This window comes from Rodentibacter sp. Ppn85 (genome assembly GCF_001999335.1).
In the GTDB taxonomy this organism is placed as follows: domain Bacteria; phylum Pseudomonadota; class Gammaproteobacteria; order Enterobacterales; family Pasteurellaceae; genus Rodentibacter.
Map to the genome: position 1 here is coordinate 1 of NZ_MLHS01000011.1, position 57,671 is coordinate 57,671.

A 57,671-nucleotide genomic window follows, 5' to 3' on the forward strand; every position below is an offset into this window, starting at 1 on the left:
GCTTTACCTTGATAGAAATAAAATCAGCAATATAGCCCCTTTAATTCATTTGGCCAAATTGCAAGAGCTTAGCCTTGAATCTAATAAAATCAGTGATATATCCGCTATTGCTCAACTCAATCAATTAGCCAAACTGAGCCTTATGGACAATAAAATTAGCAATATTACCCCCTTAGCTCACTTGACCCAATTAAAAGTGCTTAGTCTTGACTTTAACAACATTACCGATATATCTCCTCTTGCTCGGCTTACTCAATTAACTACGCTTTACCTTGATAGAAATAAAGTTAGCAGTATTAGCTCGTTAGCTCACTTAACTCAATTAAAAGTGCTTAGTCTTAATGAAAATCCACTACACCAACAAGATATTAACTGGTTACAATCTAAATTGCCAAATTGTGAGATATATTTTAGCAATGAAAATTAAGCCTTTTAAGATTGTCAGAGTGGAATAGTGAGGAATTATAACGAGCGGAGCAGATTATTTAGTGGTTGCGTAGCCGACAAATCACCGGCTACTCGAGATTTTTGGTGGTTTTACTATATCTGCTCGGTGTATTTTTACATGATCATTAACAATTCAACCCAATCTATATTTTTTAGTAACGCTTTTCATAAATCCTTAGTTTATGTATTTGTATGGTGGGTGTTTTCTTGTGTTGATGCAAATTAATGTAATGTTTTTAGTGCCTCGACCAGGCAAACATACTTAGCATATTTCTTTTGATATGCCCGATAATTATCGGGATTTGGATAAATTTTTCGCATGCTATCGGTTAATTTAATTGGATTTTCTACCGTATGTATTGCCATTAGTGCTGCGCCTAAACAACCGGTTTCCTCTGTTGTAGGAATTTCCAATGTTATTCCTGTCAAGTCAGCGAGCATTTGTAGCCATACATTCGATTTTGTCGGTCCTCCGGTAACTCTAAGAACATTGACATCAGGAAAGCGCTGTAACATTCGGTTTAAATGATACATTGCACTGAATAGTACACCTTCATAGACTGCTTGCATCAGGTGCATTTGAGTATGGTGAGATTGTATGCCGTAGAATCCTGCTTGCATTCCGAGCCCTGCATTAGAACCGTATAGGAAAGGAACAAATAATATAGTGCTTGAGGCTGGCGGTAATTGTTCGATGCCTTTATTAATTTGGTTATAATCTAGCTTCCAGTGTTTGATAAACCATTCTAGATTACCGGCGGATGTCGGGCTGGCTTCGTGTACCAAGAATTTTCCTTTTTCCGCATAACGCCCATAAACAAAGGGAATAGTTTGGTTCCGATCGATATGATCCGTAACACCGCTGACTACTGACCAAGTTCCTAAAACTACATTAAGTTTTTTCTCATCATCCAATCCGGCACAAAGTGCGGTAGAAATTACATCAAATAATCCGCCTACTACCGGTGTACCTTTTATTAAACACGATAATTCGGCCGCTTCAGGGGTCACATAACCTGCTACTTGATCCGGTGCGATAATAGGTGGCATCTTCTCAAGAATGCCGGACAGTCCAAGGATTTCTGCAAGTTCATTTTCATATTTACCGCTTTCCATATTATATAAATTGGATTCGGAAATATTGGTTTCTTCACAATATAACTCACCGGTTAAACAAAAACGAAGATAATCGTGCGACATCAATATTGAACTGATTTTCGTATAGCGCTCAGGCTCATTTTCTTTTATCCAACGTAAAATGGAAACAGGATGTCCGGTCCATAACGTTTGTCGGGTGATCGGGTAGAGTTTTTCCGGTATCCCTTCTTGTTGCCATTGACGCACGATATTTAATGAGCGTTGATCGGAAGATAGGACCGCTCTACCAAGCGGTTTTTTTTGTTTATCTAATAAAAACACACCTTTTCCTTGGGCGGAAATGCCGACCCCTTTAATTTGTTTTGGGTTAACCTTACTCTCTCTTATTGTTTGTCGTATGACTTCAGCACAAGTTAGCCATAATTGTGGCATATCTCGTTCTGCATAGCCTGCTTTTTCACTGATGACTTCAATATTTTTACGTATGCAAGCGGACATATTGCCCTGTTGATCGAATAATGCAGCTTTAATAAAGGTTCCCCCGCAATCGATGCCAAGATAATAATTCATGCCGATTCCTTATTATTCAATAGTTAGTCTGTATAAGCTGTTGCTTGAGGTGATAAACAATGTTTTTTGATTATCCCCAAAAGTGCAGTTTGAAGTAGTTTTACCTACAATAAAACGCCCTAAATACGTTCCATCTGATAATAAAACGAGAATTCCGTTTTCACAGCTGCAATATATAACGCCCTGTTTGTCAATTTGTAAACCATCCGGAATACCCGGATTAATTTCTGCTACATTACGGCGGTTTTTTAAACGTTTTCCTTCCACATCAAAAACAACTAAATGATGCAATCCTTCTTTTGCAAATTCAACAATGGACATATCGGCAACAAAGAGTTGTTTTTCATCCTGCGAGAATGCTAAACCATTCGGACGCATGACATTAAAAGTAGCAATATTGATTTCATCTGTTTTAGGATCGTAACAATAAACATAGCAACCGATAATTTCACTTGGCGATTTTTTTCCCTCTGCATCACTTAAAATACCGTATGGTGGATCGGTAAACCAAATTGTACCATCGGATTTTACGACAAGATCATTTGGGGAATTGAAACGTTTTCCTTCCAGCTTATCTACTAAAATTTGTACATTACCTTGTTTATCGGTTTTACTGATTGCTCGTCTGCCATGTTCGCAAGTAATTAGATTTCCTTCCATATCAAGGGTATTACCGTTAGCGAAATAAGACGGTGAACGTAATACTTGTGTACCGTCTTGTTTTGTCCAACGATACAGGGTATTACCTTTCACATCACTAAAAATGACAGCTTGTTGTTGGGCTAACCAAATAGGGCCTTCTGCCCAGACTGCATTAGAGAAAAGCTCATCCAGTTGGAATTTTGTGCCAACTAAAGTGTAGAAACGTTCGTCATAAATTTCAGTTGTCAATATTGCCATATATATTGTTCCTAACGGTTTTTTATCTGTAAAACAGAAGGGGAGGATATAGAAAAACACAACGATTTTTGACCGCACTTTATCCTTATCCCATTTTATTTAGGATTCTTTCCTTCTATTGAACAACTTTTCTTTATTTCACACCCCAAATGGTTTTATAAGCTTCTTTATAACCGTTTTGTGGGTCATAAAGATTTTTATCACCACCGTCAAAAGCAACATTTTCTTGAATAACAAGATGTGCCGGTGTGATATAACCGGATGGTTTTTGTTTAGAGAAGGCACGGTTTAATTCATCAACCAATTGCCAACCGTGTAAATTAAGTGGTTCCGGTACGGTAGCGAACTGTTTATCATTATTACGAATACGTTGATAAGCTGTCACGGAACCATCTCCGGCAGAAATGTTATATGGCATTTCCCCTTTATTGGCGGAACGTAATGAAGGTGACATAAAATCGAAGTATAGGTCGTTGATCGCTAATGTATATTGCAAGTCATCACCATATTTTTGCAATAGACTGAACGTTAGACTAGGCATGCGGCTAGAGGTGTCTGCTAACGGCGTATCGATAAATTCTAATACTTTACAATCTTGGCATTTTTCAATAACCTCTTTCATCACATTAGCTTTACGCAAAGCGATTTCATATAACGAATCGGTCAGAATCACGACTTTTGCTTTTCCATCAGATTTTGCCACTGCTTGTAGAGCGGATAGTCTGGCGATTTCATCAGAGTCAGAGGTTACATTATAGAAAATATTGTATTTGTCATCGGGACCGGGGTGTGGAGAGGCGTGCCATGCCACTAAAGTAATACCGTTTTTACTTGCTTTTTGTAGTGGAATCTTTGCCACATTTGGATTCCAACCACCAATAACAATAGCATCCGGTTTTTTTGCAATAGCTTGATTTAACGCGGCTAATTGGTTATTTACCGTACCTGCACCATCCAATACATCAAATTTCCAACCGGCAACGTTTGAGGCTTCTTTCATGCCGTCAATTACTCCTAAAACACCACCGTTTTTCATATCAGATGCGATAAAGATAATGCTTTTACCTTGTTGTAGTTGAGGACCTGTTGTCGGACCATCCCACTTTTCCTGTTTTGCGGTTGCTGCTGCTACTTGTTTTTTAGCATCTTCAACGAAGGGATCATTAGCTAGTGCATTGTTTATGAAAGAAATTGCAGCAAATGTAGCGATTGCAGTTAAGGTTTGACGAAAAAAATGTTTCATAGAGGGCTCCCCTTGAGTTAGTTAGACACTTTCTTTTGGATAGATTTTTGGTTAAGCAAGCGTTTACGTTGTGCATAGCCTGCAATAGTGATGGATAACAAGAGTGTTGCGCCATTAAATAATGGTTCAACCCAGAATGCACCGCCAAATTGCTGAATACCTGAAATACCAATTGCGAGTATTGCGATACCGACAACCGTTCCCCACACATTAATTCGGCCCGGTCGGATAGTAGTACTTCCTAAAAAAGCACCAACTAAGGCTGGTAACAGGTAGTCCATTCCCACACTAGCTTGACCGACTCCTTGTTGTGCAGAGATCAGCACGCCGGTAAATGCGGTGAGAACACTGGATACAACGAAAGGTACAATCGTATATTTTTTGATATTAATTCCGTTGAGGCGGGCCGCTGTCGGATTTGCCCCTACCGCATACATACAGCGTCCGGTTGGTGTATGTTCGGTGATAAGCCACATAATAACGGCGACGATTAATACGTAGAAGGCTGAAATCGGAATTCCAAAAATTTCCGTGCTGTTTAGTGCAATAAAGCCGTCCGGTAGATCACCGACAATTTGTCGCCCGCCCGAATGCCATAATGCCACGGCGTACAATACAGTGCCGGAGCCGAGTGTAGCCACAAAACTGTCAATATCGGCTAAAGCGACCAAAATACCGTTTAACAAACCGTAAAGGGCGGCAATGGCTAACACGATCAGAATAGCCACAGGCCAAGAAAAACCGAATTGTACCTGTAAAGTGATGGCCAAAATATGCCATAGCACGATGCCGAAACCCACGTTTAAGTCGATTTTCCCGACAATCATTGTTGTTGTCGCGGCTAATGCGAGTAAAGCAATTTTGGATTTACTTTCCAAAATAGCGTTTAAAGTGAGCATTGATGCAAAAGAATCGGTAGTAAGTGAGAAAATAATCACTAATAACACACAAAGCCAGAGTAATCCATAACGAGTTAGCATTTGTGTAAACCACGCTATAAAACCATCACGGGAAATAGATACCGGTTGTTCAAGTGCGGTCGATTTTATATTAGTTTGAGCCATACAGCCTCCAAAGAAAATATAAGGGGATTGAACGGGAAAATTCTCACCCTGAATTTATTTTTATGCGGCTTTAGATTGGGAATCAGAAGCCAATGCAAGTAAATTAGCAAACGTAATCTGTTCGTTTTTTAATTCGCCGGCAATATCACCACGGTTAAATATTAGTACCCGATTACATAAATGGGCAATTTCTTCAAAATCAGTGGAAATCACGATAATTGCAATGCCTTCACCAAGCGCTTTATTGAGTAAATCGTAAATTTCTGCACGGGCACCTACATCGACTCCGGCTGTTGGGTCTTCTAAAATTAGGATTGGAGTATTTAGATGCATCCAACGTGCCAATACAATTTTTTGTTGATTACCGCCGGATAATGCACTGGTATCAATAAATAGGTTCTTCGGACGAATATCGAATAATTGGAATTTGAACCAACTCTCTCTTAACTCGTCTTTGCGTTTATACCATTCGAGTGGAGAGTGACCGCTTAAAACCGGATTAATAAACAGATTTTCAGTCGTCGTTCTGTTCATAAAGACACTTTCGTGAGTACGATCACCGGCAACTAGAGAGAGGCCTTTATAAATCGCATCTTGCGGAGAGTCTGCCAGATAAGGTTTATTATCCAAATAAATTGAACCTTGATCTAAATTGCGTAATCCGAACAGCAAACGACCGATTTCTTCCTGACCTGCGCCGCGTAACCCGGCTAATGCAATCATTTCGCCTTTATGTAAATTAAAGGATACCGGGCCGGTATCACCGACAACTACGTGATCTAATCGTAGAATTTCATCAGTGTTCTCCGGGAGAGGAATGCGTTGTTTACCACGACTTTCTTCACCAACAATAGCTTTTACCAAACCTTTTACGTCATAGTCTTTTGTTGCACCTTCTGCGACAGGAAAGCCATCTCGCATTACTAAAATACGATCAGATATAGCAATAACCTCATCTAAACGGTGGGTTACATACACCATGCCCACACCTTGTTCCCGTAAACGGTTTAATACAACAAATAAATGTTCTACATCGCTTGCCGGTAGAGAGGCAGTCGGTTCGTCTAAAATTAAAACTTCGGCATTGACTGCAATTGCTCGGGCAATGGCGAGCAGCGCTTTTTCAGTTCTGCTAAGATCAAAAACACGAGTATCGGCAGATAATTTAATGCCGACATAATCCAATGCCTGCTGGGCCTGTTTGTGGATTTTTGCCCAATCAATCAAACCGAAACGACGTGGAAATCCCATAACAAATGCCATATTTTCTGCAATAGTCATCCACTCGATTAAGCCGAGATCCTGATGGATAAAAGCGATAGGCTGTTTATTAGAATTAGAAAGAGATTGTGCGGATTGAATTTTCTGATTATTGAATAAAATTTCACCTTCATCACAATTGTGGATACCGGCCAAAATTTTGATTAAGGTAGATTTTCCGGCACCATTTTCACCCAATAGCGCCACGATCTCCCCTTTATGAATATCAAGACTGACATCATTAACCGCAATGTTTCCACCAAAGCGCTTAATAATATGCTGCATACTTAATATCGGTTGTGTGTTTGAAGTCATATTTCCTCCATTTGAGGAATAAGTAACAAATATAAATCCAACTCGTACTTACTTATCGTGTAGAAAAGTGCGGTTGTTTTTTCAATAGTTTTAAAATTTAACGTTAGTGTGATGCCCAAACAGAAAACCGCATCACACTGGAATTTATATTAAATTTTAGGATACGGGATTATTGAGCCAATGCATCAATTTTATTGACTAAATCGTCACCATGTTTCTCAATGAAGGATTTACGAACATCAGCTTCAATTACCGCTTTGAATGGTGCATTATCCACATTATCAATTACTTCGATACCGGCTTTACGTAATTTTTCCACGATGTCTTTTTCGTTTTGTACGTTCAGATCTCGTTGATACTTTCCCGCTTCTTTGGCTGAATCCAAAATTGCTTGTTGCAATTCAGGCGATAAGCTGTCGAATTTGGCTTTGTTCATTACTACGATGAGCGGAGTATAGCCGTGATTAGTTAAACTTAAGTATTTTTGTACTTCATAAAGTTTTACCGACCAGAAAATACCGATTGGATGTTCTTGGGCATCTACAGCACGGGTTTCAAGCGCGGTGTAAAGCTCTGATAATGGCATTGGTACAGGATTACCGCCTAACAAACTAAATGCTTGAATATACATTGGGTTTTGATTGGTACGTATTTTTAATCCTTTAATATCTTCCGGTTTATTAACAGGATGTTTAGAATTGGAAAATGCACGGAAACCGACATCCCAAAAAGCAAGTCCTTTTAATCCCTGTGCTTCGAGAGCTTTTAATAAATCTTGACCGATTTCACCGTCCAACACTTTATAGACGTGTTGACGGTCTTTAAAAATAAAAGGAATGTCAATAACGTTTAATTTGGGTTCTAATCCGGTAAAGTTCGGTGAACCGGACATTTCCAAATCAATTGTACCGCCGCGTACAGCACTGATCATGGTTTGAGCATTGCCTAATGTACTGTCCGGGAAAAGGCTAAGTTTAAGTTCATTTTTTGTTTTTTCTTTTAATAATTCATTGAATTTTTTGGCTGCGATATGTTGAGTATCACTGCGTGGTGCTTCATAACCGAAACGTAGTGTCGTTGAGGCACTTGCTCTGTCGGCAAATACAGCCATCCCCGCTATCAAGATTAAGGTTTTTAGATTGAAAAATCTCATATTGTTTCTCCTATAGAAATTAAGCGTTTTTCAATGCTGCCATAAGCGGTTTATGACAACGTTATTTTAATTTTATGCAGACATCCAATTGAGAGGTTTGATAATTAATGATGGTACAAAGATAAAAATAAATAGTAATGCGATCATCATTAACAAATAAGGTAGAACTCCTTTGGCAGCCTGCTCGAAAGGCAATTTTGATATGCCGGTAATTACATTGAGTACATTACCTACAGGCGGTGTGATCAGCCCGATAGAAGTATTCAGAATGAACAGTACCCCAAAATATATAGGATCAATTCCAGCTTCCTCAATTAACGGCATTAATACTGGAGTCAGAATTAACACGGTTGGCGTTAAATCCATTACCATACCAATAACAAATACGGCAATCATAATGACGATTAATAGAATAGTTGGATTATCGATAAGTGGTTCTAACAATTCCGTCATAGCCTGAGGAAGTTCGGCAACAGTGATTAACCAACCGGTAACGTTTGCAGCTGCGACTAGGAACATGACGACTGCCGTTGTTTTTGCTGCAGCTAGAATGACAGGATAGAGTTCCTTAAGTTTTAACTCGCGATAAATGAACATTGACACTAATAAGGCATAGAATGCCGCTACTGCACCGGCTTCAGTTGGGGTAAACATACCGGAACGGAATCCGCCGATAATAATGACCGGTAACATAAGCGCCCAGATACTGTTTTTGAAAGAAATACAAAGTTCTTCTCGAGTTGCTTTAGAAAATGTCATTAAATCCAAGCGTTTTGCTTGCCACCACCATAGTGCGGCAAGACATACCCCCATCAAAATACCGGGGAAAATACCGGCTAAAAATAATTTAGTGATAGATACGCCGCTTGCAACCCCAAAGATAATAAATGGAATTGACGGCGGAATAATTGGTGCAATAATTCCCGCTGTACCGATTAAGCCTGCCGATTTATCTACCGGATATCCGGTAGTTTTCATCATCGGTAGTAACATTGCCGCAACCGCAGCTGTATCCGCTACTGCAGAGCCGGAAAGACTCGCCATGATCATTGCGGCAAGAATAGCTACGAATCCTAGTCCTCCGCGTTTATGACCGACCAGTTTCATTGGTAAATCGATAATTCGCTTGGATAAACCGCCTTCATTCATAATTTCACCGGCAAGAATGAAGAATGGAATTGCCATTAAAGAAAAACTGTCCGCACCACTAACGATTTGTTGGGCAAGAATTTGGGCGTCAAATAAATCCAAATGTACCATCAGGGCGATACCACATACCAACAAAGAGAATGCCACGGGAATACCGAGCAGAATTGAACCCAGTAAAACAGAAAGGAAAATTACGACGGTCATTGCTCTTCTCCTTTAACTAAAAGGGTTAATGTAGAGATGAAACGAGTTAATATCAGAATTCCGAATAATATACCGGCGACAACACTAGCGAGATAAGTGATACCGGTTGGAATGCCGGAGATTGGTGCAATATTATTGATATTTAGCTGAAACTGAACCCAACTACCTTTTACGATTAAATAACAGCAGAAAAACATTAATGCATCGGTAAAAAGAGAAAAGATTTTACGTTTTTTATTGGATAAACGTTCGGTAAGCATGGTAACGCTAACATGTTGGTTATCACTAAAGGCAAGAATGGCGCCTAAGAATGTTAGCCATATAAATAAATAGCGGGAAACTTCTTCAGTAATGTTAATGCTACTGTTAAAACCGTAGCGTAAAATCACGTTGAGAAAGACTAAGCAAGACATTATGCTGAGTATAGCGACGACCAACATTTCAAGTAGCTTGCCGGTATAAATTGCGAGAGATTTCATCATTCGCTCCTAAAGTTCACTAATGGCAATTTTTACGACGATTTTACGTATTTTTTCCGATTGACCATCCATAGAAGCGGGGCGATGAATATCTTCAGGAAAAAAGACAGCAAAATTGCCCGGACGCATTATCAGTTCTGTTTCATTTTGTATATCGGTATAAAATAAAATATCACGTTCCGTATCATAATCTTTTGCAATCGGGTTATTCCCTAAATCCGGCGCAACGCCAATACGCTCTTTGCCGGAATGAAGATACTGCACATCAAGATACTGACGGTGAACTTCCGGTAAAATATCAGATTTGTCTTTTGTTTCTAAATCTAACACTTGAACATAGATTAGCTCGCCTTTAATCGGATAACGCCCTGTTTCCATGTTAGTGAAATCGGTAGAAGCCAAATAATCCAAGGCGGTTTGGATAGCCATAGGATATGCTTTCTTATTAACTTTAGATATATGCCCAAAAAACATAGATACCTCGTTTATGAAACTCAGTGAAAATTGACCGCACTTTTATGTTCGGTGATGTAATCGCAAGGGGTTATAACACCGAGTGCGGTTACAGAGATTTTAATTTTGCCCAAACCGTATCATCTACTGGGATACCATTCGCTTTGTTGTCAGCCAAGATGGTCGTGAATTCATGACCGGGTAAACGAACTTCGATATTTGGATCGGCGCGCTCGGCAGTTTTCACATACTCTATAATGCGTTGAAGTTTGGCATCTTTAGTCTCTCCATCAATTAAACGATCAACTTCAATGGCTATAAATACTTGAGAAACGCAGTATTCATCATCTTTGTCTTCTGTCACTGCTGCGGTAGATTCACCATTAGAAAGTAATGTTGCAATCATATCCAATACGATAGATAAACCTGATCCTTTCCAAAACCCCATCGGTAGTAGGCGGCGGTTTTTTTCTACCGTTGCCGGATCACGGGTTAAATTACCGTCATCATCAAAGCCGGCATCCACAAAAGTTTGACGACCCGCCAGGCGATGAACTTCAAGCATACCGTATGAGTACATGGAACAAGACATATCTACCATCGTGATAGGGCTTGTCGGAATCGCAATAATTAGTGGATTAGTACCGATGCGGCACTCTTTCGCCCCCCAAGGCGGCATCACGGCTAAAGCATTTGTCCAACAAATACCAATGTAACCTTTTTCTGCCGCTTGCCATCCGTAACTACCGCCACGCATCCAGTGATTCGCATTACGCAAGGCTACCACGCCGATACCATGCTGTTGGGCTATTTCCATTGCACGATCCATCATTTTTTTGGCGGCTAGATTACCAATTGCTTGGTGAGCATCCCATTGTTCAATAGCGCCTAAAGAAAGTGCTTTGGTTGGCTCGGCTTCAGGCACGATATCCCCGTTTTCCAGCTGCTGAATAAAACGGGGAAAACGATTTACCCCGTGTGAATATGCACCTGCTTGAGTAGTATCGGCAAATAAACCGGCACAATCTTCGGCGATATCTTCACGCATATGACGTGAAAGCAAAATACGTTTAAATTCAGCTTTTAATTCATTGTAAGAAACTCTCATGGATACCTCTTTATTTCACATAGTGGACTTGCGTTTCATAATTTAAGATTTTAACGCTATGATGTCAATAAATGCATGAAATAATAATTATATTAAAATCAATTGGTTATATATTGATTTCGGAATTTGTGATCTTGATCACAATGTATGCAAATAGAATTTCAATATGTAAAATGATATTATTGGAATGCTAGCATTAATAAAAAAATTTACTCGGAAGGATATGTGATATGGCAAGCGAAAAGCCAAGTGGAAATCAGAGTTTAATTCGTGGATTGCGCGTTCTTGAGATCTTAAGCAATTTCCCCAACGGCTGTCCTTTGGCGAAGTTGGCCGAAATAGCAGAACTAAACAAAAGTACAGTACACCGTTTACTACAAGGATTACAAAGCGAGGAATATGTACAAACGGCTAACTCGAATGGTAGTTATCGTTTGACTACTAAATGTTTAAACCTTGGTCATAAGGTGCTTTCTTCATTAAATATCATACATATTGCAGCGCCACATTTGGAAAAATTGAATTTAACTCTCGGAGAAACAGTGAATTTTTCAAAACGAGAGGGGGAGCGGGCAATTATGATTTATAAGTTAGAACCAACGATGGGTATGATTAGAACGAGAGCATATATCGGGCAACATCTCCAATTATACTGTTCTGCGATGGGAAAAATTTATCTTGCCTATGACAAAAAGAATAATTATCTAGACGAATACTGGTCATCTCACCAAGATGTTATTCGCAAACTTACTCATAATACGGTAACGGAATTGGAGGAAATGCGTAAAGAATTAGCGGACATTCGTCGAAAGCAGTATGCAATGGATAAAGAAGAAAATGAGTTGGGCGTAGTATGTCTTGCCTGTCCGATATTTGATTTCAACGGCAATGTAGATTATTCAGTGTCTGTTTCGATGTCGGTTTATAAACTACAAGAATTAGGTATCCGATTTTTTCTTGGAGAAGTTGCACAAACTGCCCGAGATATTTCCTCTGAATTGGGTTATTGCCCCCCTGAATATTCCCATTAGATAAATGGTATGATCTGAATTTTTTTGTAAGTTAAAGAATAGGCAAGTTTATACTTGCCCGAGGTTTATCTTCAATTTTCACGTTTTGCTTTTTGTAGTTTCGCATAGGCGTTTAGCAAGGCTTGATGTTCTCTGAAATTTTTCAACATCTCATCACTTGCCGGTAAATTATAGAAAGGATTGCCTTTTTCTGCCGTGGCTGCCCAAGCGTATTTCACGGTGTCTTTGCCGTACATTTTTTCAAGTGCGGTGCGATACTGCATAGGAGTACGGTTTTCATCTAAGTGGAGTTCAATAATGCTAATTAATGCTCGATAATAATTGGCACGCTCCGGTGTGAAAACAGAAGTATTCATATTTAACGTCCAATTTGCCCAGTCCAATGCTTGTTCTAACTCGCCTAAAGCCAAATGCAGCATTGATTTTAATTCACCGATTCGTAACGTTGTCCATCCGCTAGTTTTAGGGGCAACAATACCGATAAATTCACGTACGCGGGTAGCATCATCGATATTTTGCGTATCCAATTCTTCTAATAATTCTTGGTAAGTCGCAGAATCATGATGCCAGTTCGGTAAATCAAGTAAAATCTCACGCCAATCCATTCCCATATTATTATTGGCGTAGATTAAATCATCTACCGGATAAATATCCGACATACCCGGTACGATAATGCGGCAGGCATACACACCCAAATGGCTATAATCCATAATATAGACTTCTTTGTTTTCCGAACGGAAAATCGCCATTAAATTGTTATATTCCTCTTGTGTTGTACCGGAGAAATCCCAATCGACAAACACATAGTCAGGCGTTTGCTTGAATAGATCCCATGAGATCAAACCGCTAGAATCAATAAAATGGGTTTCTAAATTAGCATGTTCGGCAACATCTTGATTATTGAAAGAAGGTGGGGCGAATACATCCAAATCTTTCAAACTACGACCTTGTAGAAGTTCCGTAACCGTACGTTCTAAGGCTACTTGGAAATTAGGGTGTGCGCCAAAAGAAGCAAAGCATGTGCCGTTATTCGGGTTCAATAACACTACGCAAATGACCGGATATTTTCCGCCTAAGGACGCATCAAAGGCATAAATCGGGAAACCTTCCTCTTCTAATTTGGCGATAGAGGCTTGGATAGAAGGATAGCGATCCATCACCTGTTTTGGAATTTCCGGTAAGCTAATGGCTTCCGCAATAATTTTATTTTTGACATAGCGTTCAAAAACTTCTGACAAGCCTTGCACGCGAGCTTCAAATCTTGTGTTACCCGCCGACATTCCGTTTGACACATAAAGATTGGCGATAATGCTTTGCGGAATATAGACGGTTTGTTCATCGGATTGGCGAACATAAGGCATCGCTACAATGCCACGATCATAATTGCCCGATTGCAAATCCACGAGCAACTCTGGTGTGAGTTCGCCGTCCGGATCAAAATAGTTGAGTAAATTGTCGTCTAAAATTCCTGTCGGTAATGTGGTTTCATCTTCAATCGGGAACCATTTTTCACTGGGATAATGAACGAAATCACCGTTTGCAATTTCTTGTCCTAAATAGAAATCCGCAAAGAAATAGTTGGTGGAAAGACGCTCGAAATATTCACCTAATGCGGAGGCAAGCGCTGCTTTTTTGCTTGCCCCTTTGCCATTCGAGAAACATTGTGGACAATCTTTATCACGAATATGTACCGACCACACATTCGGTACGGGATTTAACCAAGAGGCCGCTTCAATATTAAAACCCAGATCGGTTAATTTTTGTTGGAATTTGCCAATACTGTCTTCAAGTGCCGCATCTTTGCCGGGGATAAAGGTTTGTTCGCTCATTTTTGTTCCTAAAATCAAGATAAAAGTGCGGTGAATAATAGGGGAGTTTTGCAAAGGGAGCAAGAATTGATTTTCACTTTTTAGGAGAATGTTCTACTTACTATCGGGCGATATATGGCAAGATACTATTTCTTCTTGAAAGGCTTCGGTCGGTTGTAAAAATGCAGGGATTTTTGACCGCACTTTCTCCGTATTCAGCGTTAATGGGTAAGTTCGTTTTTGTGCCACAATCAGGGTTAAAGGCGAAAACAGCGTGGTACTGTTATGATTGATGGTAAGATTTTTACATTCCATAATTTCAAAATGCAGTAATTCTAACCAGTCAATAATACGCCAAGCGGGATATTGACGGAAAGGAGCATCCCCCAGTTTTTGTTTGAAAATTAGCGGACTGAGGGGATTAAATAAGGAGAGAAATAACCAACCGTCATCAGCCAGAACGCGATGGACCTCCCGTAAAATTTGATGAGGATCTTGGGAAAAGTTGAGCGTATTGGCGAGAAAACAAGCATTGATTTCTTGCCGAATCAGCGGCAATTGAGTTGGGCTTGCTTGAAGTAAGCTCTTATTGGGGGTTAAAAGTGCGGTTAAATTTTGAGAAATTTTTTCACTGATAAGAATTTGGTGGTGTGCCGGTAGTTCAGTCGGTATTTCGGCACTTAATGCGCCGATTTTTACGATTTGACAGCCTAAAATTTTTAATAACCAAGGGGCAAATGCGTTCTGTAATGCGCTACAATAGGCCTTACCTTGTGGCAATTGTTGCCAACTTGTCGGTGATATGAAGGGGCGTTTTGCTTTTGCCTGCCAATTGATGATCATAAATAAATTTAGCGAGGAATTATGTTAGTAGCTCTGCCTGTGTTGAATGACAATTATATTTGGCTTTATCAACGTGAAAACTTACCGGTTATTATTGTCGATTTATCGGAAACGAACAAGCTCTTTTCTTGGATTGAACAATACAATTTCCCGATTGAAGCGGTTTTACTGACCCATGAGCATGATGATCATACGCAAGGCGTGGTAAAGTTTAAGCAGCGTTATCCGAACGTACCGATTTATGGTTCGCAAGAATGCCTTAAAAAAGGGGCGACACGGATTGTCAATGAAGGGGAAATTATTACGCCGAATTATCGTATTCAAGTTATCCCCACAGGCGGGCACACGGCACAGCATGTGAGTTTTCTTGTAGATAATCACTTGTTTTGCGGCGATGCGTTATTTTCTGCCGGTTGCGGGCGTGTTTTTACCGGCAATTATGCACAAATGTTTGAAGGATTGTTACGCTTAAAAACATTGCCTGATGGAACCGTAGTTTGCCCGGCTCATGAATATACGCTGAGTAATTTAGCTTTTGCGGAAACCGTCATCGCAGACAAAAGTGCGGTTAAAAATTACCGCACTTTTGTAGAAAAACTGCACTCGGAAGGAAAACCAAGTTTGCCTACAACGTTAGGATTGGAGAAATCCATTAATCCTTTTCTGCAAGCGACGACACTGGAAGATTTCATTATTCTACGAAAAGAAAAAGATATTTTTTAACTCTTTTAGGTTATTCTTGGCGAGTTGTTGTTTGTTGATTTGCTCAATGTCGCACAATTCATTAAAATAGCACATTAGTTTTTTATTAAATATTTTATCGCATATCGAAAGTGCGGTAATGTCTAAACGTATTATGACCCTTCTTGTTCTTGGCATTAATCATAAAACCGCCTCTGTCTCGGTGCGTGAGAAAGTTGCTTTTTCTGATGAAAAGCGGTCTCTTGCCTTACAACAAATTCAGCAACAAAATCTTGCGGAAGGGGCAGTGATTCTTTCTACCTGTAATCGCACGGAAGTGTATTTGCATCATCGCCAAATTTCACCGCAAGAGTGTGATAAATGGCGGCAAAATGTAGAACATTGGTTTGCTGATATTCATCAGCTGCCTTTGACCGATCTTTTGCCGAGTATTTATACTCATCAAAATCAACAAGCTGCCAATCACCTTATGCGGGTAGCTTGTGGCTTGGATTCGTTAATTTTAGGCGAACCGCAAATTTTAGGGCAGGTTAAGCAGGCTTTTCAAATCACGGAAGCTTATTATCAACGGTCGAAAGTGGCACTTTCAAGTGAATTTTCCCGCTTGTTTCAAAAAACCTTTTCTACAGCCAAGCGGGTACGTACGGAAACCAATATTGGTGAAAGTGCCGTATCGGTGGCGTATGCCGCTTGTAGTCTGGCCCGTCAAATTTTTGAATCCTTGCACGGGGTGAATATTTTATTGGTTGGGGCAGGGGAAACCATTGAATTGGTGAGCCGACATTTGTTACGCCACGGCGTGAAAAGATTGATGATTGCAAACCGTACCGTGGCAAAAGCGGAGTTACTCGTAGAAAAATTAGCAAGCAATGTTCCCATTGATGTTTTTTCTCTTGAACAATTACAAGCAGCATTAGAACAAGCGGATATTGTGATTAGCTCGACGGGTAGTCCGAATATACTCATTAGCCAAGAAATGGTGGGGCTTGCCCAGAAAAAACGGCATTATTCTCCGATGCTGTTAGTCGATATTGCGGTTCCGCGCGACATTGATGATACTGTCGCCAAGTTGGATAGTGTTTATCATTATACGGTGGATGATTTACAGGATATTATTCAGCGTAATTTGAGCCAGCGGGAGGAGGCTTCCAGGCAGGCGGAAGGGATCATTGCTCAAGAATGCGAAGATTTTTTTGAATGGCTGAAAGTGCGCCAGTTTTCCAACCTTATTAAACATTATCGCGAAGATGCGGAACAGATGCGACAAGATCTATTGGAAAAAGCCTTACAACATCTACAGCAAGGCGGCACTGCGGAAGCCGTATTGCAGGAATTAAGTTATAAATTAATGAATAAACTTATTCATGCGCCTACCCAAACCATGCAATCTATGATGAAAGCGGGTAATGCTGAGGGGCTACATTTATTCTCGAATACGCTTAATCTTTCCCACCCTTTAGATGAAAAAAATAGTTAAATTTTTGACCGCACTTTGTGGTTTTATTACATTGCCTACGCCGGCGGAATATCGAACTTTTACCGATGCGAATATTACCTATGGGATTTTTCACGCTAAACCGGAAGAAATGAGATTACATTGGCGGGATAGTGAAGGTCAAAACTACAATTCTCTTACCAATCTGAAACGTGTCTTACAAAAAGATTATCAAATAAAAATGCTCATGAATGCCGGTATTTATAGTAAACATAATGCACCGGCTGGCTTGTGGATTGAAAATGGCCAAGAATTAAACCCTCTGAATAATAAACGGGGGAAGGGGAATTTTCACATTCAGCCGAATGGCGTGTTTGCCTTAGCCGGTAAGGCCGCTTACATTCTCACGACAAAAGTTTATCAACAAAAACACTTAAAACCGACATTTGCTATGCAATCCGGCCCAATGCTACTCATTGAGGGGAAGATAAATCGTCAATTTAGTGCCGGTTTGGAAAGTTACCATAAACGTAATGCAGTGTGTTTGGATAAGAAAAACCGATTGTTTTTTATTTTAACGACATCAGGAAAACCGAATCTTTATACTTTCAGTCAGGGATTACAAAAAATAGGCTGTTACCATGCCTTGTACTTAGACGGGACGATTTCTAATTGGTATATCCCCGGTATCTTTAACAGTTTCCATTGGCATCATTTTGTTGGAATGATCTCCGTGACAGAAATGGATAAAAAATAACAAAAGCGTTTTTTTTATAATCAACTGAACCTAAAAATTAGGATTTTTACAAAAAATGATTGACGAGGTAGAGGCAAATCAGCATAATACGCTCCGCAAAGCCGATATGGTTAGCAAATAAAAGGCTACATAGCTCAGTTGGTTAGAGCACAACACTCATAATGTTGGGGTCGCAAGTTCGAATCTCGCTGTAGCCACCATTTGCGGGACTGGCGAAATTGGTAGACGCACCAGATTTAGGTTCTGGCGCCGAGAGGTGTGTGGGTTCAAGTCCCTCGTCCCGCACCATTTATCGCTTTGTAAGTCAAAATAGTAGTTGGGGTATCGCCAAGCGGTAAGGCACCGGGTTTTGATCTCGGCATTCCTAGGTTCGAATCCTAGTACCCCAGCCATACTATCCTAAATTTTCTTTATTCTTAACTAAAAGAAATTCTATTGGGGTATCGCCAAGCGGTAAGGCACCGGGTTTTGATCTCGGCATCCCTAGGTTCGAATCCTAGTACCCCAGCCATCTCATTTTGATTGTTCCCCGTTTTGATTTAGCTTGTTTAAGAATTTTTTAGTTTTATTATATAAAGAAAAATGCGGCCAAATTGACCGCACTTTTTACATTTCCCTAATGTTCACGTGTTTTAAAGAACTCAACATCAGGATAACGTTCTTGCGCCAAGTTTAAATTCACCATTGTTGGTGCGATATAAGTCAGATTATCTCCCCCGTCTAAGGCTAGATTTTGCTCATTTTTACGCTTAAACTCTTCAAATTTTTTACCATCGCTACATTCTACCCAACGGGCTGTTGTAACGTTCACATTTTCATAAATGGCTTCTACGTTGTATTCTGTTTTTAGGCGGGATACCACTACATCAAACTGCAATACGCCCACAGCTCCTACGATTAAATCATTGTTGAGAAGCGGACGGAAAACTTGCACCGCTCCCTCTTCGGAAAGCTGTACTAAACCTTTTAGTAACTGCTTTTGTTTGAGCGGATCTTTCAAACGAATGCGACGGAATAATTCAGGTGCGAAATTTGGAATCCCGCTGAATTTCAAATTTTCACCTTGGGTGAAGGTATCGCCAATTTGGATTGTGCCGTGATTATGCAAACCGATAATATCGCCGGCATAGGCTTCTTCAGCGTGGGAGCGATCCCCCGCCATAAAGGTTAAGGCATCAGAAATCACCACATCTTTACCGATACGCACGTGCTTAAGCTTCATTCCTTTTTCATATTTACCGGAAACCACACGCATAAAGGCGACACGATCTCGATGTTTTGGATCCATATTGGCTTGGATTTTGAATACGAAACCGCTAAATTTTTCTTCCGAGCTTTCTATCATGCGAGTGTCCGCTTGACGAGCCTGTGGTTTGGGCGCCCATTCGGTTAAACCGTCAAGGAAATGATCAACACCGAAATTGCCAAGCGCGGTTCCAAAAAATACAGGGGTTAATTCACCTTTGATAAAAGCATCATATTCAAATTCATTGCTTGCTCCTTGTACCAATTCCAATTCGTCACGCAATTGCCGGGCCAAATCATCGCCCACCGCCTCATCTAATTGCGGGTTATTCAATCCCTTCACAATACGTACTTCTTGAATGGTTGAGCCTTGACCTGACCGGTATAAATAGGTTTCGTCTTTGCCGAGGTGATAGACGCCTTTAAACAATTTACCGCAGCCGATAGGCCAAGTGATCGGAGCACAACGAATTTTCAGTACGTTTTCCACTTCGTCCAGTAATTCCATGGGATCTCGAATATCACGGTCAAGTTTGTTCATAAAGGTGATAATCGGCGTATCGCGCAAACGGGTAACTTCCATTAATTTAATCGTACGTTCCTCAACCCCTTTTGCGGAATCAATCACCATTAGACAGCTGTCTACCGCGGTTAAAGTGCGGTAGGTATCTTCCGAGAAATCCTCGTGTCCCGGGGTGTCAAGCAGGTTTACCAAACAATCATTATAAGGAAATTGCATAACAGAGGTGGTAATGGAAATTCCACGTTGCTTTTCCATTTCCATCCAGTCGGATTTTGCATGTGCTGCCGAGCCTTTGCCTTTTACCGAACCGGCGGTTTGAATGGCATTGCCGTATAAAAGCACTTTTTCGGTAATGGTTGTTTTACCCGCGTCGGGGTGGGAAATAATCGCAAAAGTTCGGCGTTTATTCACTTCTTGAGGATAAGTCATGATCTTCTCTTGTTCATTAAAAAATGTCCGCTATTTTCGCTGATTTTAAGATTTTGCTCAAATTAAATTGGAAAAATTCAACGAATTTTATTATTTTTTCAAAAATAGCAAACGTTTGCTTAAAAAGTGCGGTACAATATGCGCCGATTTTTTACCGCAATAAAAAAGGTGTAAACCATGACACAACAAAACCTAAGTCTGAAGAAAATCTACTCCGGTAAAGTGCGTGATCTTTACGAAATTGATGATAAACGAATGTTGATGGTCGCCACAGATCGGCTCTCGGCATTTGATGTGATTTTAGATGATCCCATTCCACGAAAAGGCGAGATTTTGACGCAAATTTCTAATTTTTGGTTTAAAAAATTGGCACATATTATGCCAAATCATTTCACCGGCGATTCTGTTTATGATGTGCTGCCAAAAGAAGAAGCGGATTTAGTGAAAGATCGCGCGGTGGTTTGTAAGCGTTTGAATCCTATTAAAATTGAATCTATTGTGCGTGGTTATTTAACCGGAAGCGGGTTAAAAGATTATCAACAAACCGGCACGATTTGTGGTTTAAAACTACCGGAAGGCTTGGTGGAAGCAAGTAAATTGCCGGAGCCGATTTTTACCCCTTCAAGTAAAGAGGAAGTGGGTAATCACGATATTAATATCAGCTATGAAGAATGTGAAAAATTAATTGGTGCAGATTTGGCCGCTCAAGTTAAAGAAAAAGCCATTGCACTTTATACGGCGGCGGCAGAATATGCGCTCACTAAAGGCATTATTATCTGCGATACTAAATTTGAATTTGGGCTGGATGAAAAGGGTACGCTAACTCTGATGGATGAGGTGTTAACTCCGGATTCAAGTCGTTTTTGGTCGATTGATACTTATAAAGAAGGCACAAATCCGCCTTCGTTTGATAAGCAATTTGTGCGTGATTGGTTAGAAAATAGCGGTTGGAACAAACAACCGCCGGCACCTAAAGTTCCGGCCGATGTTATTGAAAAGACGGTTGCGAAATACCAAGAGGCTTTGGATCTTTTAACTCAATAATGCGAAAAACCCTGCTAACAAGGCAGGGATTTTTATAGATAAAAAACTGTAAAAATAGTTTGCGAAGTATGTAAACCGCTAGACAAATGAGAGAAGTGCGGTTATATTTTATCGAGTTTTTATTCATTTAAAGTGATTAAATATTCAAAAACAGCGTTAAGTAAGGAAAAAATATGTCAAATACGATTTTGCAAGGTTTACCTAAAGGTCAGAAAGTAGGGATCGCCTTTTCCGGCGGTTTAGATACGAGTGCGGCATTGCTTTGGATGCGTCAAAAAGGTGCGGTACCTTATGCTTACACGGCAAATTTAGGTCAGCCAGATGAGGACGATTATAATGCCATTCCTAAAAAAGCGATGGCTTATGGGGCGGAAAATGCCCGCTTGGTTGATTGTCGCGCTCAGTTGGTTCATGAAGGGATTGCAGCGATTCAATGTGGCGCATTTCACATTTCAACGGGCGGTATTCCTTACTTCAACACGACGCCGCTTGGTCGTGCGGTAACAGGTACTATGCTCGTTGCAGCGATGAAAGAAGATGATGTTAATATTTGGGGAGATGGTTCGACCTTCAAAGGTAACGATATTGAGCGTTTCTATCGTTACGGTTTATTAACCAACCCAAAATTAAAAATTTATAAACCTTGGTTGGATGATCAATTTATTCACGAGCTGGGCGGTCGTTTGGAGATGTCTAAATTCTTAATTGAAAATGGCTTTGATTACAAAATGTCGGTGGAAAAAGCCTATTCAACGGATTCTAATATTCTTGGCGCAACTCATGAAGCAAAAGATTTGGAAGAATTAAGTACCGGTATGAAAATTGTTAAACCAATTATGGGCGTAGCATTTTGGGACGAAAGTGTTGAAATCAAACCGGAAACCGTGACTGTCACCTTTGAAGAAGGCGTACCGGTAGCATTAAACGGTAAACGTTTTGATGATTCGGTGGAAATGATGCTTGAAGCCAACCGAATCGGTGGTCGTCATGGTTTAGGGATGTCCGATCAAATTGAAAACCGTATTATTGAGGCAAAATCCCGAGGTATCTATGAAGCACCGGGAATGGCACTGTTGCACATTGCCTACGAGCGCTTGGTGACGGGGATTCATAACGAAGATACTATTGAACAATACCGTATTAATGGCTTACGCTTAGGTCGTTTATTATACCAAGGTCGTTGGTTTGATCCGCAAGCGTTAATGTTGCGTGAAACGGCCCAACGCTGGGTTGCTAAAGCTATTACGGGTACGGTTACTCTAGAATTACGTCGCGGTAACGATTTCACGATCTTAAATACAGAATCGCCGAATTTAACTTATGAGGCGGAGCGTTTGAGTATGGAAAAAGTGGAAGACGCACCGTTCGATCCGATTGATCGTATCGGTCAATTAACCATGCGCAATCTTGATGTTGCCGATACCCGTGGTAAATTGGGAATCTACGCAGAAACCGGTTTATTGGTATCAAATAAAAACTCAGTGTTGCCACAGTTAGGCAAAAAATAATATTGAATTGATATGAATAACCGCACAAAAGTGCGGTTATTTTTTACTTTATTTTTTATCAAGCATCACTTCTTCTTGGCAATGCGGGCAATTCATTAGATGTTCTTCATTGTTATGTATGATGTAATGTCCCATTTTTTTTGCTTTTGTGTTTAAATATTTTGTATTGTAGCGATTTTCGCCCACATTTAACGGCACACGCTCAACGATATTAATCCCGGCTTTTTTCATCGTTTCCACTTTTTCAGGATTGTTTGTCATTAAACGCACTTTTTTTACACCCAATAATTCAAATATATCGGCACAGACTTCAAAATTGCGTTCATCCGCTTTAAAACCGAGGGCGAGGTTCGCTTCAATCGTATCCATTCCTTGATCTTGTAGTGAGTAAGCACGAATTTTATTAATTAAGCCGATACCACGCCCTTCTTCACGGTGATAAATTAAGACACCACGCCCTTCTTCCTTAATTTGACGAAGTGCGGTGGCAAGTTGGAAACCGCAATCGCATTTTAAACTATGCAGGGCATCACCGGTTAAGCATTCGGAATGAATTCGAGCTAAAACAGGTTCATCGCTGTTTGAAATATCACCCATTACTAACGCAACATGTTCTTTTTTCGTATCAGGAAATTCAAACCCTACCATTTTAAAAATACCGTATTCGGTAGGCAAATTGGCTTGAGCAACCAGCTGAATTTTTGTCATAAGCTATCCTTATTCATTTTCATTTCTGCTAAAATGCGCACTCTGATTCTAATTATTAAGGGGTGAGCATGTTTAAGAGGCTGTCATTATATACGTTATTACTTTGTCTTGTACCGTTTTTTATGTGGGGATTTTCCTATCAATGGCATGGCAATGAGCAATTAACGGAGGCAGATTATTGGCTTTACTTGCTTACTGAAACCGGTAGTGTGCCTTATGCCTTGATTACTTGTGGCGTGTTTGCTCTTATTTTTGGTTTTTTGTTTAAAAGTCGCAAACAGTGGATGTTAGGTGTAGCAGTGATGGCATTTTCTGTTATCGCCACTCAAGCGGTAAAAACGGGATTAAAGGCGATGTTTAAAGAACCGCGTCCGTTCACGGTGTATCTGGCGGAACAAACTAATCAAACAACAGAAAAGTTTTATGAACATGACCGCACTCAGCGGGCAGTGATGGCAAAAAACTTTTATTCTATGCAGCCAAACACACCGGCTTGGCTAGTGAACCATTATGAAAATGAAACCGGCTATGCTTTCCCGTCGGGTCATACCATTTTTGCCGCGACATGGTTAATGCTTGCCGTGGGATTCACTCAATTATTAGGCAATCGTTCGTGGAAAGCTAAGTTGCTAGTAGGCATTATGGCCGTATGGAGTTTGCTTATGCTGATTAGCCGTGTGCGTCTAGGCATGCATTATCCGATTGATCTTTTTGTTGCAACGGTTTTTGCCTGGCTGGTGAATCTGGTTATTTTTGTTTTTTTACAGAAAAAACGATCTTCGTCATAACATAAAAATTTAAGTGCGGTTAAAATTAGCCGAGATTTTTAGCGCACTGTTTTAGAAAAGGAGCCGATTATGTACTATGGGTTAGATATTGGCGGCACAAAAATTGAACTTGCCGTATTTAATGGGAAACTAGAAAAACTGTATTCCGAACGAGTGCCAACGCCTAAAACGGATTACGATGAATGGCTTAATGTGATTGTGGACTTAGTCAATCGTGCTGACGAGCAATTCGGTGAGCGTGGTACCGTTGGACTAGGTGTACCGGGATTTGTTAATCAACAAACAGGGCTTGCGGAAATTACCAATATTCGTGTGGCGGATAACAAGCCTATTTTACGTGATCTTTCCGAACGTTTAGGGCGTGAAGTGCGGGCGGAAAATGATGCAAATTGTTTTGCTTTGTCTGAAGCGTGGGATGAGGAAAACCAACAATATCCCACTGTGCTTGGGTTGATTCTCGGTACAGGATTTGGCGGCGGTTTTGTCCTGAATGGGAAAGTCCATTCCGGTCAAGTCGGTATGGCTGGTGAGCTTGGGCATTTACAATTAAATTATCATGCATTGAAATTATTAGGTTGGGATAAAGCCCCGATCTATGACTGTGGCTGCGGTAATCACGCGTGCTTAGATACCTATCTTTCCGGTCGTGGTTTTGAAATGCTGTACCATGATCTCAAAGGGGAAAAGCTGTCTGCCCGTGAAATTATCGATGCCTTTTATCTGGGCAAAGAAAGTGCGGTCAATTTTGTGAATCTTTTTGTTGAATTAGCGGCTATTTCTATCGGCAATATTATCACGGCATTCGACCCGCATATGATTGTATTAGGTGGCGGTCTATCTAATTTTGATTATCTCTATGAAGCGTTGCCGAAAGCTTTACCGCCTCATTTAATGCGTACTGCAAAAGTACCGCCGATTAAAAAGGCCAAACATGGTGATTCCGGCGGTGTTCGTGGTGCGGCGGCATTATTTTTAACAAGATAATCTTTTAAAGGCGTATATTTTCTCTATACGCCTTTTGTTTTTATCTAATGGTTGTTTGTTTTTATTAGATAAAATCTTTTTAAATGTATTTATTTTTTGATCAATATCGCTTTTCTTATTCTTCTTCATTACAATTCCGCCCTCATATTTATTTGAAGGAATGCTATGGAATTAATTGCTTATTTAGAACAATTCTTAATGTGGATTGTTGAACATCTTGATGAACCGTTATGGAACCTGACAATTATCGTTTTACTTGGTGTAGGTCTATTTTTTACCATTACTACCGGCTTTGTACAATTGCGGTTATTTCCTGTCAGTATTCGAGAAATGTGGTTTGGACGGGCCGCTGAGGGAAATTCTTTAACACCTTTTCAAGCTTTCGCCACAGGGCTGGCGAGCCGTGTCGGGGTAGGCAATATCGGCGGTGTTGCAACCGCTATCGCGCTCGGCGGAGAAGGGGCGGTGTTTTGGATGTGGATTACTGCTTTTATTGGTATGTCGAGTGCCTTTGCGGAATCTACTTTAGCACAGCTATTTAAAGTTCAGGATAAAGACGGATCATTTCGTGGCGGGCCTGCTTACTATATGGTACAAGGGTTGAAGTCACGCAGTATGGCAGTGGCATTTGCCATCGCTCTTATTTTTACTTTTGGTTTTGCGTTCAATTCCGTGCAATCAAATGCTATTGTGGAAGCAACGCATAATGCGTGGGACTGGCAAGGGGAATATGTCGGCATCGTGTTAGTTATTTTAACGGCAGCCATTATTTTTGGCGGTATCAAACGCATTGCCGTGATTTCCAGCAGCCTTGTGCCCATGATGGCGTTATTTTACTTAATTATGGCGGTCATTATTCTTGGTATGAATATTGAGATGGTACCAATCGTAATTAGTAACATCATCAAAAGCGCCTTTACTTTTGATGCGGCGGCAGGCGGCTTTTTTGGTGCGATGGTTTCTAAAGCGATGATGATGGGTATTAAACGTGGTTTATTTTCTAATGAAGCCGGTATGGGCTCTGCGCCAAATGCGGCGGCGGCTGCCCATGTGAAACACCCCGTCAGCCAAGGTTTAGTCCAGATGCTAGGCGTATTTGTGGACACGATGATGGTATGTACTTGCACCGCTGTGGTGATTTTGCTTTCAAATAATTATGGCAGTGAAGCGCTCAAAAGTATTTCTCTCACACAAAACGCCTTGCAATATCATGTGGGGGAATTTGGCTTGCATTTCCTTGCATTTATTTTGCTGCTTTTTGCTTATTCTTCGATTATCGGTAACTATGCTTACGCAGAAAGTAATATCCGCTTTATTAAAAATAAACCTTGGTTTGTATTGTTATTCCGTTTGACTGTTCTGTTTTTCGTTTATTTTGGTGCGGTACGTTCAGGCAATGTGGTGTGGAATTTCGCCGATACGGTGATGGCCGTGATGGCAATTCTGAATTTGGTGGCAATCGTGCTGCTTTCACCGATTGTGTGGACACTCTTGAAGGATTATCAGCGCCAACTTAAAGCCGGAAAAACACCGGAATTTAAAATTGAAGATTATCCCGAATTGAAAAAACGGGTGCTTGAACAAGAAACTTGGAAATAAAAAAGTGCGGTCAAAATTTTCGACATTTATGTTTTGATTGATAATTTTAAAATCCTTATTAAATTTTTATTTAGTAGGTTTTTTTTATCACTTAGCATATTGTTAAAAACTTCGTCAAAAACAGCCGCACTTCTATCTAAATCTAACCAAATACTTGATTATCAAAACGTTCCACATAGCCTGCTAAATTCGATTTTGAGCGTGCATATTGTGCAATTTGGGTATCAATTGGGGTTTGAATTAGACTGGCGACAATCGGAACAATCGACACATCGGCTAAAGTAATTTCATCACCGAACAGATAGTTTTTTTCTGCCAAATAATCACTAATGGCATCTAAATCTACAAAACCAAGTTGATATACTTCTTCTAAACTATGACGCCCAATACCATGTCCTTGCATTTGATTCAGCACATTTGCTTGCAACATTAAGAAGGTTTGTTCTGCTTGTTCAGATGGCATTCCTTCAAACATCGCTGCCATCATAAAAGGTTTACCGATTGGGTCAATAAAGCGGTTGTAAACACTATTCCAATAAAGATGTTCTTCTGCCATACGACAGAAGGCGTGAGAAATTGCTCGTTGTTCGGTCGTTAAATTGCGGTCTAAGTCCACATCATATTTTGTCTTTAAGTGTTCAGTAATGAAATGGCTGTCAGCAATCATTTTGCCATCATTTTGTAATACTGGCACTTTGCCTTTCGGCATTTTGCTAAAGTCTGTCACATATTCTTTCTCAAATTTTAGGTTGGCGATACGTAACAACGCTTCAATTTTCCACGCAAAAGGGGAAGAACTACGAATTGTACCTGCCCCGGGTAAAGTAAATAATTTCAACATAAATTTAACTCCTTAATTGTTTAGATAGTGCTGTACAGTATATCAGATTAAATAAAGTTGATAATACTTCATTTTTTAAATACACTGTGAAGTAAAACTTTGTAATTGGGTGGGGAATGGATACATTAAAAGCAATGCTGATTTTAGGGAAAGTCATTAATAGCGGTAATATGTCAGTGGTGGGGCGTGAGCTGGGTATGAGTAATTCCGCCGTTAGTCAGCATATCAAACAACTTGAGCGGCATTATGGAATGAAATTAATTAATCGGACAACGCGTCATATTTCGCCCACATCGGCAGGACAGATACTTTGGCAAGGTGCGCGTGAGATTAGTCAGATACTGATAAAAACACAGCAAAATTTGACCGCACTTAAGACAGAATTTAGTGGTATCGTCACTATTAGTTTGCCGAGTTCCTCGATTGAAAGTTCATCAATTAAACGTTTTTTGCAACAAATGAATGTGCAATATCCGCAAATTGATATTTATCTCTTGCCGGACGATAGTGTAGCCAACCTCTATCAAGACAGTATAGATATAGCCCTTCGTGCAACTGAACCTGATGATAATTTAATTGCTCGCTTTCTCACCCAATGGAAACTTTGTATCTGTGCTTCACCGACTTATTTAGCAAATAATCCCATAAACCATTTGGGCGATTTGGCTCAGGGGACTTGGATTCATTTCGATAATAAAATTTTTAATAATGCATTCGCCACAATGGGATTGGGAAAATTTTCTGCCAATAAGGTTATCCATTGCCCGATTATTTCATCTGCTAAAAGTCTTGCTTTAGAGGGATTCGGACTGACATTACAGCTTTATGGCGATATTGAATATTATGTGGAAAATGGCAAACTTTCTATTGTCTTACCTAATAGCCCATTACCAACCCATAATCTTTATGCGGTAACGGTACATCGCAATCAATCAGCAAAAATTGATGCAGTATTAAATGTACTAAAACAGGCGTTTCAATGAAGGAAAACGCCTTTATGACTTACCGATAAATTTTTGTTGGGCATCTATTTTTACCTTGGTTTTAATTATCAAAGGTATTTTTATACGATTAACGTGTGGAGGGGTCATATGTCATACAGAAAATTCTCTATGAAAATTGACCGCACTTTTTACTCTTTCAAATTCCGATAAGTCAAAAAATAATAGGCTAATACCGCAATCACCACACAAGCTCCCATGGTGAATAGCATTGGGGCGGCGGTATCCATTTTCATCGTGGCGACTAAGCTGCCAATGACTGCTCCGGTCGCAAAACGTACACTGCCTACTAAGGAATTAGCGGTACCGGATATGGTCGGGAATTTTTCTAAAATTGATGCCATGGCATTAGAGGATATCAGCGGATTTTGACCGACAAAAAATGCTACGCCTATCGCCATTGACCAAAAGCCGAAATCAAAAAGTGCGGTCAGTATAAGCCAGACTCCCGATAAAAATTGAATGGCAATGCCAATGCGTAACATGGTTTCCGCCCCGACGTTTATTACAAATCGCCCGTTTAGGAAAGAGGCGAAAGTCATAATGGCGATATTCAGCATAAAGAAATAGCCGAATTGATCGACAGGAATGCCATAAATCCCGATATATACAATAGACCCGGCAGTAATGAAAGCAAACAAACCGCCAAACCCGAAAGAAGCGGCAAACATATAGCCTAATACTTGTTTTTGTTTCCATAGGCTCATAAAGTTTCGGGCAATAATGTTTAAACGGAGCGGAATGCGGTTTTCTTTTTTATGGGTTTCGGGAATGATAAAAAATACTAACAATGTCGATAATATGCCCATTAATGCAATGACGTAAAAAATAGCGTGCCAGTGGAAATATTTTACGATGTAACCGCCGATAATCGGGGCAACCAAGGGGGCAATCATAAATACTAGCGTGATAGTGGATATCACTTTTGATAATTCATTTTTACTGAATAAATCGCGTAACAATGCACCGGAAAGCACCACTGGCGCCGCACCGAAGAATCCCTGGATAAAACGAAGTGCGGTGAAATTTCCGATAGAATTGATTCCGGTTAAAATCAATGCAGCAATGGTGCTGATAATCACGCCAAGCAAAATGATGGGTTTGCGTCCGAAACTGTCGCCGAACGGCCCCCAAAATAACTGCCCGAATGCCATACCGTATGCAAAGGCGGTGAGTGTGTGTTGCACCTGTTCCGGACTGATGTTGAAATCTTTAGCAATTTCTAAAAAGGACGGCAAATACATATCGACACCAAAAGGCGGCAACATAGACAAAATGCCGAGGGTCATAATAAAAATAAAGGTTGGTTTTATATTTTGCTTCATAGTATTTTATTTAAACTGTTAATTTCGGTTTGTGTGAGCGGGCGGTATTCTCCTTCTTCCAAGCTTTCGTCTAATTCTACCGCACCGATTTTCCAACGGTGTAACCCGACAACTTTATTACCTAGTGCGGCAAACATTCGTTTTACTTGGTGATAACGCCCTTCTGAAATGGTGAGATTGACATTGTAATCATCTAAAATCTCAAGTTTTGCAGGCTTAGTCAGCGTTTTTTCTCCGCGTAATAAAATGCCTTCTTCACAGGCCTGTGTATAGTGGGCTTCAATAGGATCGGCAAGGGTCACCAAATACGTTTTTTCACAATGATGCTTAGGAGAGGTGATGCGGTGCGACCATTGCCCGTCATCGGTGAGTAAAACAAGTCCGCTCGTATCCGCATCTAAACGCCCCGTACTATGTAATTTTCCTGCAAGAGGATAGTCAAAGAATTGGTAAATCGTGGGATAGTCTCCATCATCATGTGAACAGACACAGCCCTGAGGTTTATTCAGCATAAAATATTGACCGCTTTCCAACCAAGCGAGAAAGATATCTTCAAAATAAATTTCATCTTCTTTTGAAATTTTACGTGCACTGTTTTTTTCAATTTCACCGTTAATTCTGACCGCACTTTGGCGAATGGCTTTAGTGGCTTGAGAACGGGTTAAGCCGGTATTTTCGGCTATAAATTTATCTAATCGCATAAGATTTCTCTTTTTTAATAGTTGGAGGTGTTTTTACACAGATTTGAATCTGCCGGCAGGATAAAGAAAAATAAAAAACACCCATGAGATCGGGGATAACTATAAATTAAGTTTGATTAAACCAAGATACATAATCAAATTGATCATAATACTTCATTCCATTCCAACCGGAAAAAGTGAATAAATCACCCACTTGGTTTTGCTGTTCAAAACCTTTTATGTAAAATGCAGAGCCTAATTCAGGGTAAGGTTTGTGAGTAAACACCACTTTATTTTTGAACGGAAGCCGATTAAAGGCGACAAGATTTTCATAATCAATACCTTGTGCGCCGTCTTTATCTGTCATGATGATAAATAAATTATCAAGGTTGATCCGAGCTGAGCGGATTTGCCATTTTTCTTTTGCTTCTTGTTCATTGTGATAATGCATGAAATGAATTTCAATGTCTGCCAATTTACCGACCGGATAAGTTTTTCTAGAGGCGACAAACTCAAGGGGCTGCTGTTGATAAAACGTGATATTTTGCAAATAACGAATAAAGTCTTTAGGGCTTAAATAAAGATTCACAAAAGGTGAGTTAAAAGGTTCACCAAGATCATGCAAAATAAACGCACCGACACAGTTGGCGGAGATAACCGTCATACCATGGTTGTTCAAGCGTGATTTGAGTTGATTATTAATGAATTTTCTTTGCAGTCGATTAACCGCATATTTGACTTTTGATAGCAAAAGAGTGTCTCCCGATTTCGTCATCCTACTCTTTTTAACCCATTAATTCAACCTGTAATTTTTGTAAAGGATTTGTGAAAATTTGCGGTTCATCACAAATTTGGAGAAAAAAAGGGAGTATAATCAAACCGTTTTTTCAATTTGGTTCTGTGCGAACCAAGTTCCGTATCAACCACAATGGAGTATTTATATGAGCGAACAACTACGCCAAGCAGCATTGGATTTTCACGAGTTTCCTATTCCGGGAAAAATTGAAGTTACCCCGACAAAATCGTTGGCAACCCAGCGTGATTTAGCCCTCGCTTATTCTCCGGGTGTGGCGGAACCTTGTTTGGAAATTAAAAAAGATCCCTTGGCGTCTTACAAATATACGGCACGCGGAAACTTGGTGGCTGTGATTTCAAACGGTACGGCAGTACTGGGTTTAGGTAATATCGGCGCACTTGCAGGCAAACCCGTTATGGAAGGAAAGGGGGTTTTATTTAAAAAGTTTGCCGGTATTAATGTATTTGATATTGAAGTGAATGAACATGATCCGGACAAATTAGTGGATATTATCGCTTCTCTTGAACCTACCTTTGGCGGTGTAAATCTTGAAGATATCAAAGCACCCGAGTGCTTCTATATTGAGCAGAAATTACGGGAGCGTATGAATATTCCTGTATTTCACGATGATCAACACGGTACGGCAATTATTAGTGCCGCAGCCATTATTAATTCACTTCGCATTATAGGGAAAAAAATTGAAGAGGTACGTCTTGTTGCATCAGGTGCGGGTGCCGCTTCAATCGCTTGTTTGAATTTATTGCTTTCCCTCGGAATGAAACGTGAAAATATCACAATTTGCGATTCAAAAGGTGTGGTATATAAAAATCGTGGTGATCGCATGGATCAAACAAAAGAAGATTATGCGATTGAAGATAACGGATGGCGTACGCTGGCAGATGCCATTCCGAATGCGGATATTTTTCTTGGTTGTTCAGCCGCAGGGGCATTGACACAAGATATGGTTAAAACTATGGCGGCGCATCCGATAATTCTTGCCTTGGCTAACCCTAATCCGGAAATTACCCCGCCGGAAGCCAAAGCTGTTCGTCCTGATGCGATCGTATGTACCGGTCGCTCGGATTATCCGAATCAAGTAAATAATGTGCTTTGTTTCCCGTTTATTTTCCGTGGCGCCTTGGATGTCGGGGCGACGGCAATTAATGAAGAAATGAAACGAGCGGCCGTTTATGCTATCGCCGATCTTGCTCTTGAAGAACAAAATGATGTAGTCACTTCCGCTTATGGCGGTAAAGGTGCGATATTTGGTCCGGAGTATGTGATTCCCCGCCCGTTCGATCCTCGTTTAATTGTGCGTATCGCACCGGCGGTGGCAAAAGCTGCAATGGAATCAGGAGTGGCAACACGTCCTATTGAGAATTGGGCTGAATATACTGAAAAACTTACTCAGTTTGTTTATAAAACCAGTTTATTTATGCGTCCGATTTTCAATCAGGCAAAACAATCTCCGCAGCGTATTATTCTTGCCGAAGGGGAAGAAACGAATGCGCTACATGCTACACAAGAAGTTGTTTCTATGGGCTTGGCAAAACCGATTTTGATTGGTCGTGAAAGTATTATTGAGGCAAAAATCAAAAAACTCGGTTTACGTTTACAACCGGGCGTTGATTTTGAGATCATTGATAATGAAAATAACCCTCGCTATGAAGAATGTTGGAAATATTATTATGAATTGACTAAACGAAAAGGCATTACGCAAGCGATTGCTAAACGCGTAGCACGTTCAAATACAACCGTACTTGCCTCAATTTTAGTCAGCCTTGGTTATGCGGACGGTTTGATATGCGGTTTATTCGGTTCTTACGCTAAACATTTAGCTTCAATTCAAGATATTATCGGCTTAAAAGAGGGGGTGAAAGTTCCGGCAACATTACAGAGTTTAGTATTGCCGAGCGGTAATGTATTCTTAACGGACACCCATGTAAACTTAGATCCTAATGCGGAAGAGCTTGCTGAAATTACTCTAATGGCGGCAGAGGAAGTGCACCGTTTCGGAATCGAACCTGCGGTTGCATTGCTTTCTCATTCAAATTACGGCTCATCTAACGAATTAGGCGCACCGAAGATGCGTGAAGTCTTGGAGATTGTGAAAGCACGTGATGCTAAATTGATGATCGATGGGGAAATTCGCGGTGATTTAGCTATGAGTGAGGCTCACCGCCGAGAAATCATGCCGGACAGCCCGCTAAAAGGTTCTGCGAACTTATTGGTTTTCCCGAATTTAAGTGCGGCACGTATTAGTTACAGCTTGCTACGCGGTACAACGACAGCAGTGACTGTCGGCCCTATCCTTATGGGGGTAAATAAATCAGCCCATATTTTAAATCCGTCAGCATCCGTTCGCCGTATTATTAATATGATTGCTTACGCAGCGGTACAAGCACAGCAAGATTAGTTTTTGGTCAATGAAAAGTGCGGTTAATTTTAACCGCACTTTTTTGTTTTATTTGTTCGCCAAAATGACCGCTCTTTTAGGGGCGGGATAGCCCTCAACCGTTTTGCTATGATCATTCGGATCTAAAAAATCAATGAGGCTTTCATTTTCCAGCCAATCGGTTTTACGTTGTTCTTCAAGTGTTGTGATGGCAACGTCCACACAGCGAACATTTGTAAAACCCGTTTTTTCCAACCAGTTTACTAAAGCCGGCACGGACGGAATAAAATACACGTTTTTCATTTTGGCATAACGATCTGTCGGTACAAGAATGCTATTTACATCACCATCTATTACTAGCGTTTCCAGCACTAATTCTCCACCTTTTTTCAGTTGATTTTTTAGCTGGGCCAGATGATCTAAGGGGGATTTTCGATGATAGAGTACACCCATAGAAAAAACCGTGTCAAAGGCGGCAAGAGGCTGCATTTGTTCTATACCGAGCGGAATAAGGTTTACGCGGCGATCGTTGTTTAATAATTTACGTACGGCTTCAAATTGGCAGAGGAAAAGTTCGGTAGGATCAATGCCGACTACCATTTTTGCTCCCTCACCCAGCATACGCCACATATGATAACCGCTACCGCAGCCCACATCTAAAATGATGCGATCTTTCAATGGCGCAAGATGAGAGAGAAGGCGATCCCATTTAAAATCGGACCGCCATTCGCAATCAAGATGAATACCGAATAGATGATAAGGACCTTTTCGCCAAGGCATAAGCTGTTTTAAATGGTGAATAATACGTTGTTTTTCACCCTCTGAAAGCGGATAAGTGCGGTCGGCTTTCACTGCGTTTTTGAGATCAATACTCTCGGCATGTAAATCGGGCAGAAAATCCACGACTTTTGACCATTTTTCATAGTCGCCATGGGTTTGTTTTTCCCATTCTTTGAGTTGAAGGGGGAGGGTATCTAACCAATCGGATAACGGGCTTGTAGCGATTTGTTGATAAAACGGGCGAAAATCGATCATTTTGTTTCCTTACGGGCTTTTTAGATCAAAACAATCCTAGAAAAGGTATTGAGAATTTAAGAAAGCTCGCATTCTACCTTATTTAGATTTATTATTCTATTTGTGAAAATAAGATTCAGAGACAATAAATAATGGATGCCGTAGAGTTATTGATGAATGTAACACCCTATGAAACGCGTATTGCATTAGTGGAAATGGGCGTATTAAAAGAAGTCCATATTGAACGCCAGGCAAAGCGCGGTATCGTAGGGAATATTTATAAAGGCCGGGTGACACGCGTATTACCCGGAATGCAGTCCGCATTTGTGGATATCGGTTTGGAAAAAGCGGCATTTTTACATGCCTCCGATATTGTATCTCATACCGAATGTGTGGATGAAAATGAACAGAAACAATTTAAAGTAAAGAGTATTTCGGAATTGGTGCGTGAAGGGCAGGATATTGTGGTTCAAGTAGTGAAAGATCCGCTAGGCACAAAAGGTGCCCGCTTAACTACCGATATTACATTACCCTCCCGCTACTTAGTGTTTATGCCGGAAAACAGTCATGTAGGCGTTTCACAGCGTATTGAAAGTGAAGAAGAACGTTGCCGCTTAAAAGCGTTGGTGGAACCCTTCTGCGATGAATTAGGCGGGTTTATTATTCGCACGGCGACAGAAGGGGTGACAGAGGAAGAACTTCGCCAAGATGCGGAATTTCTCAAACGTTTATGGCGCAAGGTATTGGAGCGTAAAAGTAAATATCCGACCCGTTCGAAAATTTATGGAGAGCCGGCATTACCACAGCGTATTTTGCGTGATTTTATCGGTACGACATTAGAAAAAATTCGTATTGATTCCAACATTTGCTTTAACGAAGTAAAAGAGTTCACCGATGAATTTATGCCCGAATTAAGCGATAAACTCGTGCTTTATTCGGGAAATCAACCGCTATTTGATGTGTATGGGGTTGAAAGTAGCATTCAGCAAGCCTTAGATAAACGTGTGAATTTAAAATCCGGCGGTTATTTAATTATTGAGCAAACGGAGGCGATGACCACTATTGACATCAATACCGGTGCGTTTGTGGGGCATCGAAATTTAGAGGAAACCATTTTCAACACAAATATTGAGGCAACAAAAACTATTGCTCAGCAACTTCAGCTACGTAATCTTGGCGGTATTATTATTATTGATTTTATTGATATGCAGTTGGAAGATCATCGAAATCGAGTGTTGGAATCATTACAGGATGCTTTATCCAAGGATCGGGTAAAAACGAATGTGAACGGTTTTACCCAACTTGGTTTGGTGGAAATGACACGTAAACGAACCCGTGAAAGCCTCGAACATATTTTATGCGATGAATGCCCGGTATGTCGCGGCCGCGGTCATGTGAAAACAGTGGAAACCGTGTGTTATGAGATTATGCGGGAAATTATTCGCGTCTATCATTTATTCAGCAGTGAGCAATTTGTAGTGTATGCCTCTCCTTCTGTTGCGGAATATCTAATTAATGAAGAATCTCACGGGCTTCTTCCTGAAGTGGAAATGTTTATCGGTAAACGTGTTCAGGTGAAAACCGAACAGTTTTATAACCAAGAGCAGTTTGATGTGATAGTGATGTAATTAAGCGAGGCGCAAATTAAAAAGAGCGGTCAATTTGACCGCTCTTTTTTTACTTATAGGCGACTAAACGTCATAAGTCCCCATAACAACCGCTTGATCTAAAATATGCCCCTGCATAGCAAAATGAAGATCATTGAAACGAAAACCCGGCTTAAGATCGAGTTTAGTATCGAGGGCATACACAATTAATTCATAACGATGTAAACAATTCGGGGGAGCCATACCGCCGTAAAAGGAGGCTTCGGCAAGTTCAAATTTGCCTAACACACTCGCCCAAGAATTCGCACCTTGTACATAATCCGTTGCGGTTTGGCTTTCGTTTTCCCGCACGCTTGTACGTTCAAGATTGGCGATTAACCAGTGAATCCATACAAACCCGCTTGCGGTAATGGCGTCTTTATCCTCAAGTACTACGGCAAAAGATTTTGTGCCTTCGGGGGCATCTTTTATTTCAAAAGGAATGGAATAGGTGGGCATACCGTTTAGGCTGAATTGTGTTCCACGTTTGCCATATTTGTCTTCAAATGCGCCATTTTTAATGGCAGAACTGGTTACGATCATCATATTCTCCTTATTTTGGTTAATGAGCGATAGTTCTAAATATTAGCATATCTTATTTGGAAAACTACCGCCGATGATTTTAAGCCAACAAATATACGCCCTGGTAAGGCATTAACACGACTTCACTGCCTAACGCAAACTTATCATAATTATTCATTAATACCTCACCTTTTAGATTCAAATCAACAGCTTGCGGTTGACGGCTCAAATTCGCCAACACAGTTAAAGTTTGTCCGTTAGCTTGACGTTGATATGTCCAAACGGATGGGTGATTCGGCAGTAAATCCGTGTAATTACCCTCGGTTAAAATGGGTAATTGTTTACGCAGTTTGATTAAGGTTTGGTAGGTGTAAAATACCGAATGCTTATCCGCTAATGCTTTTTCTACATTAATTTCTGTATAGTTGCGTGCCACATCAATCCAAGGTTGAGCCGTGGAAAAACCTGCATTCTCACTCTCATCCCATTGTACCGGCGTGCGAGAATTATCACGGGATTTTTGTGCCAAAATTTTAATAATCAGATCGTCATTTACGCCTTTTTCTTTCAGTTCCTCATAAGCATTTAAACTTTCCACATCGCGATATGCTTTAATCGTTGTGAAATTCGGGTTTGTCATGCCAATCTCTTCGCCTTGGTAAATGTAGGGCGTGCCCTGCATACCGTGAAGTAGCATGGCTAACATTTTGGCGGATGTGGTGCGAAGTTCGCTCTCGTCGCCAAAACGCGAAACGATGCGAGGCTGATCGTGGTTGCACCAAAATAGTGCATTCCACGCCCTGCCGTGCATTCCCTGTTGCCAATAGTTGAAAATTGATTTCAGTTCGACAAAATCAGGCTTTGCGTATGTCCATTTTTCACCGTTCGGATACTCCACTTTGAGGTGATGAAAATTGAACGTCATGGACAATTCCATGCCATTTAAATTTGCATAACGTTGGCAATGTTCAAGGCTGGTGGAAGACATTTCACCCACACTCATCAAGCCGTAGGGCGTGAGAGCGTTTTGATTGAGCATTTGCAGGTATTCGTGGATTTTTGGTCCGTCCGTATAAAAACGGCGACCGTCTCCCTTGAAGTCATCTTCAAAGTGCTCGGGTTTAGAAATCAAATTCACCACATCCAAACGCAATCCGTCAATGTCTTTTTCCGCCCAAAAACGACAAATTTCAAATAATTCTGACCGCACTTTGGGATTTTCCCAATTTAAATCCGCCTGTTCGGAGGCGAATAAATGCAAATAATATTTTTGCGCTTTATCCGACCATTTCCATGCCGAACCGCCAAATTTTGATTTCCAGTTAGTGGGTTTTTCACGCCAAATATAGTAGTCATGGTATTCGCTTTGTGGGTTTTCTCCCTCTTCAAACCAACGGTGGAATGTCGAACTATGATTAAATACCATATCCATTACAATACGAATATTGCGTTTATGGGCTTCTGCGATCAGCTGCTCGAAATCCGCCATCGTACCGTAGATCGGGTCAATTTCACGATAATTGGCGATATCGTAACCGTTGTCAATTTGCGGGGATACATACATTGGCGTGATCCAAATGCCGTCAATGCCGAGAGTTTGTAAATAGTCCAAACGTTTAATGATGCCTTGAATATCGCCAGTGCCGTTGCCTGTCGTATCTTGGAATGATTTTGGGTAGATTTGGTAGATAACACCGTTTTTCCACCAGTTTTGATTATTCATTTTATTATCCTTTTTATATTCTTTGCTAAACGTAAGTTACCTATCAATTTAGAGTAATTTAAGGCAGTTGGTCAAAAATTGCTTTACCGATTTCTGCAATGGCTTGGTTGCGTTGTTCCATTGTTGCTTGGGTGTTAGTGAGATAAATTGAGAGTAGATAGGCGGTGCCGTCAGGTTTCCAGAAAACGCTAATAATCGATCTTGAACCATGACTTCCCGCCCCTGTTTTATCAGCAATTTTCCAATCTCGTGGTAATGTTGAACGTAATAAATCATTTGCGACTTGATCATCTAACATCCATTGTGTAAGACGTACTTTTGATGCTTGAGTCAGTAGATCACCAAAGATAAATTGATGGAGTAGCTGAACCGCTTCAATTGGCGTAGTAAGATCTAATCCTTTTTTAAGATTATCTCTGTTCATTTCCGGTTCTGTGCGATCGAGTCGGGTTTGTGTTAATCCCTGTCGTTTAAAGTAATTACTTACCACTTTGACACCTCCAATCTGCTTTACAATAAGATTCGCTGCAGTGTTATCACTGTAACTTACAGCAGCAGAACAAAGCTCCGTTAAACTCATTGCCGTTTTATGTTGAGTAATCGGTGAATAACTAACAATGTCGCTTGATTGGATCGGAAATTGATAGTTGAACGATAGCAGGTTATCTTCAGATAAATCCAGTGCGATTCCACAAACGAAGGCTTTATGGGTACTGTTGAGCGGAAAAGCACGATTTCCTTGATATTCAAATAGTACTTTTCCTTCAGCAGAAAGCAGTGCTACGCCAATATCTGCTTTTAATTTTTGTTCTTGCTGTGTAATCGTTTGTTGCCATTCGGTTTTTGGCATCGCCGCAAGGGGCAATGCCAAAAGTAAACTGAAGACTAAAATTCCATTATTCCACATTTGGATTCTCCTTTTTATAACGTTCCTGTTGCAGCTTTGCGTTTATACACAATCGTCGTCAGTACAAATGGGATGACAATCGCCGCGAGCATCGCAATACCGAATACCCCCTAATATTGATATTGAACGGAAAGGATACCGGGTAAGCCTCCCACCCCAATACTACCGGCTAACACGCCGGATAAACCGCAGATTAATCCTGCTACGGCTGCTCCAATCATTGCGCATAGCATTGGAAAGCGATATTTGAGATTAATCCCATACATTGCGGGCTCGGTAACGCCGAGATAAGCGGAAAGAGCGGCAGGAGTCGCCACTTCGCGAGATTGCGCGCTTTTGTTCACATAGAGAATACCGACTACCGCAGAGGCCTGTGCGATATTGGATAAAGCGATGATTGGCCACACCGGCGTACCGCCGATACTTTGGATCATCTGCATATCAATCGCGAGTGAGGTTTGATGCACGCCGGTGACCACAAGCAGTGCATAGAGAAAATCGAACAACGCCGCACCGATTGGGGCAAAATCTCCCGTCAAGGCATGTTTCACGACAAAGGCGACGCCATTACCGATTTCACGACCGATAGGCCCGATAATGCTATGGGCTAGGAATACGGCAAGGATAATGGATATGACAGGTACAAGGATGAGATTTAAGAAATCAGGTACGATTTTTGTCATAAAACGCTCGATGTAAGAGAGCATTAAACCTGCCATAATTGCCAGAATCACTTGTGCTTGGTAGCCCACTTTTTCAATACTGAACCAACCAAAATCCCACGCTTCCGGCAATTGTGAACCGAGTGCATAAGAGTTCATGAGTTGTGAGGAAACAAGGGTAATTCCAAGTATGATACCTAAAATAGGCGAAGTACCCATTTTACGGGCGATAGACCAACAAATCCCCACGGGTAAGAAATGGAAAATGGCTTCGCCAATTAGCCATAAGAAACTGTACATACTGTTCCAGAACGGGCTGATTTGGGTCAATGTCTTGCCATCGAACATAGCAATATCGCCAATGACATTACGGAAACCGAGAATCAAACCACCGCTAATTAATGCAGGTAGAAGTGGAATAAAAATATCCGCCATGTGTGAAATTAGGCTTTCATACCATTTTTGATTTTGACGTGCCGCAGCTTTCACTTGCTCTTTATCTACGCTCGCTAAGCCCGTTTTATTTAATAAAATTTTATAATAGTCAGCCACTTCCTGACCGATCACAACTTGGTATTGCCCGCCGGTCGAGAAATTTGCTTTGACCATCGGCAAGCTTTCGATCGCCTTGGCATCAACTTTACTTTCATCGTTTAATACAAAACGTAAACGGGTAATGCAGTGTGTCACTGTTGCGATATTTTCACGTCCGCCAATTGCTGCGATCAGCTTATCCACATTTTGAGGATCAATTTTCTGCTTAGCCATAAAAAACCTTTTTAGTATAAAAATTAAACCGCTGGGAATTATACGCTTTAGCTTTATAAAGTAAATGGGAACGTTCCCAATTTAAGTGGGATTATATTGGAAATGTGATAAAGATCACAAAATTGAAAGCGTTAAGTGCGGTTATTTTTTGCGTTGTTTTCAGCAATCATACTTTTACAACAAATGAAAGGAGACCAGCCGCTGTTCTACGGTTTTGTTTCCGTGAATTTGTGCCAGTAACAATTCCACCGCCCAACTACCTGCTTGCTCATAGCCAAAATCAAGGTTGAGGAGATTTGGTACGAAATGTTCTAGAAGAGGATTCTGCCCAATATAAGCAAGGGGAAGAATTTGTTGGCGTTCCTGCAGATATTTCACTGCACCGATGGCAAGGCTTGTGGTGGCGCATAGCACTGCATCGAGCGGTTGGGTAAGTTTCGCACAATGATGATAGCCTGCTTCAATATCAAGCTCGGTCAGTGCAAAATTTGGCGTAAGTTGATGCCGCCGACAGAAATCTAAGTAACTTTGTGTGCGTAATCGTCCCGTAGTTTCATCTTGATCATGTATGCCGAGATAGCCAATGTGTCGGTATCCTTGGGTATAGAGTTTATCCATGAGGGCGTTAATCGCGTTTTGATCATCATAATGAACGCAAGAAATATCCTTAAAATAACGGGCAATAACAACAATATTTCCCCGCCATTGCTGCAATATTTGTTCGGAAAGAGGAGAAAATCCGAATACAATGACACTATCTACTTGGCGTTGTTTGAATAAATTGAGATGGCGGGCAACTTGTCTTTCATCGAACTGGCTTTCAACAATGATCGGCGTAATTTTTTGGCGGTAAAGTGCGGTCAAAATTGCTCGTAATGTTTGGGATTCACCGCTTGAATTGAGTTTCGAGACAATAATCCCGACTACGGGTTCTTGTGCACCACGCATAGCCCGAGCGGAGCGGTTTGGGTTGAAACCAACGGAATCGATGACTCTTTGGACTTTTTGTCTTGTGGTTTCGCTGACTTTAGGATCATGATTTAATACTCGTGAAACGGTCGATTTCCCGACTTGGCAAAGTTTTGCAATATCCTTAATCGTGTAATTTTTTTCCATCTCGGGTTAATTTTTTACGGAGTAAACTTTAAATTTTGAAGTTTGAGCCAATACTTCAAACTCCCCAAAATATTGTTGTAATAAAGCGGGATAAGGCAGGAAAGCATTAGCCACAATGCGCAATTCGCCTCCTTGATTTAAATGTCGTTTAGCTTGAGTAATTAGTGTTTTTACCGCTTGATAAGCCGTATCAATACCATCGTGGAAGGGAGGATTGGAAATGATTAAGTCAAATTTTCCTTCAATATCAGAGAAAACATCGCTAGCAAACACTTCGGCTTCTAACTGATTTTCTAAGAGCGTTTTGCGGGCTGATTCCAAAGCCATAGCATGAATATCAGTCATCGTGACATTTGATTTCGGGTTGATTTTTTTTATCATTGAGCCGATTACACCGGCTCCGCAGCCGAGGTCAAGCACCTTACTTTTAATAGCGCGGTTGAGAGTAGAAAGTAAAAGTGCCGTACCTACATCTAATTCATTTGCACTGAACACGCCCGGTAAACTATGGATTGTTAAGCCGTTGAGTTGGGGATGTTGATAGGTTTTCCAAAAATTATTGAGGGAAAAGTGCGGTCGTTTTTTCAGGGAAAAATGGTATAAGCCGCAACGGCGGGCGGAGTCAATTTTAGCAATATCACCAAATGGCGAGAGGATTTTTTCTGCCGAACGTACACCGCAACGATTTTCACCGATGATGAGAATTTCTTGTCCGTCTTGCGCATTGGCAAGGAGTTGCATCAGTTGGAATTGTACTTCTTGCTTATTTTTTGTCCAATAATAAACAATGAGATCCGCCTCACCTTGAAATTCAATTGAAAAATTGACCGCACTTTGGGTGCGGGCGTAATCAAAATAGCAGCTCCAAACCTGAACGGATTGGCAATACTTTGCCAATTTTTGTGGAAATTGATCCTCAATGCCACCGGTAAGTAGCACGGATTTACGGTAAAAAAGGGGAAGATGGCGTTCTAAAACTTCAGTTTCAAGGGACATCACGCTTTGAATCCTGTGGATTATTAGTTAAAATTAGGCGTTATTCTAGCAAAGATAACGCTAATAAAACATTTTTCATTAGTGTTATAGCCAATTTATTATAAGGAATTTTTTATGAAAAAAATCGTACTCGCGGCAACAGTGGCTGCTTTATTATCAGGTTGTCAATTAATTGAACAGATACAAGGTAAAGCTCAAGCCCCTTCTAAAGTTGAAGCGACACCCGAGCAGGTTGAGATATTCAAAAAATTAGATGAACAGTTTGAGCGTGTCAAAAAAACCGGTACTGAAATTGAATTTAATGGTGAAAAATATGTGAAACAAACGAGAGCGGTAAAAGGCGATGATCCTCGTTTTATTAGCTTAGCAGTGAGTTTAGACCGTTCAAATCGTAAATCGGTAACCAGTGAAACTTTTTATCTAAAAGATCTCTCCCATGTATCGACTTTGATGGCAAAATATTGGGATTCCAATAAAAAAGTATGTGATTTGCAAACATTAAACTATGCAAGCACTTCTTACTATGCATGTGATGGCAATAATTTTCAGCGTTTCATCGCCGTAGTACATAAAGAAAAAAATATTCTGTCGTTTCGTAGCCTAAAAACCTATCAGCAAAAACCAACGGAAGCGGAAGAAAATTCAATTGTTAAGAGCTTAATGAGTTATCCGTTTGATACAATTTCCCGTTAATTAAAAAGATGGAAAGACGCAATCTTCTTTTAAAAGAAATGGGGATAACTCAATGGAAACTTCATCGTCCCGAGATATTTCAAGGGGCGGTGGGAATTACTGTGGCGGAACATATTCGTTTTGTGGTGGTATCCGATGAAAATTTGAGTACGTTTCCTTTATTTGACGATGTGTTAATGAGTCTTGAATTAAAGCAAGAAGATTGCCTATGTTTGAATTATGAGCAAGTTCAACATCTTGAGTTAAACCATTCCGTACGCTATTGGTTACTTGCTGAAAATACGGAGAAAATTGACCGCACTTTACCTTATTGCTTGCATGCTGAACGCATCTACCGCTCACCGGAGTATCAGGATTTTCAATCCTCCCCTTCCGCTAAACGGGAACTTTGGCAACAAATTCAACAAGTTTAATTATATGCCTCAAATTTTTACTATTGAAGAACGCGATTTTGAACGTTTGTACGAGATTGAACAACAAGCGCATTTAGTGCCCTGGTCTTTCGGGACGCTAAAAAATAATCAAGGCGAGCGGTATTTGAATCTGAAATTGGTTAAAGATAATCGAATTATCGGATTTGCCATTTGCCAAAGCGTATTGGATGAGGCAACATTGTTTAACATCGCTGTTGAGCCTGCTATGCAAGAGAAGGGATTAGGCACATTCCTTTTGAAGGAATTAATGGAACGGCTTAAAGCGCAAGGCGTTCAAACCCTATGGCTTGAAGTGAGGGAATCTAATCCGGCTCGTTGGTTATATGAAAAACAAGGATTTAATGAGGTGGATATTCGTAAAAATTACTATCCTCTGCCTGATGGCGGAAGGGAAAATGCCGTTGTGATGGCGTGTTATTTGTAAAAATGCGGTCGTTATCAAGGAAATAACGACCGTTTTTTTTGCTAAGTTTCTTGCGGTGGAAAGAGAAATGGATTAAGTCCGCTACGGGAAAAACCTTTTTCTTCCATTTCTACGTCTAAGAAAATAGAGGCTAAATCATCGGCGACCGATTCTACATTAGGATCTTTTTCTTGGAACATCATTTTCAAATAACTTTCGCAACTGCCACAGGTTTCTGCACGAATTAAAGCTAGTTCTTCATTTAACGACCACATTTCCAATTTATCGTGTCCATTACAATTAGTGCATTGGGCGCGTACAAGATTCCATTCGCTTTCACATAAGGCACAGTGTAGATAACGTAAGCCTTGTGATGAGCCAATGTGGATCATACTGGATACCGGCGCAGATCCGCAAACAGGGCAATAGTGGATATTTTCCGTATTTTCCAAACGGCTTGCGTGAGGAATTTGTTGGGCTAATTGTAACCAATAAAGAGAAAGTGCCGCCCAAATAAAAACGGCTTTGTCGCTACTGACTAAATTAAATTCTTCCGCTAACAGCTGAACCGCCATCTGTTCTAGTTCCGCTGTGCCGGCTTTTTCCAGGGATTCAATGGTTGCGATAACTTGTTCGTTTGCTTTGGGTTTTATCTCATGCAAGATTTCGCTGAGATATTCACGCCAGATGTGATTACGTTTGAAAGTTCTTGCATTAAGTGGCTTGACTCCGATTAGATGTTCTAAGTTTTGTTTTTCAAGCGGATTTTTTTCTAATGTATTTAGTTGACTTTCAACTATGTCTGCCGCAAAAAGTAAATAATCAGCAAGCGGGTGTTCTTTTGCCAATTCTCTTAAACGTTTGGCTCTGCGCTGATAAAGATTTTTAGGGTTGGCAAATAGCACGGCAGGTGTTTCGTAAGAATTTGTTTTTTGTTGCTTAATTTCGGATTCTGATAGGATTTTGATACTCATAATGCCTCTTCAATAATAAAAAGTGCGGTCATTTTTAACCGCACTTTTGAAGTTAGTTTTAGACTTAGTCCGCAATACCTTTAAATAAGGCTTTAGGTTTTTCACCTCTTATTTTACGTTCTCTGTCTTTTTCCAGCTCAGGTAGTATTTCTTCACGATACCAACGAGGGTGATGTTTTTTCGCCCAACGAACGGTTACCCAACCTTCCACAATACCGCGAATCGATCCTTTTACCCAAAACGCCATGTATATATGTACCATAATGCCTGTAAATAGCATAAAAGCACTGGCTGAGTGGAGAAGAATCGCAATTCTTAATACCGGAATTGAGAAGTAGTGAGAAAAGTATTGACGCCACATAATGATGCCGGAAACTAACAAGGTAAACATTGCCAAGATCAATGTCCAAAACAACATTTTTTGCCCAAGATTATATTTTCCGTTATCCGATACTGCGTGTTCATTACCTTTTAATACTTCCGTAATACCTTTTAACCAACGAATGTCATTTTTCTCCGGAACATTGTGATGCCAATATAATGAACATAGTAAAATAAAGGCAATAAACATTAAAATCCCGGTGAAAGGATGAATCGCTCGAGCAAGTTGCGGGGTACCTAAAATTTCAGTTAACCAAGCAAAATCAGGGAAGAAAAAGGCTACACCGGTAAACATAGTCAGGAAGAATGAAATGACTAAAAACCAGTGACTTAAACGAGCAGGAATTCGATGACGAACGATACGAGTATCGTTAGTAATTTCAAATTTACTCATCTTCTTTTCCTCCGTGTTTATCTTCGTTCTCAAATTTTTCATGGTGATCTTCGACATCAGTTTCAACATTTGGACCGACGGTTAAGTAATGGCCAAGCTCAGCTAAGGCCAAGCCGCCCATTGCCACAGCCGCAACCGGTTTTAACACATCTTTCCATAAGGTGATACTGAGGTCGATTTGCGGATCTTTCGGGAGACCGTTGTAAAGTTCAGGCTTGTCTGCATGGTGTAGAACGTACATCACGTGTGTGCCACCCACACCTGGTGGATCATAAAGCCCTGCATTTTCATAGCCTCGGGATTTCAGATCGGCAACGCGTTGTTCCGCATAGATTTTCATTTCTTCTTTTGAACCGAAACGAATAGCACCTGTAGGACAGGTTTTGACACAAGCCGGCTCTTGACCGACAGAAACGCGATCGACGCAAAGAGTACATTTGTATACGCGATTGTCATCCGGATTCATTCGAGGAATGTTGAAAGGACAGCCGGCAATACAGTAACCGCAACCGATACATTTATCGGATTGGAAATCAACGATACCGTTTTTGTATTGGATAATTGCACCCGGTGCAGGACAGGCTTTTAAACAACCCGGTTCCGAGCAGTGCATACAACCGTCTTTACGAATTAACCATTCTAAACGATCGTTTTCTTCCACTTCATTAAAACGCATGACTGTCCAAGCTTTGGCATTAAGATCAACGGGATTGTCATAAACGCCTACGCATTGTGCATTAACATCGGAGCGGATGTCATTCCACTCCGAGCAGCCCACCTGGCAGGCTTTACAGCCGATACAGGTGGAAACATCAATCAGTTTTGCCACTTCCACTTTATGATCTCGTGCCTGTGGTGCAGGAGTGAGCCCAGAGGTGGCGGAGATCTTAATAATATCTTGAGATTGTACACTCATCGTTTATGCCTCCGCTTTCTCAATGTTTACCAAGAATGTTTTGTATTCCGGTGTTTGTGTATTGGCTTCACCCCAAGACGGCGTGAGAACGTTGGTGGAGAATCCACGATTTCCTTTACCGTTCAAGGCTTTCATATTCCAGTGAATCGGAATGCCCACGTGATGAACGGTTTTACCGTCAACTTCCAATTCTTTTAAGCGTTTGGTGACAACGGCAACAGCTTTGATATAGCCACGTTTTGAGGTAATTTTCACCATATCGCCTTTTTGGATACCTTTTTCTGCAGCCAATTTTTCCCCTATTTCCACAAATTGTTGTGGTTGGGCAATAATATTAAGCGCAGACTGTGCGGTCCAACTATGGAAATGCTCGGTTAAACGATAAGTAGTTGCGACAAATGGGAACTCTTTATTTGAACCGATAAATTCACGGTCTTCTTTGTAAATCCGCACGGTTGGATCGGTCACTACATTTGGATGGAGCGGGTTTGTATCAATCGGGCTTTCAACCGGCTCATAATGCTCAGGCATTGGGCCGTTATTGATTTTATCGACGGCAAATAAGCGACCCACACCTTCGGCGGACATAATAAACGGACCTGCCTCAGAACCCGGCGGTTGAGTACCATAGTCGGCAATGTCAAACCAGTTCCAGTTTTTACCGTTCCATTTGATTAGCTGACGATGTTTATCCCATGGTTTACCGTTAATATCTAAGGAAGCACGGCTATAAAGCACACGACGGTTTGCCGGCCAAGCGAATCCCCAACCTACCGTACAGCCTAATCCGGATGGATCCGAATTATCTCGATTAGCGGTTTGGTTACCTTTTTCCGTCCATTGACCCACATATAACCAGTTACCTGATGCGGTGTTGCCATCATCACGTAAGTGAGCGAATCCATTGAGTAATTGACCTTTTTTATACATCAGGTTGCCATTTGAATCATAAAGATCTTCAAGAGCATAGCCATTTAATTCTTTCGCTAATTCTTCCGCACTTGGAGAGTGTGGTTGCGCATAATTCCATGTCATTGCTTCAAAAGATTCAATACCACGACCGCCTTCTTTTTTATAGAGTTCGTGCATTTCTTCACGAATCATCGAAAGAATATCCACATCCGGTAATGCTTCGCCCGGTTGATCACAACCTTTCCAGTGCCATTGTGCCCAACGCCCGGAGTTGGCGATTGAACCGTCTTCTTCCGCAAAACAAGTCGTCGGTAGACGGAACACTTCCGTCTGAATGTCCGCAGGATTAACATTGTTTGATTCGCCAAAGTTTTTCCAGAATTCAGAACTTTCGGTTTGAAGCGGATCAAGCACGATTAAGAATTTTAATTTGCTCATACCGGCAAGGGTTTTATTCTTATTCGGTAACGAGTTCAATACGTTGAAGCCTTGTAAAATCCAACCGTGTAGTTGACCGTCATTCATTAATTTCACATGAGTGATAGGGTCGTAAAATCGATCTGTTTTTGGTAAAAAATCAAATCCCCAACCGTTTTCTTTGGTTGCATTATCACCATAAAACGTTTTCATCATACTCACAAAGAATTTCGACGTATTACGATAATAGTTGATTTGACCCGGAACGATGTCTTTTGGCGTAATGGCATTGATATATTGCTCGTAAGAGGAGTCTTTATCGTTTGGTAAACGCATATAGCCAGGTAGGGAAGTCGGTAACAATCCCATATCTGTCGTACCTTGCACGTTTGAGTGTCCGCGTAATGCGTTAATGCCACCACCCGGCATCCCCATATTACCTAATAGTAATTGAATCATTGCCATCGAACGGATATTTTGTGTACCGATAGTATGTTCTGTAAAACCTAGCGCATATAAATGCGTCATTGTTTTATTTGGTTTTGAGGTTTCACCGATTTCCTCACAGATCTGTAAGAATAATTTTTGTTTTACGCCGGTTACACGCTCGACCATTTCAGGTGTGTAGCGAGAAACGTGTTCTTTTAATACATTAATCACACAACGTGGATGTTGTAATGTCATATCACGTTTAGCCTGACCATTTTCATCAAACTGGTAATTCCATGTTGATTTGTCATAACTACGTTTATTTGCGTCGTAACCTGAGAATAGCCCGTCTTCAAATTTAAAGCCTTCATTGACTAAGAAAGAGGCGTTCGTGTAGTGTTTAACATATTCGTGCTGAATCTTATCGTTTTCCAATAGGTAACGAATCACGCCCATTAAGAACGCAATATCGGAACCGGAACGAATCGGAGCATGAAGATCGGCGACAGAAGCCGTACGGTTAAAGCGTGGATCGACGACGATGATTTTTGCACCGTTTTTCTTTGCTTCAATCGCCCAACGGAAGCCAACAGGGTGGGCTTCGGCAGGGTTACCGCCTTGAACGATGATTAAATCGGCATTTTTGATGTCAACCCAGTTGTTTGTCATGGCACCGCGACCAAATGATGGAGCAAGACTTGCTACCGTTGGTCCGTGTCAAGTATTCGCTTGGTTACATACGGGTACCATGCCGAGCATTCGAATCCATTTTTGCGTAAGTAACGCTGCTTCATTGCTCATTGCGGAGGCAGTCATGATCCCCGTGGTTGACCAACGGTTTACGGTTTTCCCGGTTGCATCGGTTTCTACAAAATTGGCATCGCGATCATCTTTCATTAAGCGGGCAATACGTTTGATTGCGTCCTGCCAAGAAAGACGTTCCCATTTGTCGGAACCCGGTGCACGATATTGAGGATATAAAGAACGGCTTTCACTATTTATGTAATCAAGTGCTCCGGCACCTTTTGGACAGAGTGCGCCACGGCTGATAGGGTGGTCTGGATCACCCTCAAGGTGAAATAATTTTGAACGAGTATTTGTACCTGTGTAACTGCTTAAGCCCGTATTAGGTTTGCCTGTACTATAAAGCAACATACCGCAACTGACGGCACAATATGTACAAGTGTTACGGGATTCATAGGCGCGTAATAATTTATATTCACGCGGTGCCGCTAGTGCATTTGCCGGAGCAAAGCCTAACATAGCAGCGGAAGTTCCCGCCATACCACCTGCACAGATCTTAAAGAACTTTCTTCTTGAGACCTGCATAATCACTCCTTTCAGCAATAGATTGCTGAGATATTATTAGATAGTAAGGAAATTCATCTAGAAAATTTAGTTGATTTCGTTAGAATAATGCCAATCAACAGACTAAATCGAGTATAAAAAAACATCAATTTAAGCTTGTCGTAGAATACCTATTTTTTAGTGATAAATCCATAATCAAAATGCATTATATCCACAAAATACGTGATTAAGATCACGAAATTAGCAAAAAAAGTTAACATTTTTGTTACATGATTTAATAGGCAGGTTATCAATGAATGGGTTAATTGAACAATCCGTCAATTTTTTCTTAAAAAAGCCAAAAACATCAGAAAAATCAACCGCACTTTTACAAACAAAAAATGATTTTCTCGCTGTTGAAACCCCGGTTTCACTTGTTTATAACGGTATTTCTCATGCTGTGATGATGTGCTCTCCGCAAGATTTGGAGGATTTTGCTTTAGGTTTTTCTTTAACGGAAGGTATTATTAATCAACCTACTGATATTTATGGCATTGACGTGCAAGAAGTATGTAATGGCATTGAAGTACAAATTGAGCTTTCCAGCCGTCAATTTATGGCACTTAAAGAGCATCGACGAAATCTTACCGGACGTACGGGGTGCGGAATTTGTGGTACGGAACAGTTAAACCAAGTATATAAAAACTTTCCTAAATTAGACCGCACTTTTCGGTTTGATGTTAATTTGTTAGATCATTGCCTTTCTACATTGCAGGAAAATCAACAATTAGCTAAACAGACCGGCGCAACACACGCCTGTGCATTTTTTGATTTACAAGGTAATGTACTTGCTATCCGAGAAGATGTTGGACGGCATGTAGCGTTGGATAAACTGCTTGGCTGGTATGCTAAAACCGATAAAGAACAGGGCTTTATTTTGACATCAAGTAGAGCAAGCTATGAAATGGTGCAAAAAGCAATTTCATGCCGTGTAGAAATGTTAGTTGCGATTTCCGCAGCAACGGATTTGGCGATCAAGATGGCTGAAACTCACCATTTAACATTGGTCGGATTTGCAAGAGAAGGCAAGGGAAATATTTACACAGGAAAAGAGCGGTTGATTTTTTAGGTGTTTTTTAGCGATAAATTGTTTCATTGATTTTTTTCGTAAAAAAGCCGAGGCCGATTAAATAGTCTCGCCTTTTTTGATTAAAATTTATTCCCCTTTCATTTCTTTCATCCTGCGCTCCACTAAACGTTTCGCTTCTTGGTCGGTAACAAACCGAATGAAATCAATATCAATTAATTTTAATTTCATCGGCATGGGGAGATTGGGATGCGATTTTACATGGATATTGTTCGGTAACTGATAGGAATTGGCTTCAGTCCACGGAATTTTTTTGTACTTCGGCGGAAAGAGCAAAGTCTATAATTTCTAGGTTTCACCCATTTTTGATTATACTTACCACCCTAGAGTGTATTTTTCTGCTTTGAGCTTGCCTGGCATAGTGGGTCATCATGCAGCCTTATTATGAATCAAAGAGAAAAGTAAGTCAGCGCTTGAGGAAGAGAAGATTAGTTTTCTACATCAGTGCTAATAGCTTCAGGTTTACCGGTATCTCTCAGCGATTTTGTACCCCGACTAACCGAATCCGCCATAAGCTGTCACTCTAAATTTTTGTAAAGAACGGAGTGATGAATCTATTGTAAATAAAAAATTGATCTACCTCTCATAAATAACTTTTGCCAATATACATTTAATTTTTCTTTTTGTAAGATTTAGATGTCTAGTAAAGGTTATTTTTTATGAAAAAAGAGAAAGTTTATTACGCTCATTCCACCGAAAGTTTTTCAGAATCTCAGTGGCAAATTTTACAGAATCATTTGTCCCAAGTCGCTGAAATGTCAGCTAATTTTGCTTGTTTTTTTGGTTCGCAAGAGATAGCAAGGAATACGGCTAAATTGCACGACTTGGGCAAATATACGGAAGCATTTGATAGGCGACTGCGGGGTGGGCCTTCCGTTGACCACGCCACTGCAGGTGCAAAAATTGCGGTCGAACGTTGGGGCATGGCAGGCAAGCTGATGGCTTTCTGCATTGCTGGCCATCATGCCGGCCTGGCAAACGGTGGTGGAGAGGGGGATAACCGCCGCACCTTAGTACAACGCCTCGCGCTGGCTTTCGGCAAAGATATCCCCGAGCTTGATCCTGTTTGGCAGCAGGAAATCCCATTGCCTGAAAAAATACCCGCCCCGCCCTTGAAAACCGATGCGCATCATAAATGGTTTTCCTATGCCTTCTTTACCCGTATGTTGTATTCCTGCTTGGTGGATGCCGATTTTCTCGATACCGAAGCTTTTTATGCTTCTGTTGAAAACAAAGCTATACAGCGTGGCAATTATCCCGATTTAAATGCACTGCAACAGCGTTTCAATACCTTTATCGAATCTTTTAAAATGCCTGCCAAACAGGCTCCGGTGACAGAAGCGGAGCAACGCCGCGCCGCGCTTAATCGCTTGCGCAGTAGCATTCTCGACCATGCCGTTGCACAAGCCGACGAGCTACCCGGTCTATTTACTCTTACTGTGCCTACTGGCGGCGGCAAAACCTTTACCTCGATGGCGTTTGCCTTGGAACACGCCAAACGGCACGGTATGCGTCGCGTGATTTATGTTATCCCCTTTACCAGCATCATCGAGCAAAACGCTGCCGAGTTTCGTAAAGCCTTCGGTGATTTGGGCGAAGCCGCCGTGTTGGAACACCACAGTACTTTTGACGACAGCAAGCTCAAAAATCAACATAGCAAAGACAAACTGCGCCAAGCCTCCGAAAACTGGGATATGCCTGTGGTTGTGACCACCGCCGTGCAGTTTTTCGAATCGCTGTTTGCCGACCGTTCTTCACGCTGCCGTAAACTGCACAATATCACCGGCAGCGTAATTATTCTCGACGAAGCGCAAATGTTGCCGCTCAATCTGCTGCTGCCTGTGATGCAAGCCATCAAAGAGCTGGCTCAAAACTACCGTTGCAGCGTGGTGATGTGCACCGCCACTCAACCCGCTGTGCAGGTGGAACACGGCTTTTACCACGGTTTTGAAAATGTACGCGAAATTGCCCCTAATCCGACCGCACTTTTCGAACAACTGCGTCGAACCAGCGTACAACATATCGGTCTGCAAACCGATACCGACCTGTTGGAGAAGCTAGGTCAGCACTCACAAATGCTCATTATCGTCAATAACCGCCGCCACGCCCGAGACCTGTATGACAATGCCAAGCAGTTTGATGGCGTATTCCTTCTCACCACCCTGATGTGTGCCAAACACCGTACCCAAATGCTGGAAACCATCCGAGATCGTCTGAAAAACAGCAAACCCTGCCGCGTGATTGCGACATCTTTGATTGAAGCGGGCGTTGATGTTGATTTTCCGTTGGTGATGCGCGCTGAAGCCGGGCTAGATTCTGTCGCTCAAGCCGCCGGACGCTGCAACCGCGAAGGTAAAAGACTGGCTGAAGAAAGTTTTGTCTGGATCTTCCAGCCCGAAGCGCAATGGAAAGCCCCTGCCGAACTCGGCCTGCTCTCCGGCGTGATGCGCTCCGTAGTGCGGCAGCATGCCGACGATTTACTATCGGTGGAAGCTATTACCAGCTACTTTAGCGAAGTTTACCAACTCAAAGGCGCAGAACTCGATCAGCGCAAAATCCTCGCTATGCACCACAACGCAGGCAGCAGCCTCAACTTCCCCTTCCAAACCATCGCAACAAAGTTCCGCATGATCGAAACCCATATGCAGCCGCTCATCATCCCGTTCGACGATGAGGCCGAGCGCCTAATCGACAGCCTGCGCCACGCCGACCAAATCGGTAGCCTGCTGCGCAAACTCCAGCGTTACACCGTACAAATACCCGAAAGTTCACTGGACGCTTTGCTGAAAGCCGGACGCATCGAAGCCATCAACGAACACACCTTCGGCAAGCAGTTCTATGGCCTGATTGGGTTGGATTTGTATGATGAGGTGGCGGGGTTTAGTTGGGAGGATGTGGGGTTTTTGAAGGCGGAGAGGTTGATTTTATAATTTAACTTCTTTATAAGTTGAATTTTTATGGTAAAGTAAGTAATATCGCATATAGGTATTATTCTGTATGTGGTTTTTTTAGAAAATACGCTTTCGATATATGTTTGTTGGGGGGGATTGTTGGACAAATGAATGAGACAGAACTAAACGAATTAAAGAAATGGTTGCAAACGGTCTTTATTGATAATTTGGTCATTGTTGTTGGTTCGGGTTTGTCGTGTGCTGAGGGATTACCCAGTATGGGGAAATTAGCCGAGAGATTAAAAGAGAAAATTGCGGAATATCTTTCTGAAGAAAAGGATAAAGTAGCATGGAATGCTATTGTAGGTATCCTTGATTCAGAGGGTTTAGAGGCTGCTTTGTTAAAACAACAGCAAGCTAATGAATCTATTGAATCAGCAATCATTAAGATAACGGCTGAATACGTCTTGTGTGAAGAGCAAAAAACTATCAATAAATGTATTGCTGAAAATAAGAAGCTCAAATTTTCTTATTTGCTTTCGCATGCTTCGGCGGCAAATCCAAAAGTTGCTCGTGTGATCACAACTAACTACGATAGGTTGATTGAATTTGCCGCAGAGTATGAGAATTGGGGGGTGGATTCAATGATGGTTGGGCGCTATTGGGGTAAGCATGATCCTGATTTGAGCAATAAACTACAAGTAAGGGATATTAGTGTGAAAGGGAAAACTCCAAAACTGGTTTATCGAGATCATATTAAAATTTTTAAGCCACACGGCAGTTTAGATTGGTTTATGGCAGGTGATATTCCGATGACAAGTTGTATAGGAAGTACGGAAGAGCCTTTGATTATCACACCTGGCGTCGGTAAGTATAAAAAAGGCTATGGGCAACCGTTTGATGCTCATAGGGAGCAGGGAAACAGAGCAATTGATGATGCTGCTTCAATTTTGTGCATTGGGTATGGCTTTAATGACGATCACCTTCAAACGCATTTAACTGCAAGAATTAGAAGTGGAGTTAAGACACTGCTTTTGACAAGGGGACTGTCAGATAATGCCCGAAAAGTAGTCAATGAATCATCAAATTGTAAGGCTCTTATTTTTAATGAAAATCCGTTGGGCACCATGGTTATCTGCAAGGAAGGGGAGAAATTGATTCCTGATGTGCAATGGTGGGATGTTGAATATTTCGTAAAAGAGGTTTTGGAAAATGGTCGATGAAAAATTAAAGTTTGAAGATAAGGATCGCTTAGGTAAAGTTGTAACGGTAGATACAAGTCGGGTTTTGATTTCAGTTGAAGAACATCAGCAGATGACGAGTATTGCTGTTGGTAATTTGATCGCGATTCAAGGTCGAATGGCTTCGGAATTTTTGATTGGCATTATTGAAAGAGTAACGCGCTCTATCAGTGAAAAATTACTTTTGGAGGAGGCTGCGGATGATGGCTCGATTCCATTGGGAGAAAGCCAAGATGATTTTATTAAAGCAGTTTTAATTGGGACTTATAGAACTGTTGATGGGAGTTTGAGCAATACGTTTAAACGGGGTGCGGATTGTTTCCCACAAATTGATAGGGATTGTTTTCATCTCAGTGGCGGCAACTTGCAATTATTTATGAATTTGCTGTCAGCCAATGCAAAAGAAAATGAGCGGTTAACATTGGGTCATTTTATGGCTGATGAAACGGCAGTCGCTGTGGCAAATGGTGATAAATTTTTTCAACGACACGCCGCGATTTTAGGTAGTACCGGTTCTGGTAAAAGTTGGTCGGTTGCATTGATATTAGAGCGCGCCGCAGCACTACAATCTGCCAATCTTATTGTATTTGATATGCATGGGGAATACTCTTCTTTGTGTGAAGGGAAAAATCCTATAGCTCAACAATACCGTATTGCTGGGCCGGGGGATTTGGATGGTTCTGATACTAGTAGTTTGTTTATACCGTATTGGCTATTGAATAGAGAAGAAATGTTAGCTTTAGTTCTTGACCGTAGTGATAATAATGCACCAAATCAAGTGGCAAGATTTACTGAACATGTTCGTTCACTTAAGGAAAAAACATTAAAAAATAATGAGAAAAATGATGTTCTTGAAACATTTACCGTTGATTCTCCGATTCCATATGACATAAATATCTTGCTTGAATATCTAAATAATGACGATACTGAAATGGTAAAGAGAAGTGGTAGCAGTAGCAGCAATTTAAAGCAAGGTACATGGTTTGGAAAATTAACCAGATTCATAAGCCGTTTGAAAGCCAAAATTGACGATAGAAGATGTGGATTTATGTTCCAACCGCCTGATGAATGTAATGGCTACGGGTGGTTGGAAGAAATGTTGATGAAATTGTTTACTGCTTCTGATGAACAGAAAGGTATCAAAATAATTGATTTTTCCGAAGTTCCATCGGATGTGTTACCGATTGTTACAGGGGTTCTTGCCCGCCTTTTATACAATATTCAGTTTTGGATGGATAAAGATTCCCGCCATCCTCTGACGATTATTTGTGATGAAGCACATCTGTATCTTCCTGTCCGCGATTCAGCGGAAGCCGCAGAAAAACGCGCATTAGAGGCTTTTGAACGGATTGCAAAAGAAGGTCGGAAATATGGAGTCTCTCTGTTAGTTGTCAGTCAACGCCCTTCAGATGTAAGCCGAACAATTTTGAGCCAATGTAATAACTTCTTGGTTCTGCGTTTAACAAACGATCAAGATCAGAGTGTTGTTAAACGGCTGTTACCTGAATCAATGGTTGGTATCACTGATATATTGCCTCTATTAGACTTAGGCGAAGCGTTATTATTGGGGGATTCAATTTTACTTCCTGCACGCATCAAGCTTGCCAAACCGAGAATTGCACCAGAAAGTGCAACTCGACAATTTTGGTCTGAGTGGGCAAACCAGACACCTAAACAAGATGCTGTATCTAAAGCAGTGGAAGCATTGAGAAGACAAGTTCGTACCTAAAATATTGCTGTTTAAAGTTTCAAATGGTACTTTTCAAAAAGTGCGGTCAGTTTTCCACTATTTTTAAAGGCCGTCTGAAACGCTGAAAGATTCGCAGCCTTAAGCTGCGTGGATTGAAACTAAAGAAGTTAAATTAATGAGTAGGTTCGCCTCCCTTCGGGGGCGTGTATTAACAAAACCATAG

At 41.0% G+C, this 57,671-nt stretch carries 48 protein-coding genes, 4 tRNA genes and 1 pseudogene; 24 read left to right on the forward strand and 29 right to left on the reverse strand.

The window, feature by feature from the left end:
- Positions 1 to 427 (forward strand): leucine-rich repeat domain-containing protein (locus BKL51_RS01405; protein ID WP_158074913.1); only part of this gene is annotated, 427 nt, incomplete at its 5' end.
- 242 nt (positions 428 to 669) lie between these two features.
- Here the strand turns inward: BKL51_RS01405 and BKL51_RS01410 are convergent.
- The 10 genes from BKL51_RS01410 to yiaK form a co-directional block, all read right to left on the reverse strand.
- Positions 670 to 2,115, reverse strand: coding sequence for an FGGY-family carbohydrate kinase (locus tag BKL51_RS01410; RefSeq protein WP_077464972.1), 1,446 nt, complete (start codon positions 2,113 to 2,115; stop codon positions 670 to 672).
- 12 nt (positions 2,116 to 2,127) lie between these two features.
- A complete protein-coding gene (locus BKL51_RS01415; protein WP_077464973.1) occupies positions 2,128 to 3,015 on the reverse strand; it encodes an SMP-30/gluconolactonase/LRE family protein in 888 nt (295 codons plus the stop codon).
- 133 nt (positions 3,016 to 3,148) lie between these two features.
- Positions 3,149 to 4,258, reverse strand: a complete 1,110-nt coding sequence (locus tag BKL51_RS01420) for a substrate-binding domain-containing protein (protein WP_077464974.1) — start codon at positions 4,256 to 4,258, stop codon at positions 3,149 to 3,151.
- Between the two features lie 17 nt (positions 4,259 to 4,275).
- Entirely contained in the window at positions 4,276 to 5,322 is a 1,047-nt protein-coding gene (locus tag BKL51_RS01425) for an ABC transporter permease (protein WP_077464975.1), read from the reverse strand.
- 60 nt (positions 5,323 to 5,382) lie between these two features.
- Positions 5,383 to 6,897, reverse strand: coding sequence for a sugar ABC transporter ATP-binding protein (locus BKL51_RS01430; RefSeq protein WP_077464976.1), 1,515 nt, complete (start codon positions 6,895 to 6,897; stop codon positions 5,383 to 5,385).
- 169 nt (positions 6,898 to 7,066) lie between these two features.
- Positions 7,067 to 8,050 (reverse strand): TRAP transporter substrate-binding protein, encoded by a 984-nt coding sequence (locus BKL51_RS01435; RefSeq protein WP_077464977.1) that lies wholly within the window; start codon positions 8,048 to 8,050, stop codon positions 7,067 to 7,069.
- Between the two features lie 72 nt (positions 8,051 to 8,122).
- The gene (locus tag BKL51_RS01440) at positions 8,123 to 9,403 is read right to left on the reverse strand and encodes a TRAP transporter large permease subunit (protein WP_077464978.1); all 1,281 of its coding nucleotides are present in this window, start codon (positions 9,401 to 9,403) and stop codon (positions 8,123 to 8,125) included.
- On the reverse strand, positions 9,400 to 9,882 hold the full coding sequence (locus tag BKL51_RS01445) for a TRAP transporter small permease (RefSeq protein ID WP_077464979.1): 483 nt from the start codon (positions 9,880 to 9,882) through the stop codon (positions 9,400 to 9,402). Before BKL51_RS01445 ends, BKL51_RS01440 begins: the two co-directional genes overlap by 4 nt.
- A 9-nt stretch (positions 9,883 to 9,891) precedes the next feature.
- Positions 9,892 to 10,356, reverse strand: coding sequence for a YhcH/YjgK/YiaL family protein (locus BKL51_RS01450; RefSeq protein ID WP_077464980.1), 465 nt, complete (start codon positions 10,354 to 10,356; stop codon positions 9,892 to 9,894).
- 88 nt (positions 10,357 to 10,444) lie between these two features.
- Positions 10,445 to 11,443, reverse strand: coding sequence for a 3-dehydro-L-gulonate 2-dehydrogenase (gene yiaK / locus BKL51_RS01455; RefSeq protein ID WP_077464981.1), 999 nt, complete (start codon positions 11,441 to 11,443; stop codon positions 10,445 to 10,447).
- Between the two features lie 230 nt (positions 11,444 to 11,673).
- Between yiaK and BKL51_RS01460 the strand changes: the two genes are divergently transcribed.
- Positions 11,674 to 12,474: an IclR family transcriptional regulator gene (locus tag BKL51_RS01460; RefSeq protein ID WP_077464982.1), complete on the forward strand. Its 801-nt coding sequence runs from the start codon at positions 11,674 to 11,676 to the stop codon at positions 12,472 to 12,474.
- 71 nt (positions 12,475 to 12,545) lie between these two features.
- Here BKL51_RS01460 and ycaO read toward each other — a convergent pair whose 3' ends face one another.
- On the reverse strand, positions 12,546 to 14,303 hold the full coding sequence (gene ycaO / locus BKL51_RS01465; RefSeq protein ID WP_077464983.1) for a 30S ribosomal protein S12 methylthiotransferase accessory factor YcaO: 1,758 nt from the start codon (positions 14,301 to 14,303) through the stop codon (positions 12,546 to 12,548).
- A gap of 93 nt (positions 14,304 to 14,396) precedes the next feature.
- On the reverse strand, positions 14,397 to 15,125 hold the full coding sequence (locus BKL51_RS01470; RefSeq protein ID WP_077464984.1) for a class I SAM-dependent methyltransferase: 729 nt from the start codon (positions 15,123 to 15,125) through the stop codon (positions 14,397 to 14,399).
- A gap of 21 nt (positions 15,126 to 15,146) precedes the next feature.
- On the opposite strand from BKL51_RS01470, the gene gloB reads away from it, so the two are divergent.
- From gloB to BKL51_RS01505, 7 genes are all read left to right on the forward strand, one after another.
- Complete coding sequence (gene gloB / locus BKL51_RS01475) at positions 15,147 to 15,848, forward strand: hydroxyacylglutathione hydrolase (protein WP_077464985.1); 702 nt, start codon at positions 15,147 to 15,149, stop codon at positions 15,846 to 15,848.
- A 133-nt stretch (positions 15,849 to 15,981) separates the two neighbouring features.
- Entirely contained in the window at positions 15,982 to 17,304 is a 1,323-nt protein-coding gene (gene hemA / locus BKL51_RS01480) for a glutamyl-tRNA reductase (RefSeq protein ID WP_077465025.1), read from the forward strand.
- Complete coding sequence (locus tag BKL51_RS01485) at positions 17,288 to 18,019, forward strand: phosphodiester glycosidase family protein (protein WP_077464986.1); 732 nt, start codon at positions 17,288 to 17,290, stop codon at positions 18,017 to 18,019. The genes hemA and BKL51_RS01485 overlap by 17 nt, the downstream gene beginning before the upstream one ends.
- A 123-nt stretch (positions 18,020 to 18,142) precedes the next feature.
- Positions 18,143 to 18,219: transfer RNA gene (locus BKL51_RS01490), tRNA-Met, on the forward strand.
- 3 nt (positions 18,220 to 18,222) lie between these two features.
- Positions 18,223 to 18,307: transfer RNA gene (locus tag BKL51_RS01495), tRNA-Leu, on the forward strand.
- A gap of 29 nt (positions 18,308 to 18,336) precedes the next feature.
- Positions 18,337 to 18,411 (forward strand) — tRNA-Gln (locus BKL51_RS01500).
- A gap of 44 nt (positions 18,412 to 18,455) precedes the next feature.
- Positions 18,456 to 18,530: transfer RNA gene (locus tag BKL51_RS01505), tRNA-Gln, on the forward strand.
- A 105-nt stretch (positions 18,531 to 18,635) separates the two neighbouring features.
- Here the strand turns inward: BKL51_RS01505 and prfC are convergent.
- On the reverse strand, positions 18,636 to 20,216 hold the full coding sequence (gene prfC / locus BKL51_RS01510; protein WP_077464987.1) for a peptide chain release factor 3: 1,581 nt from the start codon (positions 20,214 to 20,216) through the stop codon (positions 18,636 to 18,638).
- 177 nt (positions 20,217 to 20,393) lie between these two features.
- Between prfC and BKL51_RS01520 the strand changes: the two genes are divergently transcribed.
- Together BKL51_RS01520 and argG are read left to right on the forward strand one after the other, a co-directional pair.
- Positions 20,394 to 21,260 carry a phosphoribosylaminoimidazolesuccinocarboxamide synthase gene (locus BKL51_RS01520; RefSeq protein WP_077464989.1) on the forward strand — a complete coding sequence of 289 codons (867 nt, stop codon included), beginning with the start codon at positions 20,394 to 20,396 and terminating at the stop codon, positions 21,258 to 21,260.
- A gap of 173 nt (positions 21,261 to 21,433) precedes the next feature.
- On the forward strand, positions 21,434 to 22,768 hold the full coding sequence (argG, locus tag BKL51_RS01525) for an argininosuccinate synthase (protein ID WP_077464990.1): 1,335 nt from the start codon (positions 21,434 to 21,436) through the stop codon (positions 22,766 to 22,768).
- Positions 22,769 to 22,816: 48 nt separating this feature from the next.
- Here the strand turns inward: argG and ribA are convergent, their stop codons facing one another.
- Positions 22,817 to 23,476: a GTP cyclohydrolase II gene (gene ribA / locus BKL51_RS01530; protein WP_077464991.1), complete on the reverse strand. Its 660-nt coding sequence runs from the start codon at positions 23,474 to 23,476 to the stop codon at positions 22,817 to 22,819.
- A gap of 68 nt (positions 23,477 to 23,544) precedes the next feature.
- On the opposite strand from ribA, the gene BKL51_RS01535 reads away from it, so the two are divergent.
- From BKL51_RS01535 to BKL51_RS01545, 3 genes are all read left to right on the forward strand, one after another.
- Complete coding sequence (locus BKL51_RS01535) at positions 23,545 to 24,264, forward strand: phosphatase PAP2 family protein (RefSeq protein WP_077464992.1); 720 nt, start codon at positions 23,545 to 23,547, stop codon at positions 24,262 to 24,264.
- A gap of 69 nt (positions 24,265 to 24,333) precedes the next feature.
- Entirely contained in the window at positions 24,334 to 25,248 is a 915-nt protein-coding gene (nagK, locus tag BKL51_RS01540; RefSeq protein WP_077464993.1) for an N-acetylglucosamine kinase, read from the forward strand.
- A 165-nt stretch (positions 25,249 to 25,413) separates the two neighbouring features.
- The gene (locus BKL51_RS01545; RefSeq protein ID WP_077464994.1) at positions 25,414 to 26,847 is read left to right on the forward strand and encodes a sodium:alanine symporter family protein; all 1,434 of its coding nucleotides are present in this window, start codon (positions 25,414 to 25,416) and stop codon (positions 26,845 to 26,847) included.
- 142 nt (positions 26,848 to 26,989) lie between these two features.
- Here the strand turns inward: BKL51_RS01545 and BKL51_RS01550 are convergent, their stop codons facing one another.
- The gene (locus tag BKL51_RS01550; RefSeq protein WP_077464995.1) at positions 26,990 to 27,688 is read right to left on the reverse strand and encodes a glutathione S-transferase family protein; all 699 of its coding nucleotides are present in this window, start codon (positions 27,686 to 27,688) and stop codon (positions 26,990 to 26,992) included.
- Positions 27,689 to 27,804: 116 nt separating this feature from the next.
- On the opposite strand from BKL51_RS01550, the gene BKL51_RS01555 reads away from it, so the two are divergent.
- Entirely contained in the window at positions 27,805 to 28,671 is an 867-nt protein-coding gene (locus BKL51_RS01555; RefSeq protein ID WP_077464996.1) for a LysR family transcriptional regulator, read from the forward strand.
- 149 nt (positions 28,672 to 28,820) lie between these two features.
- Here BKL51_RS01555 and BKL51_RS01560 read toward each other — a convergent pair whose 3' ends face one another.
- The 3 genes from BKL51_RS01560 to BKL51_RS01570 form a co-directional block, all read right to left on the reverse strand.
- Entirely contained in the window at positions 28,821 to 30,014 is a 1,194-nt protein-coding gene (locus tag BKL51_RS01560) for a Bcr/CflA family multidrug efflux MFS transporter (RefSeq protein ID WP_077464997.1), read from the reverse strand.
- Complete coding sequence (gene rsuA / locus BKL51_RS01565) at positions 30,011 to 30,715, reverse strand: 16S rRNA pseudouridine(516) synthase RsuA (RefSeq protein ID WP_077464998.1); 705 nt, start codon at positions 30,713 to 30,715, stop codon at positions 30,011 to 30,013. Before rsuA ends, BKL51_RS01560 begins: the two co-directional genes overlap by 4 nt.
- Positions 30,716 to 30,821: 106 nt before the next feature.
- Entirely contained in the window at positions 30,822 to 31,469 is a 648-nt protein-coding gene (locus BKL51_RS01570) for a DUF1919 domain-containing protein (RefSeq protein WP_077464999.1), read from the reverse strand.
- A gap of 166 nt (positions 31,470 to 31,635) precedes the next feature.
- Between BKL51_RS01570 and BKL51_RS01575 the strand changes: the two genes are divergently transcribed.
- Positions 31,636 to 33,906 (forward strand): NADP-dependent malic enzyme, encoded by a 2,271-nt coding sequence (locus BKL51_RS01575; RefSeq protein ID WP_077465000.1) that lies wholly within the window; start codon positions 31,636 to 31,638, stop codon positions 33,904 to 33,906.
- Between the two features lie 48 nt (positions 33,907 to 33,954).
- On the opposite strand, the gene cmoB is transcribed toward BKL51_RS01575, so the two are convergent.
- Entirely contained in the window at positions 33,955 to 34,920 is a 966-nt protein-coding gene (cmoB, locus tag BKL51_RS01580; protein WP_077465001.1) for a tRNA 5-methoxyuridine(34)/uridine 5-oxyacetic acid(34) synthase CmoB, read from the reverse strand.
- Positions 34,921 to 35,051: 131 nt separating this feature from the next.
- On the opposite strand from cmoB, the gene rng reads away from it, so the two are divergent.
- Complete coding sequence (rng, locus tag BKL51_RS01585) at positions 35,052 to 36,527, forward strand: ribonuclease G (protein ID WP_077465002.1); 1,476 nt, start codon at positions 35,052 to 35,054, stop codon at positions 36,525 to 36,527.
- Positions 36,528 to 36,590: 63 nt separating this feature from the next.
- Here the strand turns inward: rng and BKL51_RS01590 are convergent, their stop codons facing one another.
- The 6 genes and pseudogenes from BKL51_RS01590 to rsmC all read right to left on the reverse strand — a co-directional run bounded on the left by BKL51_RS01590 (position 36,591) and on the right by rsmC (position 43,242).
- Positions 36,591 to 37,088 carry a YbhB/YbcL family Raf kinase inhibitor-like protein gene (locus BKL51_RS01590; protein ID WP_077465003.1) on the reverse strand — a complete coding sequence of 166 codons (498 nt, stop codon included), beginning with the start codon at positions 37,086 to 37,088 and terminating at the stop codon, positions 36,591 to 36,593.
- A 79-nt stretch (positions 37,089 to 37,167) separates the two neighbouring features.
- Entirely contained in the window at positions 37,168 to 38,790 is a 1,623-nt protein-coding gene (gene treC / locus BKL51_RS01595; protein WP_077465004.1) for an alpha,alpha-phosphotrehalase, read from the reverse strand.
- A 58-nt stretch (positions 38,791 to 38,848) separates the two neighbouring features.
- The gene (bla, locus tag BKL51_RS01600; protein ID WP_077465005.1) at positions 38,849 to 39,697 is read right to left on the reverse strand and encodes a class A beta-lactamase; all 849 of its coding nucleotides are present in this window, start codon (positions 39,695 to 39,697) and stop codon (positions 38,849 to 38,851) included.
- Between the two features lie 14 nt (positions 39,698 to 39,711).
- Positions 39,712 to 41,127, reverse strand: a pseudogene (gene treB, locus BKL51_RS01605) (PTS trehalose transporter subunit IIBC).
- Positions 41,128 to 41,301: 174 nt separating this feature from the next.
- Complete coding sequence (locus BKL51_RS01610; RefSeq protein WP_077465006.1) at positions 41,302 to 42,243, reverse strand: LacI family DNA-binding transcriptional regulator; 942 nt, start codon at positions 42,241 to 42,243, stop codon at positions 41,302 to 41,304.
- A gap of 6 nt (positions 42,244 to 42,249) precedes the next feature.
- Positions 42,250 to 43,242 (reverse strand): 16S rRNA (guanine(1207)-N(2))-methyltransferase RsmC, encoded by a 993-nt coding sequence (gene rsmC, locus BKL51_RS01615; RefSeq protein WP_077465007.1) that lies wholly within the window; start codon positions 43,240 to 43,242, stop codon positions 42,250 to 42,252.
- A 111-nt stretch (positions 43,243 to 43,353) separates the two neighbouring features.
- Here rsmC and BKL51_RS01620 point away from each other — a divergent pair, with 111 nt between their 5' ends.
- Genes BKL51_RS01620 through rimI form a run of 3 tightly spaced genes read left to right on the forward strand, consistent with a single transcriptional unit; the run spans position 43,354 to position 44,790 of the window.
- A complete protein-coding gene (locus BKL51_RS01620) occupies positions 43,354 to 43,932 on the forward strand; it encodes a membrane lipoprotein lipid attachment site-containing protein (protein WP_077465008.1) in 579 nt (192 codons plus the stop codon).
- Between the two features lie 8 nt (positions 43,933 to 43,940).
- Positions 43,941 to 44,345, forward strand: a complete 405-nt coding sequence (locus BKL51_RS01625; RefSeq protein ID WP_077465009.1) for a DNA polymerase III subunit psi — start codon at positions 43,941 to 43,943, stop codon at positions 44,343 to 44,345.
- Positions 44,346 to 44,349: 4 nt separating this feature from the next.
- Positions 44,350 to 44,790: a ribosomal protein S18-alanine N-acetyltransferase gene (gene rimI, locus BKL51_RS01630; protein WP_077465010.1), complete on the forward strand. Its 441-nt coding sequence runs from the start codon at positions 44,350 to 44,352 to the stop codon at positions 44,788 to 44,790.
- Between the two features lie 41 nt (positions 44,791 to 44,831).
- On the opposite strand, the gene fdhE is transcribed toward rimI, so the two are convergent.
- The 4 genes from fdhE to fdnG all read right to left on the reverse strand — a co-directional run bounded on the left by fdhE (position 44,832) and on the right by fdnG (position 50,521).
- The gene (gene fdhE, locus BKL51_RS01635) at positions 44,832 to 45,743 is read right to left on the reverse strand and encodes a formate dehydrogenase accessory protein FdhE (RefSeq protein ID WP_077465011.1); all 912 of its coding nucleotides are present in this window, start codon (positions 45,741 to 45,743) and stop codon (positions 44,832 to 44,834) included.
- Positions 45,744 to 45,807: 64 nt separating this feature from the next.
- Positions 45,808 to 46,518 carry a formate dehydrogenase subunit gamma gene (locus BKL51_RS01640; protein ID WP_077465012.1) on the reverse strand — a complete coding sequence of 237 codons (711 nt, stop codon included), beginning with the start codon at positions 46,516 to 46,518 and terminating at the stop codon, positions 45,808 to 45,810.
- Entirely contained in the window at positions 46,511 to 47,434 is a 924-nt protein-coding gene (gene fdxH / locus BKL51_RS01645) for a formate dehydrogenase subunit beta (RefSeq protein ID WP_077465013.1), read from the reverse strand. Before fdxH ends, BKL51_RS01640 begins: the two co-directional genes overlap by 8 nt.
- 3 nt (positions 47,435 to 47,437) lie before the next feature.
- Positions 47,438 to 50,521, reverse strand: coding sequence for a formate dehydrogenase-N subunit alpha (fdnG, locus tag BKL51_RS01650; RefSeq protein ID WP_143530481.1), 3,084 nt, complete (start codon positions 50,519 to 50,521; stop codon positions 47,438 to 47,440).
- 271 nt (positions 50,522 to 50,792) lie between these two features.
- Between fdnG and fdhD the strand changes: the two genes are divergently transcribed.
- The 4 genes from fdhD (at position 50,793) to BKL51_RS01680 (ending at position 57,487) form a co-directional block, all read left to right on the forward strand.
- Complete coding sequence (fdhD, locus tag BKL51_RS01660; protein WP_077465016.1) at positions 50,793 to 51,608, forward strand: formate dehydrogenase accessory sulfurtransferase FdhD; 816 nt, start codon at positions 50,793 to 50,795, stop codon at positions 51,606 to 51,608.
- A gap of 677 nt (positions 51,609 to 52,285) precedes the next feature.
- Positions 52,286 to 54,556 carry a CRISPR-associated helicase/endonuclease Cas3 gene (locus BKL51_RS01670; RefSeq protein WP_077465017.1) on the forward strand — a complete coding sequence of 757 codons (2,271 nt, stop codon included), beginning with the start codon at positions 52,286 to 52,288 and terminating at the stop codon, positions 54,554 to 54,556.
- 128 nt (positions 54,557 to 54,684) lie between these two features.
- Entirely contained in the window at positions 54,685 to 55,740 is a 1,056-nt protein-coding gene (locus tag BKL51_RS01675; RefSeq protein ID WP_077465026.1) for an SIR2 family protein, read from the forward strand.
- Positions 55,730 to 57,487: an ATP-binding protein gene (locus BKL51_RS01680; RefSeq protein WP_077465018.1), complete on the forward strand. Its 1,758-nt coding sequence runs from the start codon at positions 55,730 to 55,732 to the stop codon at positions 57,485 to 57,487. Before BKL51_RS01675 ends, BKL51_RS01680 begins: the two co-directional genes overlap by 11 nt.
- Positions 57,488 to 57,671 lie beyond the last annotated feature (184 nt).

What these genes read in the sequence shown, in the direction of transcription:
- BKL51_RS01410 (WP_077464972.1), bottom strand. Translation starts at nt 2,115, where the DNA reads ATGAATTATTATCTTGGCATCGATTGCGGGGGAACCTTTATTAAAGCT.
- BKL51_RS01415 (WP_077464973.1), bottom strand. Translation starts at nt 3,015, where the DNA reads ATGGCAATATTGACAACTGAAATTTATGACGAACGTTTCTACACTTTA.
- BKL51_RS01420 (WP_077464974.1), bottom strand. Translation starts at nt 4,258, where the DNA reads ATGAAACATTTTTTTCGTCAAACCTTAACTGCAATCGCTACATTTGCT.
- BKL51_RS01425 (WP_077464975.1), bottom strand. Translation starts at nt 5,322, where the DNA reads ATGGCTCAAACTAATATAAAATCGACCGCACTTGAACAACCGGTATCT.
- BKL51_RS01430 (WP_077464976.1), bottom strand. Translation starts at nt 6,897, where the DNA reads ATGACTTCAAACACACAACCGATATTAAGTATGCAGCATATTATTAAG.
- BKL51_RS01435 (WP_077464977.1), bottom strand. Translation starts at nt 8,050, where the DNA reads ATGAGATTTTTCAATCTAAAAACCTTAATCTTGATAGCGGGGATGGCT.
- BKL51_RS01440 (WP_077464978.1), bottom strand. Translation starts at nt 9,403, where the DNA reads ATGACCGTCGTAATTTTCCTTTCTGTTTTACTGGGTTCAATTCTGCTC.
- BKL51_RS01445 (WP_077464979.1), bottom strand. Translation starts at nt 9,882, where the DNA reads ATGAAATCTCTCGCAATTTATACCGGCAAGCTACTTGAAATGTTGGTC.
- BKL51_RS01450 (WP_077464980.1), bottom strand. Translation starts at nt 10,356, where the DNA reads ATGTTTTTTGGGCATATATCTAAAGTTAATAAGAAAGCATATCCTATG.
- yiaK (WP_077464981.1), bottom strand. Translation starts at nt 11,443, where the DNA reads ATGAGAGTTTCTTACAATGAATTAAAAGCTGAATTTAAACGTATTTTG.
- BKL51_RS01460 (WP_077464982.1), top strand. Translation starts at nt 11,674, where the DNA reads ATGGCAAGCGAAAAGCCAAGTGGAAATCAGAGTTTAATTCGTGGATTG.
- ycaO (WP_077464983.1), bottom strand. Translation starts at nt 14,303, where the DNA reads ATGAGCGAACAAACCTTTATCCCCGGCAAAGATGCGGCACTTGAAGAC.
- BKL51_RS01470 (WP_077464984.1), bottom strand. Translation starts at nt 15,125, where the DNA reads ATGATCATCAATTGGCAGGCAAAAGCAAAACGCCCCTTCATATCACCG.
- gloB (WP_077464985.1), top strand. Translation starts at nt 15,147, where the DNA reads ATGTTAGTAGCTCTGCCTGTGTTGAATGACAATTATATTTGGCTTTAT.
- hemA (WP_077465025.1), top strand. Translation starts at nt 15,982, where the DNA reads ATGACCCTTCTTGTTCTTGGCATTAATCATAAAACCGCCTCTGTCTCG.
- BKL51_RS01485 (WP_077464986.1), top strand. Translation starts at nt 17,288, where the DNA reads ATGAAAAAAATAGTTAAATTTTTGACCGCACTTTGTGGTTTTATTACA.
- prfC (WP_077464987.1), bottom strand. Translation starts at nt 20,216, where the DNA reads ATGACTTATCCTCAAGAAGTGAATAAACGCCGAACTTTTGCGATTATT.
- BKL51_RS01520 (WP_077464989.1), top strand. Translation starts at nt 20,394, where the DNA reads ATGACACAACAAAACCTAAGTCTGAAGAAAATCTACTCCGGTAAAGTG.
- argG (WP_077464990.1), top strand. Translation starts at nt 21,434, where the DNA reads ATGTCAAATACGATTTTGCAAGGTTTACCTAAAGGTCAGAAAGTAGGG.
- ribA (WP_077464991.1), bottom strand. Translation starts at nt 23,476, where the DNA reads ATGACAAAAATTCAGCTGGTTGCTCAAGCCAATTTGCCTACCGAATAC.
- BKL51_RS01535 (WP_077464992.1), top strand. Translation starts at nt 23,545, where the DNA reads ATGTTTAAGAGGCTGTCATTATATACGTTATTACTTTGTCTTGTACCG.
- nagK (WP_077464993.1), top strand. Translation starts at nt 24,334, where the DNA reads ATGTACTATGGGTTAGATATTGGCGGCACAAAAATTGAACTTGCCGTA.
- BKL51_RS01545 (WP_077464994.1), top strand. Translation starts at nt 25,414, where the DNA reads ATGGAATTAATTGCTTATTTAGAACAATTCTTAATGTGGATTGTTGAA.
- BKL51_RS01550 (WP_077464995.1), bottom strand. Translation starts at nt 27,688, where the DNA reads ATGTTGAAATTATTTACTTTACCCGGGGCAGGTACAATTCGTAGTTCT.
- BKL51_RS01555 (WP_077464996.1), top strand. Translation starts at nt 27,805, where the DNA reads ATGGATACATTAAAAGCAATGCTGATTTTAGGGAAAGTCATTAATAGC.
- BKL51_RS01560 (WP_077464997.1), bottom strand. Translation starts at nt 30,014, where the DNA reads ATGAAGCAAAATATAAAACCAACCTTTATTTTTATTATGACCCTCGGC.
- rsuA (WP_077464998.1), bottom strand. Translation starts at nt 30,715, where the DNA reads ATGCGATTAGATAAATTTATAGCCGAAAATACCGGCTTAACCCGTTCT.
- BKL51_RS01570 (WP_077464999.1), bottom strand. Translation starts at nt 31,469, where the DNA reads ATGACGAAATCGGGAGACACTCTTTTGCTATCAAAAGTCAAATATGCG.
- BKL51_RS01575 (WP_077465000.1), top strand. Translation starts at nt 31,636, where the DNA reads ATGAGCGAACAACTACGCCAAGCAGCATTGGATTTTCACGAGTTTCCT.
- cmoB (WP_077465001.1), bottom strand. Translation starts at nt 34,920, where the DNA reads ATGATCGATTTTCGCCCGTTTTATCAACAAATCGCTACAAGCCCGTTA.
- rng (WP_077465002.1), top strand. Translation starts at nt 35,052, where the DNA reads ATGGATGCCGTAGAGTTATTGATGAATGTAACACCCTATGAAACGCGT.
- BKL51_RS01590 (WP_077465003.1), bottom strand. Translation starts at nt 37,088, where the DNA reads ATGATCGTAACCAGTTCTGCCATTAAAAATGGCGCATTTGAAGACAAA.
- treC (WP_077465004.1), bottom strand. Translation starts at nt 38,790, where the DNA reads ATGAATAATCAAAACTGGTGGAAAAACGGTGTTATCTACCAAATCTAC.
- bla (WP_077465005.1), bottom strand. Translation starts at nt 39,697, where the DNA reads ATGTGGAATAATGGAATTTTAGTCTTCAGTTTACTTTTGGCATTGCCC.
- BKL51_RS01610 (WP_077465006.1), bottom strand. Translation starts at nt 42,243, where the DNA reads ATGGAAAAAAATTACACGATTAAGGATATTGCAAAACTTTGCCAAGTC.
- BKL51_RS01620 (WP_077465008.1), top strand. Translation starts at nt 43,354, where the DNA reads ATGAAAAAAATCGTACTCGCGGCAACAGTGGCTGCTTTATTATCAGGT.
- BKL51_RS01625 (WP_077465009.1), top strand. Translation starts at nt 43,941, where the DNA reads ATGGAAAGACGCAATCTTCTTTTAAAAGAAATGGGGATAACTCAATGG.
- rimI (WP_077465010.1), top strand. Translation starts at nt 44,350, where the DNA reads ATGCCTCAAATTTTTACTATTGAAGAACGCGATTTTGAACGTTTGTAC.
- fdhE (WP_077465011.1), bottom strand. Translation starts at nt 45,743, where the DNA reads ATGAGTATCAAAATCCTATCAGAATCCGAAATTAAGCAACAAAAAACA.
- BKL51_RS01640 (WP_077465012.1), bottom strand. Translation starts at nt 46,518, where the DNA reads ATGAGTAAATTTGAAATTACTAACGATACTCGTATCGTTCGTCATCGA.
- fdxH (WP_077465013.1), bottom strand. Translation starts at nt 47,434, where the DNA reads ATGAGTGTACAATCTCAAGATATTATTAAGATCTCCGCCACCTCTGGG.
- fdhD (WP_077465016.1), top strand. Translation starts at nt 50,793, where the DNA reads ATGAATGGGTTAATTGAACAATCCGTCAATTTTTTCTTAAAAAAGCCA.
- BKL51_RS01670 (WP_077465017.1), top strand. Translation starts at nt 52,286, where the DNA reads ATGAAAAAAGAGAAAGTTTATTACGCTCATTCCACCGAAAGTTTTTCA.
- BKL51_RS01675 (WP_077465026.1), top strand. Translation starts at nt 54,685, where the DNA reads ATGAATGAGACAGAACTAAACGAATTAAAGAAATGGTTGCAAACGGTC.
- BKL51_RS01680 (WP_077465018.1), top strand. Translation starts at nt 55,730, where the DNA reads ATGGTCGATGAAAAATTAAAGTTTGAAGATAAGGATCGCTTAGGTAAA.